The organism is Sphingomonas lacusdianchii, from assembly GCF_022664395.1.
GTDB lineage: Bacteria > Pseudomonadota > Alphaproteobacteria > Sphingomonadales > Sphingomonadaceae > Sphingomonas > Sphingomonas lacusdianchii.
Window position 1 is genome coordinate 167,252 of the sequence record NZ_JAKRET010000003.1, and the last position, 57,038, is coordinate 224,289.

Genomic DNA, 57,038 nt, shown 5'->3' on the forward strand with positions numbered 1-57,038 from the left:
TGGAGATGAAGCAGGCCGGTGCCCGCACCTTCGCGCAGGACGAAGCGACCTCGGTCGTGTTCGGCATGCCCAAGGAGGCGATCGCCCGCGGCGCCGCCGACAAGGTCGTACCGCTCCAGAACATTGCCCGTGAACTGCTGCTGGCGACGGCACGATGATTGTCCCCACTGCCACCTTCCTCCTCGTCTAGGACCTCTGACATGCAGCACCTTCGGATCGATTTGTCACAGGGTCAGGCGATCGACGCAGCCGATCTGAAACGCACGCTGGCGTTGATGGCGGCGAGCATGGACGCACGTTTCGTCCGCGCCGGCACCACGCTTGCCACCGCGATCGACACGATCGACCGCATCATCGCCTCGATCGAGGGAGTGACCGGCGCGCTCGACGAAAGCGTCGCGGGCATCGCCGTCACCGGTCTGAAGGAGGTCGCCGCGCAACTCGAAGCGCTGCCGGTGGTGCAGGCCGAGCGCGAGGCCGACATGGCCCGGATCGGCACCGCGTCCCGCGTGCTGCGCGACCATGTGATGGACATGCGACAGGCGCTGCGCGTGCTCCACATCTATGGCATGAACATCAAGATCGCCGCCTCCGGCGAACCCGCCTTCGTCGGCTTCGTCAACGACATGGGCCAACGCCTTGCGGCCGGCGAGGAACATCTTGAAGGATTTCTCGCCAAGTTGAAGGAGCTGTCGACCAGCGTCGGCAGCGTGCAGCAGGCCGGCCGGCTGCTGGCCGCCGAAGCGAAGAAAATCCTGCCCGCCGTGCCACAGCGGCTGACGCGCGACGCCGATGCGCTGCACGGCCATCTGGGCGACGTCGCGGCGATGGCCCGCGAAGTTTCGGAGATTGCGCGCACCGTGCAGGGCCGCGTCGCGACGATGCTCGGCGCGTTGCAGGTCGGCGACAGCACCCGCCAGCGGGTCGAGCATGTCGTCTCGGGACTGCAACTGCTCGAAGGGCTGACCCTGCCCGAACCGGCGCTGACCGAAGTCACCGGCGTCGTCCATCATCTGCTCGCCGCGCAGCTGGAGGCGAGCTCGGTCGATTTCGACCGCGACGCCAGCCGGCTGGTCGCTTCGCTGAAAGCCCTGCAGCCCGATACCAACGCGTTGCTCACGCTGGTCGACGACGATGCCGGCCGCAACGGCCGCCCGTTCCTGGCGCAGATCGACGAGGCGGTCGGCGAGATCGCGGTCATCACCGGGCAGTTGCAGGAAGCGGATCATCGCTCGGCCGCGATGCTCGATCTAATTGCCGAGACCGTCGACGAACTGACCGGGCGCCTTGCCCATCTCCAGCGCGTACAGTTCAACGTGCAGGATATCGCCACCAACACCCGCCTGTTGTGCCGCCGCCATGGCGATCTGGGCAAGGCGGTGTCGGTCGTGGCGGGCGAGGTCGATATCTATGCCCATTCGCTCGGCAACGCGATGCGCGGCATCGGCGCGCCGATCCGCGAACTGGCCGAGGTCAACGCCGCGCTGACCGCCAAGCGCGGCGACGCTCCGGGCGGCGACATGGGCACGAAACTAGCCCAGGCGCTCGGCGTCATTCGCGAAGGCTGCCAGCGCACCGAGATGGCGGTCCGCGAAGGCGGCGACGATGCCCGCCAGCTGATCGAACTGCTGACGACCACCGGCGACGAGATCGGCGCCGAGCTCGAGCTGGGCGCGACGATGCGGCAATCGGCGATCGTGCTCGCGGTCAGCACGCTGCCGCAGGATCTCTCGGAAGACGCGCTGGCCACGCTCGGCACGCTGCTGCCGCAGATCGCGGCGCTCTACACGATGGCGCAGGAACGCGACATCCACGCCGCCAACGTGCCACCTTGCTTCGTGGTGGCAAGCGCGGTCGTCGAGGAGGATGAGGACGACGACGGGCTGTTCTGATCGGTGGCGGCGCGTCCGGTACCGGACGGGCCGCTATACCCCCCGATCCGAAGCGGCTAGACGGACCGCGTGTCCACCTCCCTGCCCCCGACCCGTTCGCAGCGGCTGAAGGCCGCGACTACCGATCTGCACGACCGGCTCGATACGCGGATCATGGCGCTCGATCCCTTCGCTGCGCCGGAGCGCTATGTCCGCTTCCTGCGGGTGCAGCAGGCGTTTCATGCCGCGCTCGGCCCGCTTTATGCCGATCCGGTATTGCAGGCGCTGGTCCCCGACCTCGCCGAACGCGACCGCTCTGCCGCGATCGCCGCCGACCTGTCCGCCGTCGCGCTGCCGCCGCCTGCGGTTCCCGATGCCGCATCCGTGGCGGCCAGCGACGTACCGGCGGCGCTCGGCTGGCTGTACGTCGCCGAAGGATCGTCGCTGGGCGCGGCGTTCCTCATCAAGGCGGCACAGCGTATCGGCTTCGATGCCGATCATGGTGCGCGGCATCTTGCCGGCCATCCCGACGGCCGCGCCGCGCACTGGCGTCGCTTTACCGCCGCGGTGGACGATGCGGCGATGACCGAAGCCGACGAAGCGCGGATGATCGGCGCTGCCCGCACCGCCTTTGCCCGCTTCGCCGCGCTAACCGAGGCGGCGTTCGCCTGACGCGATGGCCAGCGTCTCGCGCACGCGGGCCAGCGCCATCTCGACCGGTTCGCTCTCGCCCATCAGCGCGAAGCTGCCAGTCAGGTCGAACATGCAATGGCCGTGGACGGTCGCGACCAGCGACCGGGCGAGGCTCGGCACGTCGGGCGCCTTGTCGGGCGGCAGCACCGCCGCGATCTCATCGATCACGATCCGGGTCAGTTCGCCGCGCTGCCGGTGATCCTCCTCGGGCAACGCGAAGTCGCCGGGCAGATGATGGTCGTAGATCGCCAGCCACAGATTGCGGTTGGTCCGCGCGAAGGCGAAATAGCGTTCGACCAGACAGCGGATGCGGTCGCCGCTGCACGCCGCCAGCACCGATTCGAGATCCCTCGCCCACAGGCCGAAGGTCCGCGTGTTCAGCGCGACGACGAACCGGTCATAGCTGCCGAAGACATTGTACAGCGTGCCGATCGAATAGCCGATCCGCTTGGCGACCTCGCGCGCCGAAAACCGGGCGAAGCCGACCTCGGCCAGATGGCGGTGCCCCTCGACCAGCAGCATGTGTTCGATTTCCGCGCGGCTGTGATCCGACCTGCGTCCCATGGCCCGCGTGATAGCATCGAACGCGGCCGATGCGACCGCGAAAACGGACCCGCGTCAGGACCGCCCCGGCAGCACCAGCACGAACCGCGCGCCCTGCCCCGGCGCACTGTCGACAAGGATGTCGCCGCCCATCGCCCGCGCCAGCCGCCGGGCGATATAGAGGCCGAGGCCACTGCCCCCCGCCTCGGTCGGATCGACCCGGCCGAACTTGGCGAAGATGCGCTCCTGATCGCCGGTGGCGATACCCTTGCCCTGATCGGCGACGATGACGCAGGCATTGTCGCCGTCGCGCTCCAGCCGGATCCACACCGTGCCGCCGGGCGGCGAATAGCGCACCGCATTGCCGATCAGGTTGACCATGATCTGCAACACCCGGCGGAACTCGCCGCGCGCCGGCAGCGAATCGTCGAACGACGGCCGGTCGATACGGACATTGCCCTGCATCGACCGCACCCCCAGCAGGCCCGCCGCGCGCCGCGCGACATCGGCCAGATCGAGGTCCTCGATAGCAACCTCGAAATCGGCACGTTCGATCGCCGACAGATCCTCCAGATCGTCGACCAGCCCCATCAGGTGCCGGCCCGCACTGGCGATATCGGCGGCATAGGCGACATAATCGTCGCGCAGCGGCCCGTCGGCCTGCGCCGACATGCTGTCGGCATTGGCGATGATCCGCCCCAGCGGATGGCGCAGCGCGCGGCCGATCCGCCGGCTGAACCCGTCGGGCAAATCGGTGTTCGGCTCGGCCGTCCCGCCGGCTTCGGCGGCGAAGGGCGGCGAGGGCAGCGGCGTGATCGCATGCGCCGCGCCGTCGAACCCGGCAAAGCGGCCATTGGCATCGAGCCGCGGCACCGCCGACAGGCGGACGCGATGCGCCGTGCCGCGGATCAGCGCCTCCTGCCCCTCGAACCGGTTCTGCGACGCCAGCGCACCCAGGATCGGAAAGCCGCCCTCGCCATCGTCGCTCAGCGAAAACAGGCGAGTGATCGGCTGGCCCAGCACCGTTTGCGAATCGAATCCGAAGCGTTGCCCGGCATGGTCGGACACATGGGTCAGGTGCAGCGCCGCATCGGTCGACCATACCCAGTCGGCATCGGCGCGCAGGAAATCGCTCGCCCGCCGCGGCGCATGCTCCGCCTCCCATGCCGCGCCGGCCCGCCAGCCATTGACCTCCAGCCGGATGCCCAGTTCGTCGGGTTCGGCGCGCACGGTCAGCGCGATATCGTCGTCGCCATCGGCCGCCACGATCGCGCGGGTCAGCGGGATGCCCAGCCGTCGGACCAGCCGGACCAGCGCCGCGATCTGCGGCACCGCGACCGGCTTGCCCGGTCCGCCGCCGGCACGACGGTTCAGCTCGGCAAGGCGCGGTTCGGCGTCGAGCAACAGCCCGTCCGCCGACAGCCGCCCGATGGCGGGCGCCGCACCGAGCCGCATGTCGATCACTCGGCCGTCCCCAGCGCCAGCATCGCCGCATGATATTCGGCATCCAGCGCCATCGGCGCCAGCGCGACGCGTGCCGCTTCGGGCGCGACGCCCATGATGCTGTCCAGCTGATCGGCAAAGCGTTCGATGTCGCGGACCGGCTCCGCCTCGGCCAGGGCGAAGCCAATGCGCGCGATCGTCGCCCGGTCGACCGCGAGCGCCCGCAGCACCACCCACAGGCGCGCGCCATCGGCATCGATCACCAGATCGCGAACCCGGTCGAATGCCAGCCCGCTCGCCCGCGCGACCAGCGCCACGAACAGCACCAGCCGCCCGTCGCCGATCGCCTCGGTCAGCAGCGCGGGCACTTCATCGCCCTGCGCATCGATCGCCTGTGCCAGCCGCATCGCCGCGATTTCCATCGGCACCAATTCGCCCTGTGCATCGATCGCACGACGCACTGATTCGGCCAAGGCCGCGTCGAGCGCGGCGATCGAGTCGCCGACCTCCGCCGCATCGCGCAGCGCCGCCGCCACCCACCATGCGATCCGCGCGTGGAGCGGCCGGACCAGGTCGACCGCAACCGGCCCGCCATCGATCACTGACCCGCGCCGCGCCTGTGCGGCCAGCATCGCGACGGCGGCGGCCGCGACCAGCCGGTCGCTCGCCTGCGCCAGCCGTGAGATCATCGTCGGCCGGTCGCCGACCTCGATCACCATCGTCGGCAGCGCGCGCCCGATGGTGTCCAGCCGGACCCGCGCGAACAATTCGCCGAACAATACCGGATCGCGGAACAGCCCGGCGCGCTGCACTCGCTCGAATGTCGATCCGACCGCACGCAGCCCCTGCGCTACCGCCGCCTGCCCGCGCGACGTCAGCAGGCGCACGGCATGGTCGCGAATCTCGGTTTCGACACTGGCCACGGTCGCACGCATCGTCGCGTCCAGCCGGGCGGCGGTGCGATCGTCGATCCGCGCATCGGCGGGCAGATGGAAATGATCGGCGGAGGCGCGCAGTCGGCGGTGTCCCGCACGCTCGGCTGCGGCGACATGGTCGAGCAGATAAGCGGCGGACGCATCGGCATCGCGGGGATCGAGCAGATCGTCGGACATGGTACTCGCATTAACCAATAGCGGTTAAGGCGATCCTAAGCCCGACGCCGCAAATGTTCGATTGCATGGGCGAGGGTAACCCCCGCATGAACCGCGACCAATGCCAGCCCGGGCGTCACGGTTCCAGCCAGTGCGAACGGTGCGAGGAGGACCAAGGCGGTCGCCGGCGTCGCCGCCCAGGGCGGCCGGGGTGCCGGAATCCGCCGCGTCAGGATGGTCACCAATACCCCGGTCAGCGCCAACACCGCCGCCGTTCCGGCCGACACGATCAGCGACTGGACCAGCCCAATCCCCAGGATTCCCGCGACTCCCAGCACTTCGAGCCCACGTTCCTGCAACGCGGCATGGCCGTCTTCGCCGCGCAACCAGCCGAGCAGCGAACCCGCCGACAGCAGCACCATCGCCGCGAACAGCAGCACTGTGGCGCCACCGGCGTCCCAAAATGGGATGGCGGCCAATCCGAAAAGTCCGATCGCGCCGCCCGCGATTCCGACCGCGATATCGGGCACCTTGCGCCGGACCAGCAACGGCAGCACCAGCCGCGTCACCGGCGTGAACACGAACCGATCGATCCATCCGGTACGCTGTTCGGCCAGCGACGCCAGCACGTCCTTGCTGCGCACCTCCAGCGTGCCGGCATCGCGCTCGACGCCGTGCCCCGATCGCGCCGCCTTGGCCGGCAACAGGACATGCTTGGCCCGCGCCTGCGTCGCGACGCGCAGCAGCGTCGACTGGAAATCATATTCGCGTGGCAGGCGCGCGGCATCCTCCAGCCGGTCGACCGACAGCGTCGCGACCCCGGCCCAGCAATGTCCCGAATCGACCCGCTCGACCGACGTCGCATCGCCGGTCGGGGTGACCAGCAGCGTGTCGACCGGCTCCAGCGCCATGTTGGCGACCACCGCATCGGTGGTGACCAGCCCGTCGGCCAGCGCAACGATAACGGCAAGCGGATGCGCCTTCGCCTTCGCTTCCTCGGCCGATCGCACGATATCGACGGTCGCGCCGCGCCGCCCGATCCGGTTGACCGCCGCCGCCAGCGCGGGCGTCACCCGCCCGACCGCGACCAGCAACTGCGCCGATCCCGCCGCGATCAGCAGCCGCGCCTGATATTCGATCAGGGTCATTCCGCCGAATGGCAGGGTCGCCGCCAGCACGCCCGGCTGGTGTTCGGCTTCTTCGGTCGCGAAAATCAGGCCGGTCAGCATCGCGTCCGGTTAAGCGGTCACGACCCGCAACGCCAGCCCTGCCCGCGTCGCCCGGTATAAGGTGCCGCCGGTCAGCGGCGCCGACACGCCCGTCGTTCCCGGGAAGGTGATCGGCAATCCCCTCAAGGACCGCACCGCCAGATAGGCGAACCCCTCCGCCTCCAGCGCGTCGCCGTTCCAGCCATGGACGTCGCTCGGCTCGACCGCGACGCCGGTCCGCTCGGCGATCATCCGCAGCATCACCGGGTTATGCCGCCCACCGCCGCCGACGATCAGCCGGGTCGGCCGCGCCGGCAACCGGTCGATCGCCTCGGCAACACAGGCGGCGGTAAATGCGGTCAGCGTCGCCGCGCCATCCGCCGCCGACAGCCCGCGTGCCGGCTGAATGGTGAAATCGTGCCGGTCGAGCGACTTGGGGGCGGCCAAGTCGAAAAACGGATGGTCGAGCATCGCGGTCAGCACCGCGTCGTCGACCTGTCCCGATGCCGCCAGCGCGCCGCCTTCGTCATAGCGCGCGCCGCTTTCCGCCTCGACCCAACTGTCGACCAGGCCATTAGCAGGGCCGGTATCGAACGCGATCAGTTCGTCGCCCTCGCCGACATAGGTGATGTTGCCGACCCCGCCCAGGTTCAGCACCGCCACCGGCCGTTCCATCCCCGCCGCCCGCGCGGCATGATAGACGGGCAACAGCGGCGCCCCCTGCCCGCCCGCACGGACATCGTCGATGCGCAGGTCGGCCACGACATCGATGCCGGTCGCCGCCGCCAGCGCCGCCCCGTCGCCCAGCTGCCACGTCCAGCCCTTGTCCGGACGATGCGCGACCGTCTGGCCATGAAAGCCGACCACATCGACGCTGCGTGCCTCGACCCCGGCCTGCTCCAGCAGCGCGGCGACGGCGGCGGCATGGGTCCGCGTCAGCAACGTCTCGGCCCGCTCGATTAGTGGATGCTCGCCCGGATCGTTGAACAACAACGCCAACTCGGTCGCAGCCGACAACGCCGCGCGATCCTCATCGCTATACGGCGTGCCGACGAACGCTACCGGCCGCACCGCACCCTCGCCATCGGTCTCGATCAGCGCGGCGTCGATGCCGTCGAGCGAGGTTCCAGACATCAGGCCGATCGCAAGCATGGACTTCTCCGCCGGGCGTTCATCCCGCCCCATACACGCTTCATAGTAGGGCGACGACAAGTGCGAAGTCGAGATACGTGGACTTTGGTGCGGTGGCGACGCTAACAGGCCGCATGACGAACTATGGCTCCGACCTGCTGCGCACCCTGTCCGAACGGGGATATATCCATCAGCTGACCGATGCCGCCGGCCTCGACGCGCTGGCGAGCAAGCAGGTCGTGCCGGGCTATATCGGCTTCGATCCGACCGCGCCGTCGTTGCATGTCGGCAGCTTGGTCCAGATCATGCTGCTGCGCCGGATGCAGCAGACCGGGCACAAGCCGATCGTGCTGATGGGCGGCGGCACCGGCAAGATCGGCGACCCCAGCTTCAAGGACGAAGCGCGCAAGCTGCTGGCCGAGGACGGCATCGCCAGCAACGTCGCGTCGATCAAGCGCATTTTCGAACGCTTCCTGACGTTCGGCGATGGCGCGTCGGATGCGGTGATGGTCGACAACGCCGACTGGCTCGACCGGCTGGAATATATCCCGTTCCTGCGCGAGGTCGGGCAGCATTTCTCGGTCAACCGGATGCTGTCGTTCGATTCGGTAAAGCTGCGCCTCGACCGCGAACAGTCGCTGTCGTTCCTCGAATTCAACTACATGATCCTCCAGGCCTACGACTTCCGCGAATTGTCGCAGCGCCACGGATGCCGCCTGCAGATGGGCGGCAGCGATCAATGGGGCAATATCGTCAACGGCATCGAACTGGCCCGCCGCATGGACGGGACCGACGTCTATGGCGTGACCACTCCGCTCATCACCACCGCCGATGGCGGCAAAATGGGCAAGACCATGTCGGGTGCGGTCTGGCTGCACGAGGATCAGCTGCCGCATTTCGATTACTGGCAATTCTGGCGCAACACCGACGACCGCGATGTCGGCCGCTTCCTCCGCCTGTTCACCGACCTTCCGCTCGACGAAATCGCCCGGCTTGAGGCGTTGCAGGGCGCCGAGATCAACGAAGCAAAGAAGATCCTCGCCAACGAAGCGACCGCGATGTGCCGCGGCGCGGATGCGGCGGCGGGTGCGGCCGAGACAGCGCGCCGGACATTCGAAGAGGGCTCGGCGGGTGACACGCTGCCGACCTTCGGTGTCAGCGGCACGATCAACGTCGTCGACGCACTGGTCGGATTGGGCCTTGCGGCTTCGAAGGGCGAGGCGCGCCGGCTGATCAAAGGCGGCGGCGCCCGCGTCGATGGCGAAAAGGTCGTGGATGAGGCGCAGGTGATTGCGGTGGATGCCCCGGTGCGCGTGTCGGCGGGGAAGAAGAACCACGGGTTGCTGACGCCAGCTTCCTGATAAACCGATCGGTTCGAGCAGCTTCGAGCTTGTCGAGAAGCGTCCGTCGAGAACGCCGTAGTTTGCGGCAACCCCTTCTCGACTACGGTTCTCGACAAGCTCGAACCTGTGCTCGAAGCAAACGGGGGTATGGGAAAGGGGTCGGATCACCCCCGCCGAACCAGTACCGCCCCCACCAGCACCAGCGCCACTCCGGCCAGCCGCACTCCGCTGATCGGCGTCCTCGGCAACCCGACCAACCCGAACCGGTCGATGACCAGTGCCGCGACGAGTTGCGTCGCGATCATGATCGTCAACATCGACGCCAGCCCCAGCCGTGGCGCCGCGAACGCCGCCGCCGTTACGAAGAACGCGCCATAGGCTCCGCCCAGAAACATCCACGGCCGCGCCTCGCGCAATTGGGCAAGCGGCGTCCGGTCTGCGACCAGCCAGACGCCGATCAGGATCAGCGTCCCCACCGCGAACGATACCAGTGCCGCCAGCAATACCGACCCGATACTCCGCCCCAACGCGGCATTGGTCGGTGGCTGGGCGGCAAGGCCGATACCGCCCAGCAGGGCGACGATGAGCGGAGCGAGGGCATTCATGCCGTGGGAGCTATCCGCTTGATCCGACTGGAGCAACCTTCCGTCATTCCGGCCTTTGCCAGCAGGACAGGCCGATGCGGAGAACGTCGCCCAACCCAAGTTCGTCATTCCCGAAGGCGGGAATCCATACACGCCGACGTTTCGAAAGTCCGCGACGGCAGCGTTAATAGACTCCCGCCTTCGCGGGAGTGATGATGGGGGGGCAGGAGATCACCCCGACCGCAACCTTCCCACCCCCGCATCCCGCTCGAACAGATACAGCGCCACCCGCGCCGCCTGCCCCCTTGGCCCCGTCAGCCCGCCATCCCGATCCACCAGCAACCGCGCATCGGCGTTGGCCACCGGCAGCAGTTCGCCTAGCATCTCCGGCGTCGCCAGCCGGAACATTGCTTCGCCCGACTGCCGCGTGCCCAGCAACTCGCCGCCACCACGCAGTCGCAAATCCTCCTCGGCGATCCGGAAGCCGTCATTGCTCTCACGCATCAGCGCCAACCGCGCCCGCGACGTCTCCGACAGGCTGTTCCCGCGCAGCAACAGGCATACCGACTTGCCGCCGCCACGCCCGACCCGGCCGCGCAACTGGTGCAACTGCGCAAGCCCAAATCGATCCGCCGCCTCGATCACGATCAGCGTCGCATTGGGTACGTCGACCCCGACCTCGATCACCGTCGTCGCCACCAGCACGCCCGCGCGCGCGGCCGAGAACTCGGCCATCACCGCGTCCTTTTCCAGCGGCTTCATCCGCCCATGAACCAGCGCCACCTTGTCGCCGAACCGCATCCGCAGCGCCTCCGCCCGCGCCTCGGCGGCGGCAAGGTCGGACTTCTCGCTCTCCTCGACCAGCGGGCACACCCAGTACGCCTGCTTCCCCGCCGACAGATGCCGGGCAAGGCCATCGACCACCGCGTCGAGCTTGTCCTCCGACATCACCACCGTCTCGATCGGCTCGCGCCCCGGCGGCATCTCGTCGAGCCGGCTGACGTCCATCTCGCCATATTGCGCCAGCGTCAGCGTGCGCGGGATCGGCGTCGCGGTCATCACCAGCAAATGCGGCGGTCGCACCGCCTTTGCCTGCAACATCATCCGCTGCGCCACACCGAAGCGATGCTGTTCGTCGACCACCACCAGCCCCAGATCGCGATAGCCGACCGCCTCCTGAAAGATCGCGTGCGTCCCGACCAGGATATCGATCGACCCGTCGGCCAATCCCATCAGCACGCCCTCGCGCACCCGCCCCTTGTCGCGCCCGGTCAGCGCGGCGACGGTCACGCCGGTCCCCGCCAGTTGCCGCTGCAACGTCGCATAATGCTGTCGCGCGAGGATTTCGGTCGGCGCCAGCAGCGCGCCCTGCGCCCCGCCCTCGACTGCGATCAGCAGCGCCATCAGCGCGACCAGCGTCTTGCCCGACCCGACATCGCCCTGCAGCAGCCGCAGCATCGGCTGCGTCTGCGCCATGTCGCCCTCGATCTCGCCGATCGTCCGCGACTGCGCACCCGTCGGTTTGTACGGCAGGTCCAGCTTCGCTCGCAGCCGCCCGTCGCCGGTCAGCGCCCGCCCCTTGCGCGCCCGCGCCTCGCCGCGCACCAGCAGCAGCGCCAACTGGTTTGCGAACACCTCGTCATAGGCCAGCCGCTCGCGCGCCTTGGCATCGGCCGGGTCGGTATGGATGCGCGCCAGCGCCTCCTTCCACGCCGGCCAGCCATGTTTGCTCAGCAGGCTCGGCTCGATCCATTCGGGCAGGTCCGGCGCGCGTTCGATCGCCTGCGCCGCCAACTGCCCGACCCGGCGCGAGGTCAGCCCTTCGGACAGCGGATAGATCGCCTCGCGCTCGGGCAGGCTGTCGGCCTCTGCTTCGGGCAGGACATGGTCGGGATGGACCATCTGCAATTCCTGCCCGTACGTCTCCAGCTTGCCCGACACCAGCCGCGTCTCGCCCAGCGGGAACAGCTTCTTCACCCAGCCCGACGATCCGCCGAAATAGGTCAGGTTGACGATGTTGCCGTGCCTGTCCGCCGCGCGCACCCGCGTCGGTCCCCGCCCGGCGCTGACCCGGTAATCGGTCGCGGTCAGCGGGATCGCGATCACCCGCCCCGCATCCTGCGCCATCAACTCGTCGCGCCGCAGCCGGTCGACCCACCCGGTCGGCAGGTGGAACGCGACATCGACCACCCGGCCCAGCTTCAACCGCTCCAGCGGCTTGGCCAGCGCCGGACCCACGCCTTTCAGCGCGGTCACTTCGGCAAACAGCGGGTTGAGCAGATCGGGACGCATGACTATCTGGTCCTATATCCGAACCGGCGGCCGCTGCCAGCGTCCGTCGGTCTATCGCCATTGGAGTCCCATGGACCGCGACACCCGCCTCAAGCGCCTGAAATTCCGCAGCTGGCATCGCGGCACCCGCGAAGCCGACCTGATGATCGGCGGCTATTTCGACGCGCACGCTGCGACATGGAGCGACGCCGACATGGACTGGTTCGAGACGTTCCTCGAGGAACAGGATGTCGACATCATGGCATGGGCGATGGGCGTTCAGCCGCCGCCCGCGCAGTTCGACCACCCGGTGCTGCACGGCATGCGCAAGATGGATTTTGTGCCGGTAGCCAGATAACTCCCTCTCCCCTTCAGGGGAGAGGGCCGGGGAGAGGGGCAGGCCACAAACAGGCGCTCCGCATTCCCCCTCTCCCAACCCTCTCCCCCATGGGGGAGAGGGCTATAGGAACCCGATGCCCGACCTCTCCAAGATTCTGTCCGCCCCCCGCTCGCTGACCCTTGCGGGCGTGCCCGCAGGCTTCCTCCCCGTTCTCCTCGCCGACCTCACCCGCGGCGCGAAGGGCGACCTAGTCTACATCGCCCCCGACGAAGCGGCGATGCGCGCCATCGCGACCACCGCCCCCTTCTTCGCCCCCGACCTGTCGGTCCTGCAATTCCCCGCATGGGACTGCCTCCCCTATGACCGCGCCAGCCCGACGCTGCGCTCGATGGCGGAGCGCCTGTCCGCCCTCCACACGCTACAGGGCAAGGCGAAAGGCCCCCGCCTGATCGTCACCACCGTCAACGCCGCGACGCAGCGGACGCTGACCCCGTTCCGCATCCGCGAGTTGGTCGCGCGCCTCGCACCCGGCGAGCGCATCTCGCTGCCCCGCCTGTCCGCGCTGTTGCAAGCCAATGGCTATAACCGCGTCGATACCGTCCACGACGCGGGCGAGTTCGCGGTCCGCGGCGGGCTGGTCGACCTGTGGCCGTCAGGCTCCGATTCCGGCCTGCGCCTCGATTTCTTCGGCGACGAGATCGAAACCGTCCGCACCTTCTCTCCGGAAGACCAGCGCACCACCGGCCGCGTCGACGGCTTCACCCTGCTTCCCGCCTCCGAAGCGTTGCTCGACGAAGAGTCGATCAAGCGTTTCCGCACCCGCTACCGCGAGAAATTCGGCGCGACCGCGACCGGCGACCCGATCTATCAGGCGATCAGCGACGGCCGCCGCCTGTCGGGCATGGAACATTGGCTGCCCTTTTTCGAAGAGCGGCTCGAAACCTTCTTCGATCACCTCTCGCCCGAAGCGGTCATCGTCCGCGATGCGGGCGTCCCCGCCGCCGCCGAACAGCGTTTCGAATCGATCGCCGATTATCACACCAACCGCGTCCGCGCGCAGACCAGCGACCCGGGCAGCTACCGCCCGCTGCTGCCGAACGCGCTCTACCTCTCTGCGGAGGAATGGGCAGATCGCCTGTCGGACACCGCCGCGCATCAGGTCACGCCCTTCCACGCCCCCGACAGCGCCACCTCGGTCGATTTCGAAGTCGACGGCCCCCGCGACTTCACCCCCGAACGCACGCAACAGGCCAATATCTACGAAGCGGTCGTCGATCATATCGCGGGCTTACGCAAACAAGGCCGCAAACCGATCCTCGCCAGCTATTCGGAGGGTGCGCGCGAGCGGCTGATGGGACTGCTCGCCGATCACGACCTGACCGGCGTCTCGACCGTGGAGACATGGCAACAGGCGCTGGGCGGCGCCAAATCGACCGTATCCTTCGTCGTCCTGCCGCTCGACCACGGCTTCACCAGCGCCGACGTCGCGGTCCTGACCGAACAGGACATGCTCGGCGACCGCCTCGTCCGCCGCGCCAAGCGCCGCAAGAATACCGACGCCTTCCTGCAGGAACTCGCCACCCTCTCGCCCGGCGATCTGGTCGTCCATGCCGATCACGGCATCGGCCGCTATGTCGGGCTGACCCAGGTGCCCGTGGCGAAGGCCCCGCATGACTGCGTCCAGCTCGAATATGCCGGCGGCGACAAGCTCTACGTTCCGGTAGAAAATCTCGAAGTCCTCAGCCGCTATGGCGCGGGCGAGGAAGGCGCATCGCTCGACCGTCTGGGCGGCGAGGCATGGCAGCGGCGCAAGGCGCGGATGAAGGACCGCATCCGCGAAATCGCGGGCGACCTGATCGCCACCGCCGCCAAGCGCGCCATGCGCCCGGCGGAGGTCGCCGAACCCGATAGCGGCGGCTACCCCGCGTTCGTCGATCGTTTCCCGTATCAGGAGACCGACGATCAGGAACGCGCCATCGCCGACGTGCTTGACGATCTCGGCGCCGGTCGCCCGATGGACCGCCTCGTCGTTGGCGATGTCGGCTTCGGCAAGACCGAGGTCGCGCTACGCGCCGCCTTCGTCGCCGCCATGGCGGGCATGCAGGTTGCGATCGTCTGCCCGACGACCCTGCTCGCCCGCCAGCATTACAACAACTTCAAGGCCCGCTTCGAAGGCTTCCCGATCGAGGTCGGTCGCCTCTCCCGCCTCGTCACCGCGACCGAGGCGAAGAAGGTCCGCGACGGCCTGGCCGACGGTACGATCGATGTCGTCGTCGGCACCCATGCCGTCCTGTCGAAACAGGTCGATTTCAAACGCCTCGGCCTCGTCATCGTCGATGAGGAACAGCGCTTCGGCGTGACGCACAAGGAACGGCTGAAGGCGATGAAGGCCGACGTCCATGTCCTGACGCTGACCGCCACCCCGATCCCGCGCACGTTGCAAATGGCGATGTCGGGCCTGCGCGAATTGTCGGTGATCCAGACCCCGCCGGTCGATCGCTTGGCGGTGCGCACCTACATCATGCCATGGGACCCGGTCGTGCTGCGCGAAGCGCTGCTGCGCGAGCATTATCGTGGCGGACAGGCCTATTTCGTCACGCCGCGCATCGCCGACCTGCCCGATATCGAGAAATTCCTCACGCAAGAAGTTCCCGAAATCCGCTATGTCGTCGCCCATGGCCAGATGGCGCCGACCGAGGTCGAGGAACGCATGTCGGCCTTTTACGACAAGCGCTACGACCTGTTGGTCTCGACGACCATCGTTGAATCCGGCCTCGACATCCCCTCGGCCAACACGCTCATCATCAACCGCGCCGACAAGTTCGGCCTTGCCCAACTCTATCAGCTCCGCGGCCGCGTCGGCCGGTCGAAGACCCGTGCCTATGCGTACATGACCACACCCCCCGAACGGCTGGTCAGCGAGGCGGCGGAAAAGCGGCTGAAGGTCCTGTCCGACCTCGAATCGCTGGGCACCGGTTTCCAGCTCGCCAGCCACGACCTCGACATTCGCGGCGCGGGCAACATGCTCGGCGACGAACAATCGGGCCATATCAAGGAAGTGGGCTTCGAACTCTACCAGTCGATGCTAGAGGAGGCGATCCTCGACGCCAAGGCCGGAGGTCTCCGCGACGACAAGCCCAAGGACTTCTCGCCCGCCATCACCGTCGACGCGCCGATCCTGATCCCGGAGGATTACGTCCCCGACCTCGACCTGCGCATGGGCCTGTACCGCCGCCTCAACGATGTCGAGGACCGGGCCGGGATCGACGCCTTCGCCACCGAACTGATCGACCGTTTCGGCAAGCTGCCGGTGGCGACCGCCAACCTGCTGCAACTGATCGAGGCGAAGCTGAACGCGAAAAAGGCGTGCGTCGCCAAGATCGACGTCGGCGCAAGAGGCGCGATCGTCAGCTTCCACGAAGACAAATTCCCCAGCGTTGAGGGGCTGCTCGCCTATGTCGACAAGCTGGCCGGCACGGCAAAGCTGCGTCCCGACATGAAGCTGGTCATCAGCCGCAGCTTCGGCGACCCGCAGGCCCGGCTGAACGCGGCGCTCCAGATCTCGCGGGGGCTGGCGAAAGCGGCGGGGTAGGCAAATTCCCGTCCCGCGTCACTGCGGCCCTTTTTCAACAACCGCATTCCGGAAATGGCATGTTGCCGCCATTCTAAAGAATGAATGGCGTGGCACGCTATGCTGCGCCGGTTCTGCTATCGAAAATTGCCAAGCTACGCGAAAGTAATGATATTCTTTGAACGCGTAGCGCCAATGAATAGCCAACGCGATTAGCAGATGATTTACATTGATCCGATATAGCCACCCCATGGTCTGTATCGGAGGATACGCGTGATGAACGGCGCCGCCAGTATAGACTGGCTGCTTCATCGCCTGAAGTTGGACACGCGCGGCGCAGTGCTCGTCGAATTCGCCATCCTTGCGCCGATCCTGATCCTTGTACTTGGCGGAATATTTTCAGGAGCCAATTATCTGCAGGCGCAGATGGTCATCCATACCTACGCGCGTGAGGCAGCACGGGGCGTTGCGGTCGGATACATGACCGTAGCCGAGGCCAAACGCTTTGCCCAACGCAGCGCGAGCCGCGACCTGAATGTCACCGTCGCGACCGCGATCGATCCGGCGACGAAGGGGGATCCGCGGGATCAGGACGTCAAGGTCACATTGACGATATCACCAGCCAACATGGCGCGGATCACGCCGATCGCGAATATCATAACCGGGGGACTGTCGACCACCGTAACGATGCGGAGCATCGTGGATTGACCCGCGGAAAAGTCGCGTGGAGCCGTCGATTGCCCTGTGATCGACGTGGCGGTGTTGCGATCCTGATCGCGCTGCTGCTGCCGTTGCTCGTTGCCGTTCTTGGCCTCGTCATCGATGTCGGCATGGCCTATGCCGAGAAGAACGCATTGCAAACCAGCGCGGAGGCTGCCGCGCTGGCTGCGGCGGGTCATATCGCGTCGGCGGACCGCATCGCGGCACTCGCGACGGCCCAGACCTATGCCGGCCACAACCGGCCCGGTGTCACGAACCTCGTGAGCGCGCGGGAACTGGAATTCGGCAATTGGGACGCGGGTAGCTTTACGCCGGGTGGAACGATCAACGCGGTACGGGTGACAGCGTCTCGGACGGCAGCAAAGAACAACGCCCTCCACACCTTCTTTGCCGGGATGTTCGGACTGTCGTCGTGGGAGCTGTCCGCCACGGCCATTGCGACCGCCCCCAACCCGTTATGCATTCTCATCCTCCATCCCACGCATGGCGACGCGTTCGATGTGGATCCCGGTGCACAGATCGACGCTCCGGATTGCACGGTTCAGGTCAATTCGCGGAATCGTGGCGCGCTGGAACTCGGCGATTCTTCCTATGTAAACGTCAAAAGCATCCGGGTCGTTGGCGGCGTCGACAGATCGGCCGGCGCTTCGGTTTCACCCGCCCCGGTGACGGGCGCGGTTGCGATCGCCGATCCCTACGCAGCCATCGCACCACCGACGAACACCAATTGCGGCGGCGCGGACCGTATAAAGGGGGGGACAGTTATCATCACCGCGACCTTCGCCTTTTGCCGCGGACTGGTGATCGATGACGCTACGGTCACGTTCCTGCCGGGTATCTACGTCATCAAAGGCGAATTCACGTTGCTTAACGGTGCGGCGATCAACGGGACCGACGTACTGATCTACCTGGAGGGGGCAGGCCACGACCTGTTCTTCCACCGCAAGACAAGTTTCGATCTGAAGGGGCCGACTGCCGGGCCATATGCCGGGATGGTTATCTGGTCGGATCGCGCCAACACAAACGATCACGACATCTACTCCAAATTGGGTGCGTCGGCATCGGGAACGATCTACATGCCCAGCAGTCAGCTCGAGATCGAGAACAACGTCGAATGGGAAGCAGATTGCATCCGGATTGTTACGGCAAGGTTGGAGTTGGATAATAATTCCAAATACAAATCGACAAAACCGGGTCGTAGCTGCACTAACAACCTGGGCATGGCAAAAGCGAAACTGGTTCGTTAGTGACGCTACGCGAGCCTTTTCTAAAAGATACAGCGCCGAAAATACTTGCTTGCGACTAGATTTTCGGAACATCGAAATCTGTTTGATGGCGCTGATTGCAGGACGTTCCGCACGATCGGCTCGGTGAACGGTAACTCTTAACTGGCACGGATCGCGCCGCCCCCCGCCTCCCGCCATCGTTTTAAACAAGGACGGCGCTGACACCGGCATCGCACCTGCACGGCGCAAAGCCACGCTTTCCTACACCCCGCCGCGCTGCCATTCTGTTTGCCGGCCACCACGGCTTCCCGCTTTCTCGACCCGTCGCTCTCCGTCCAGCTCAAAACGTGGCAAGTGTGAACTTAGTGAACTTTGACCGACACCCGCGTAAAAAAACCTAATAATTCAACTGCAACTGCGTCCGGAACACATCGCCCTCGGCCCGGCCCAGCCGCCGCTCGTCGGCCTCGGCGCGCTCCATCCGGGCATAGGCGATCGTCCATTCGAGCGCCGGCACCGGCTGGAACTCGATGCCCAGTTCGACTTCGTCGGTCTCCAGTCGCGGCGCATTGACCGCCGCCTTCCACCCGCCGCGATAGGTCTGCCAGCGGACATAGGGCATGAAGGGTCCCACGGGCGAATGCCGCACCCGTGCCGTTCCCTGCACATAGCCGCCATGCAGCGCCTTGGTCGTGATGCCGCGCAGCACCGGATCATATTCCGGCCCCCGCCCCCAATTCCATTCGGCCTGGAATCCGAACGGCTGCGGATACAGGATCGCGTGCAGCCCGATTCGGTCGTCGGCGAACGCGACCGGGCTGACCCCGCCGGTGCGCACCTCCGGCTGGACGCGGTTGGTATAAGCGCTACCGCCCACCTCCAGCACCCGCCCGCCACCGATCTCGAACGGCCATGTCGCCAGCGCGACCGCCATCACCGCGTCATTCGCCTCCTCGCGGTTGATCCCCTGCCCGTTATAAATACCGATCCCGAACGCGCCGTAATTGCCGAACAGCTTCTGCCCGTCCTCGGTCAGCCGTTCCCAGATATCGTCGACATGGGCCGGCGTGTAGTAGGCGACCACCCCGATATCGCGCTCGCTCGGCACGCCGCTGTTGATCGCGTCGCTGCGGTCGAGGGTCAGCCGGTTCGACGACGACTGCATATTCTCCCACCCGAACGGTACCTTCGACTGGCCGAAACGCAGCCGGAACCGCTTGTCCTTGTCGAGAAACGCATCGAAATAAGCGTCGCGCAGTTGCAGGAACCCCTCGCGCCGCTCGCCGACCGACTGGCCGGTCACCGCCGTCGCAAAGTCGGGCTGGAGGTAGAAGGACACCCGGTCGCCCAGATCGCCCTGCAGGATCAGACGGATACGGCGAAAGGTGAAGCCGGTATCGTCGCCGATGCCGCTGTCATGCACCGACCGCAGCCGCGCCACGCCAGCGGGCGCGGTCCGGTCGCCCGCAATGATCTCGTTGAGCCGCAACTGGGTATAGCCGCGAATGCGGATGTGGTCGTACCAGCGCTTGGCCGGTGCCGGGGCGGCCGCGACCTGCGTCGGTGCTGGCGCAACGGGTGCCGGCGCCACCGGGGCCGGCGCAGCGGCGACGGCGGGCGGCGGCGCTGCCGTCTGCGCCGCCTTCATCTCGGCGATGACCGCCTTCAACTCGTCGATCTGGCGCTGCAACTCCTGTACGGTCTGCCCGGCGGCAGGCGGTGCGACCAGTAACGACGTGGCGAGGATCGCCGGGAGGAGCAGCTTCATGGACCCGCGCCATGCCGCGCAGGCACGGCGCGGGTCAAGAACTATGACGATAGTGTGACGATCAGATGTGCAGCGCGCGACCATAGGCCGCCAGCACCGACTCATGCATCGATTCCGAGATCGTCGGGTGCGCGAACACTGTCTCGGTCAGTTCCTGCTCGGTCGTCTCCAACTGACGGGCGACGACATAGCCCTGGATCATCTCGGTCACTTCCGCGCCGACCATGTGCGCGCCGAGCAGCTCGCCGGTCTTGGCATCGAACACCGTCTTCACGAACCCTTCGGCCTCGCCCAGCGCGATCGCCTTGCCGTTGCCGATGAACGGGAACTTGCCGACCTTGACGCTATAGCCCGCTTCCTTGGCCTTCGCCTCGGTAAAGCCGACGCTGGCGACCTGTGGCCGGGCATAGGTGCAGCCGGGGATATTGTTCTTGTCCATCGCGTGCGGATGGATGTCCTTGTTGCCCAGCGCCTTGGCGATGGCTTCGGCGGCGATCACGCCCTCATGGCTCGCCTTGTGCGCCAGCCACGGCGCGCCGGTCACGTCGCCGATCGCCCAGATGCCGTCGACATTGGTCTTGCCGTAACCGTCGGTCTTGATGTGGCCGCGCTCGGTCTCGATCTTCAGCGCTTCCAGCCCGATATTCTCGGTGTTCGGCACGATGCCGATCGCGACGATCGCATGGCTGAACTCGGTCGTCTCGACCTTGCCGTCCGGCCCCTTGATCGCGGCCTTCACGCCCGCCGGGCCGGCTTCCAGCTTTTCGAGGCCCGACTTGGTCTTGATCGTCATGCCCTGCTTGGTCAGCGCCTTGGTCATGAACTCGCTGACCTCGGCGTCCTCGACCGGCATGATCCGGTCGAGCATTTCGACGATCGTCACGTCGGCGCCCATGTCGTTGTAGAAGCTGGCGAACTCGACCCCGATCGCGCCCGATCCGATGACCAGCAGCTTGGTCGGCATTTCGGGCGGCACCATCGCATGACGATAGGTCCAGATCTTGGCGCCGTCGGCCTTGGCGAACGGCAGGTCGCGGGCGCGCGCACCGGTCGCGACGATGATGTGCTTGGCTTCCAGCTCGGTGGTCTTGTCGCCCTGCTTGACCGACAGCTTGCCCTTGGCCGTGATCGTGCCGACGCCCTCATGGACGGCGACCTTGTTCTTCTTCATCAGCCCCTTGACGCCGGCGTTCAGCTGACCCGCGACCTTGCGGCTGCGATCGACGACCTTGGCGAGGTCGAACGACGGCTTCTCCGCCGACAGCCCATATTGCGCCGCGTGCATCATGTAGTGATAGATTTCGGCCGAGCGCAGCAGCGCCTTGGTCGGGATACAGCCCCAGTTGAGGCAGATGCCGCCCAACCGCTCGCGCTCGACGATCGCGACCTTCAGGCCGAGCTGGCTCGCACGGATCGCCGCGACATAGCCGCCGGGGCCCGAACCGAGCACGATGAGGTCGTAGGTATCAGCCATTCAAATGCTCCTAGGGCTCCCTCCCCCCTTGCGGGGGAGGGCTGGGGAGAGGGGTGGCGTCGGGGACGGCTCGATGCCGTTCCCGACGCCATGCAACGCGATGAGGATCGCGGTGCAGACGCCCTCGGGATTGTCGAGAATATCGAAATTGAACAGTCGCAGGACGCGAAAACCTTGCTGCGTCAGCCAATGGTCGCGGTCGCGATCATAGGCGCTTCCGATATGCTGTGATCCATCGGCTTCGACGATCAGCCGCCGCTCGAAACAGACGAAATCGACGATGTAGCGTCCGATCGGCTGCTGCCGGCGGAACTTGTACGTGGCCAGCCGACGATTGCGCAGTAGCCGCCACAGGCTGCGTTCCGCATCGCTGGGATCCCGCCGCATCGCACGCGCACGAGAGAGGGCGACGCCCCCTCTCCCTCCCACCGCTTCGCGGCGGGCCCCTCCCTCCCCCGCCAGGGGGGAGGGAAAAGGTCCGGGATCAATCACCCCTCGATCACCCGCGGCTTGCGGTTCTCGTCGATCGCCACGAACACGAAGCGCGCCTCGGTCACCCGGCATGTCGCCTCGCCGAAGCGGTCGCGGCGCCACGTCTCGACCTTGATCGTCATCGACGTCCGCCCGACCTTGATCAGGTCGGCATAGACCGACAATTCGTCACCGACCGCGACGGGGGCATGGAATTGCATCGCATCGACGGCGATCGTCACCGCCCGCCCCTTGGCATGGCGCGCGGCGACGAGGCCGGCCGCCATGTCCATTTGCGACATGATCCATCCGCCGAAGATGTCGCCATAGGGATTGGTGTCGGCGGGCATCGCGGTGACGCGCAGCGCGGGCTGGTCGGCCGGCGGAACGGGCGAGTTCTCAACGATCATGCGGCACCTCCTTGGCGCGTTCCTCGGCCATGGCGCGCTGCACCTGCCGGATACCCAGCACGACGACGATCGCCATCGCCACCCATGTCACGGTCCAGATGTCGCGCCGCCCCGGCGGATACGACCATGCCGACAACGACCCGACCGCCCATGCCGCCGCCACCCCGGCGACGACATGCACGATCTCGGTCAGCAGCCGGCTACGCATTTACGCGATCAGGCCGAGGGGCGACTCCACCAGCGCCTTGAACAGCTTGAGCATTTCGGCACCGTCCGCGCCATCGATCGCGCGGTGGTCGAAGCTGCCGGTCGCCGTCATCACCGTGGCCACGCCCAGCGCATCATCGACAATGTACGGACGCTTCTCGCCGGCACCGACCGCCAGGATCATGCCCTGCGGCGGGTTGATGACCGCCTCGAACTGCTTGATGCCGAACATGCCCATGTTCGACAGCGACGCCGTACCGCCCTGATATTCCTCGGGCTTCAGCTTGTTCTCCTTGGCGCGGCCGGCTAGGTCCTTCATCTCGGTGCTGATCTTCGCCACGCCCTTGTTGGCGGCGTCGCGGATGATCGGGGTGATGAGGCCGGTCGGCGTCGACACCGCGACCGACACGTCGGCGCGCGAATACTGCACCATTTCGCTGCCGAGGAAGGTGACGTTGCATTTCGGGCTGTTTTCCAGCGCGACGCCCAGCGCCTTGATCAGCAGGTCGTTGACCGACAGCTTCACGCCACGCGCGTCGAGCGACTTGTTGAGGTCGCCGCGCAGCTTCAGCAGCGCATCCAGACGGATATCAACCGTCAGATAGATGTGCGGCACCTGCTGCTTCGATTCGGTCAGGCGACGCGCGATCGTCTTGCGGATGTTCGACAGCTTCTCGACCGTGTGCGGGATCGAATCGTCGAACCACACGGCGGCAGGCTTCGGCGCTTCGGCTGCCGGCGCGGCAACGGCGGCCGGAGCAGGCGCAGCGGCCTCGGCCTTGGGCGCGCTCGCGGCGCCCGGCTTGGCATTCTCGACGTCCGCCTTGACGATACGGCCGTTCGGCCCGCTGCCGGCGATGCCCGACAGTTCGAGGCCCTTGTCGGCGGCGATGCGACGCGCGAGCGGGCTTGCCTTCACGCGCCCGCCATCGCCTTGCGCCGCGCCGGCGCCCGCCGGGCGGCCATGGTCCGACGTTCCGGCCGGAGCCGGCGCGGCTTCGCTGCCGGTCTTGTTCGGATCGGTCGCGTCGGGCTTGCCCTTGAACTGGTCGTCGGCCGGTTCCGGCGTCTCCGCCTTCTTCGGCGCGGCGTCGACGGCCGAAGCGTCCTCGCCCTCTTCGAGCAGGATGGCGATCACCGCGCCGACCTTCACATTGTCGGTACCCTCGGCGACCAGCACCTTGCCGATCGTGCCTTCGTCGACGGCTTCGAATTCCATCGTCGCCTTGTCGGTTTCGATTTCCGCCATGATGTCGCCGGACTTGACGGTATCACCTTCCTTCACCAGCCATTTGGCCAGCGTCCCCTCTTCCATGGTGGGGGACAGGGCGGGCATCTTGATCTCGATCGGCATGGGGCAGATTGGTCCTCTCAGGCTCGTCGCGCCTCTTCGCTGTCGGGCGCGTCCGGGTCAAGCCCCGGTACAGCTTGCACGACGCCGCCGAACCGGCGCATGAACGGTCGCCCAAGCCGAGGTCATCATGCGCACATATCTGGTCGTCGTCGACGAAAGCCCCGAAAGCGCGGTCGCGCTCCGCTTCGCCGCGCGCCGCGCGGTCAAGACCAATGGCGGAGTCGAGGTGCTGGCGCTCGTCGAACCGCAGGAATTCGCACCATGGGGTGGTGTGCAGGCGACGATCGAGGAGGAAGCGACCGAACGCGCCGAGGCACTGGTACAGGCGGCGGCGGGCACGCTGATCGCCGAATCGGGGCTGCAACCGCATCTGACCGTCCGCACCGGCGATGGCCCGCGAATCGTGCGCGAGATGATCGCCGCCAATCCCGATATCGCCGCGCTGGTGCTGGGGGCCGCCGCCACCGGATCGCCCGGACCGATGGTTACCCACTTCGCCGGTACCGATGCCGGTGCCCTGCCCGTGCCGCTGATGATCATCCCCGGCAGCCTCGATCGCGAGGGAATCGACCGCCTCAGCTGAACCGCCGGACAGGCGGCGTTCATCTGCGATCCGCCAGTGCTATCGTGGGAAAGTACCGGGCGGGGGAGAGCCGCGCATGGTTCGCGCTCGATCCCCCGCGGGCTGCTGCTGTTCGCCGGATGTCCGGCAGCGTCCTCTCTTATATTTCAGCGCAGCACTGGTGAGATCGCGTTAGCGCGGAAGCGGCACAAAAAAAAGGGCCGGCGAACCGACCCTGTAAAAGTTTTAGGAGAGGATGCCTGAAAGGCACAGTCGTTGTGCATCGCAACCGGATTGTTAGCAATTGCAAAAAACGAAACCAAACATTCATTTTAAGCAATTTCACCCATTCGGATGATGGGTTTTCGCAAGCGATGGGTATCAACCGAAACCGGTTGAGCCGCCGACGTTAAGGCGGCATCTTCCCGCAAATGCGTAAGATTCTCCTGCTCCCCGCCCTGTTGCTCGCCACCCCAGCTCCCGCCCGGGATGCGCCGAAGCCCGAACGGCTGCGCGCCGACGTCGCCACGCTTGTCGGTTTCGGCACGCGGCATACCGCTTCCGACCCCGACCATCCGACGCGCGGCATCGGTGCCGCCCGTCGCTGGTTTGCCGATCAAATGACCCGAATCGGACGCGATTGTGGCGATTGCATCACCGTCGCCAACATCGCGCGTGGTTTCACCGGCCCGCGCGCGCCGCAGGGGGTGAATGTCGTCGACGTGCTCGGCTTCCAGCAGGGTCGCGACCCGCGTCGAGTCGTGATCGTCATGGGCCATATCGACAGCCGGGTCAGCGACGTCATGGACGCGACCAGCGATGCGCCCGGCGCCAATGACGACGCCTCAGGTGTTGCGCTGGTGCTGGAAGCGGCACGCATCCTGTCGAAGGAAAAGTTCGACGCGACCATTATCTATGCCGCGCTGTCGGGCGAGGAACAGGGGCTGTGGGGCGCGCAACTGCTCGCCGACACCGCGAAGGAAAAGGGCTGGACCGTCACCGCCGTCCTCAACAACGATATCGTCGGCAACACGATCGGACAGGACGGCCGCCGCGTCGCCGACCGGGTGCGGGTGTTTTCGGAAGGCATTCGCGCCTCCGAATCGATCGAACAGCAGATCGCCCGCCGCGCTGCGGGTGGCGAGGATGACGGCCCGTCGCGCGCACTCGCCAAGACGGTCGACGCCGTGGCGAAGACCCTGCCCGGCGGCGTCGATGCCTTTCTCGACCGCCGTCCCGACCGGTTCGGCCGCGGCGGCGATCACGAACCCTTTCTGAAGCTCGGCTATCCCGCGATCCGCTTTTCGGTCGGGGTCGAGAATTACGATGCGCAGCATCAGGACCTGCGCCGCGACGGCACGCGAATCTATGGCGACACGATCGACCGGATGGATTTCCCGTATCTGGCGAAGGTCACCGCACTGAACGTCGCGACGATCGCCCGTCTCGCCGCCGCGCCCGCTGCCCCGGCGACGGTATCGATCGACGGCGCGCTGTCGACCGATACGACGGTGCGTTGGTCGCCGGTCGCGGGCGCTGCCGGCTATCGCATCCGCTGGCGGCGCAACGATGCGCAGGACTGGACCGACCAGCGCGACGTGACCGGCGCGGAAGCGGTGCTGAAGGGCGTCATCGTCGACGATCACTTCGTCGCGGTATCGTCGCTATCGGCCAGTGGTGCGGAAAGCGTGCCGACCTTCGCCGGGCGCCCGCCGCGCTAAGCCGTTGCGTTCGGTTCGAGCAGCTTCGAGCCGGTCGAGAAGCGCCCGTCGAGAACTCTATCGCCGCAGCGTCTTCGACCGAACCACCCGCCGCGGCACCGCACGCCGCGGCGCATAGGTCACGACCTCCTCGGTAGTCGTCGTGACCAGCGACGGATGCTCGACCGTCACCGTCGTCACCGTGCGCGGCGGGTAGTAATAGCCATTGGCGATATAGCCCGCTTCCGGCCCCTCGGTGGTCGTCGTTGTCGTCGTATAGCTGCGCGCGACCGGCCGCGCGCCGACATGCCGCTCCACATAGCGGGTGCGTGGCGGCGGTGGCGGCCCGATCGGCTGGACCTGTTCGCGCATCGGCCCGAACACCACGTCGGGCGCGACCGGCGCGTCGTCATAGCCGTCATAATAACCGTCGTCGGGCGCGATCGGCACATCGTCGTACGGCATCGGATAATCCGCACCATAACCCGGCTGCTGCTGCGGCGGCGGCGGGGCGCGGCGATCTTCGGCGCGATCGATCGCGGTACCGGCCAATGCACCGACCCCCGCCCCCAGCACCGTACCGCCCAGCCGGTTGCCGCGTCCCGCGATGACGTTACCGGCAACCGCCCCTGCGACGCCGCCGATCACCGCCCCGCCGACACCGTCGTCACGACGCTCGGCGGCATAGCGTTCATAGGCGCGATCGTCGCGGACATAGCGCCCGTCGTCGCGCGCATCCCAGTCGAGCCCGCTGCGCACGTCGACGACCCGTCCATCGCGATCGGCGAGCACCGCATCGTCATAATAGCGATACCAGCCATAGCCCGGCTGCGGGCGGGCCAGACCAAAGACCGGCCAGTCCTGAATGAAGAAGCTCGGCGCAACCCAGTAGCGCGGCAGCACCCAGCCGCGCACCGGAGGGCGATACGCCGCCCAGCCGCCCGGCGCATATTGGCCGCCGACCCAGCGCCCGCGCACCTTCCCGCCCCAGCGCGGTCCGGGCAGGTTCACGCGCGGCGCGCCAGCCTGCACCGCCGGCCCGCGCGGCAGTGCCTCGGGCGCCTGGCCGACAGGCTGCGCCTGGCCAACGCCGATGGTCAGGCCGGACGCAGCGAGCAGCGCGACGGCGGCGGCATAGGATGGGGTTCGCATCGGCCGACAAACTCCCTGAATGGCAGGACAGAAGGTCGAAACCCTATCACGCCGCCCGGTTCCCGGCCAATCCGCCGCCCGTGCGCGCCCCGTCCCGCGCCGGGTCAGCCGATGCGCAGTGCCAGCAGGGCGACCAGCGCTTCACACCCCGCCTGATCGGCTTCGTCGAACCGTCCGGGCAGCGGGCTGTCGAGGTCGAGCACGCCGATCAACCGATCCCCGACGACGATCGGCACCACCAGTTCGCTGCGGCTGTCGGCGTCGCAGGCGATATGGCCGGGAAAGGCATGGACGTCGGCCACCAGCTGGCTTTCGCGCGACGCCGCGGCGGTGCCGCACACGCCGCGCCCCATCGCGATGCGAATGCACGCCGCCTTGCCCTGAAACGGCCCGAGTACCAGTTCGTCGCCGACCAGCCGATAGAAACCCGCCCAGTTCAGATCGGGCAGATATTGCATCAGCAGCGCCGATGCATTGGCCATATTGGCGATCGCGTCGCTCTCATCGCCGGTCAGCGCATCGAGCGCGCCGAGTAGGTCACGGTACAGGTCGCCCTTGGCGCCGGTGGCAATATCGAACTGGTACATGGGACGCGATGTAGGCGGAGCGGAGCGCCACGCCAATCCTCCCCGCTCGCGGGAAGGATTCAGTCGAACCGCACCTTTCCCCGCCCCGCCTTGACCTGCGACCGGCCCTTCTTGGCATCGACCCGCCGCACCTGCGACGCCTTGGTCGGCTTGGTCGCGCGGCGTTTCTTGGGCACGATCGTCGCCTCGCGGATCAGTTCGAACAGCCGCTCGCGCACCTCGCGCCGGTTCATCTCCTGCGATCGCGACGCATCGGCGCGCAGCGTCAGCACGCCGTCCTTGGTCAGCCGTGATCCGGCCAGCACCGCCAGCCGGTGCTTGACCGCCTCCGGCAACCCCGGCGACGCCACCACGTCGAAGCGCAACAGCACCGCGCTGTCGGTCGTGTTGACATGCTGCCCGCCCGGTCCCGACGCCCGGGTAAAGCTTTCGACCAGTTCGCCGCTATCGATCGAAATCGACCGGGTGATCGGTATCCGCGGCACCTTAGATTTCGTCGAACCCCGCCGCGACGAAGCTGCGCGGCCATGGCGCGGTCACATCGATCGCGGGCTTGTTGTCGCGCGGCACCATCAGCCCGGCCGCATGCAGCAACATGCCATTGCGTCCGCCCCGGCCATAGACCGGATCGCCCGCCACCGGGCAGCCCAGCCCCTCGGCCATATGCACGCGGATCTGGTGGGTGCGCCCCGTTTCCGGAAACAGCGCGACCAGCGCCCGGTCGCCGATCGTCCGCACCACGCGCCAGTTGGTCCGCGCCGGCTTGCCCTTCGCATCGCCGACCATCCGCCAGCCTTCCTCGACGCTGCTGACCTTCGCCAGCGCCAGGTCGATCTCGCCCGACTCCCCCTTCGGAATGCCGTCGAGGATCGCCAGATAGCGTTTGGTCACCCGGCCCTGTTCGAAGGCCTGCTGGAACCGGGCATGCGCCTTGGGATTGCGCGCCAGCAACAGGCAGCCGCTGGTATCGCGGTCGAGCCGGTGGACCGGGGTCGGTTCGCGTTGAAAGGTGAAGCGCAGTTCGTCGGCACGCGCGACGATGCTGGGCGATCCGTCGCGCGGCGGATCGACCGGCAGGCCGGCGGGCTTGTCGAGGACGATCGCTTCGCCGTCGATGAACAGGACTAGGTCGTCGAGCATTTGCCTCCCTTGCCATCGTTGGCGACGCCGTGCCAGTGCGCTCGCGCGGTCAACCGCCCCAGCCGGAGACCATCGTGCGTCGATCCTTCGTCCTTGCCTGTGCCCTGCCCCCGCTCGCCGCCTGCGCACCGGCGGCCCAGCAAGCCCCCGCGCCCGTCGCCGCGCCGACCCAGGTGGCGACACCGACCCCGGTCGCCCCGCCACCGGTCGCGGCACCAGCACCGCCCGCACCGGTCACCGGCCCGGTCGCGCTGTGCGGGCGCGGCATCGTGCAGCGCACCGCCGATGGCCGCCTGTTCAATCACTTCCCCTATCCCGACATGCCGGCAACCGCGCTGGTCGATGCCCCGCCCGCGCTCGGCGGATCGTGCAGGATCCACCCGGCGATGCTGCCCGACCTCACCCGCCTGCTCGCCGCGGCCGATGCCGATCCGGCGATCGCCGGCACGCTGCGCGCGGTATCGTGTCACCGCTCGGTCGCGCTCCAGCAACTGACCTTCTGCGGCGGGATCGGTCCCGACGGATCGGGCAGCTTCGCCGAACGCGCCTGGGCCTCCGCCCCGCCGGGCTTCAGCGAGCATTCGACCGGCTATGTCGTCGACTTCGGCAGCGCGACTGCGCCCGCCTGCAATGCGGAAGGGTGTTTCGGCGCCACCCCCGCCGGCCGCTGGCTGCGCGCCAACGCCGCCCGCTTCGGCTTCGAAATGTCGTTCCCGGCAGGCAACAAGCAACAGGTGAAATGGGAACCCTGGCACTGGCGCTGGGTCGGCACGGCGGCGAGCGAGGCCGGTGCTGCACCGGCACGAACGATGTTCGCGACGGCTCGCACACGGTTTCCGGCCGAGCCGAAGGTCGAATGATCGGCGACGAAAAGAAGAAATGGGTTCACGCGAAGGCGCGGAGACGCGGAGGAGTTCCTTGCGCGGCGATCCCACCCGCGCCGGCGGGCCTAATCTTCGTAGCAGCCGCAGACGCGGTCTACCGTTCGCAAGCCGGTCGCCACGATCGAGCCTCTCCGCGCCTCCGCGCCTCCGCGCGAACCCATTCTTCCTACTTCGCCGCCGTAACCCCCGCCTCGGTCTGCACCACCGGCTTCATCGTCCCATCGGGGTTGTAATAGAGCCGCTCGACGGTAACCGCCCGCCGCCCGATCGCGCCGTTCATGTCGCCGATCGCCAGCGTCGCATTATGCAGGAACAGATACCAGTCGCCCTTGAACTGGGCGATGCCCGGATGGATGGTGAAGCTGTATTTCCCCGACCCCGTCAGCTCGCCGCGATAGGTCCACGGCCCCCTGATCGACGGCGCGGTTGAATAGGACACGCGCTCGTCGCGATGCTTCGACCGGTCGAGCGAGGCATAGGTCAGGTAATAGGTGCCGTTCCGCTCATGCAGCCACGGCCCCTCCTCGAAATGCGGCGGGGTGATCTCGGTGATCGGCCCGTCGATCTCGATCATGTTGGGCTTCAGCTTCGCGATGTAACATTGCCGGTTGCCCCATGCGATCCAGGTCGTCCCGTCCTTGTCGGTGAAGACGGTCGGGTCGATATCTTCCCAGCTATGCGTGCCCTTCGGCGTCATCTGGTTGGTGATCAGCGCCGATCCCTTGGCATCGACGAACGGCCCGGTCGGCTTGTCCGACACCGCGACCGCGATCGCCTTGCCCGGATGGCTATTGTCGTGCTCGACCGCGGCATAAAACCAGTATTTGCCGTTCTTGAAGATCGTCTGGCTGGCCCAGGCATCGGCCTTCGCCCATTTGAAATCGGCGACCTTCATGATCGGACCATGGTCGGTCCAGTGGCGCATATCGGTGGTCGAATAGACCAGCCATTCGCGCATGTTGAACATCTGGTCGCGTTCGGCCTGGTCATGCCCGACATACAGATACAGGCGATCGCCGACCACCAGCGGCGCGGGGTCGGCCGTGAACTTGTCGCGGATGATCGGGTTGCTGCCCGCCACCGGCGCTGCCCGCTCCTGCGCCACGGCGCCCCCCGCCATTGCCGCCAACGCCACTGCCATCCATCCGAATACGCGCACATGCCTCTCCCATCGTTCTTTGCGAGGGATGATAACCGATAGCGCTATCATTCCAACAGTCTCGATCGGGACCGCGACATTTCGTTTCGGGATCAATCGGTTCGTCGCATCCATGCCACGTCCCGATCCCTCGGCGGAACGAAGCCTCCGCGCCTGCTTTGGATCATTTGGTACGCCACGGACCAAATAGTCCTTCGTGGTACCCAGGAGGACGCGATGGCCAACCCACTCACGATCAAACTGGCCGGCTTCGCGAACTTCACGCCCGACGATGCCGAAGCCCTCGACCGACTGTGCCGCAACGCCTTCACCGTCCGGGGCGGAAGAGACCTGATCCGCATCGGCGACCGTCCAGAACAAGTGTTTCTGCTGCTCGACGGCTGGGCCTGCCGCTACAAGGATCTGCCCGACGGGCGGCGGCAGATCCTCGCCTATCTGATCCCGGGCGACCTGTGCGACCCGCACATTTTCATCTTCGAGGAAATGGACCATTCGATCCGCGCGCTCGGTGATGCGCGGGTCGCGGCGATTCCGAAACAGGTGATCCTCGACCTCACCGATCGCTATCCAGCCTTGGCGCGCGGGTTCTGGTGGTCGGCGCTGGTCGACGAAGCGATTTCGCGCGAATGGCTGGTCAACGTCGCAAAGCGCGATTCCTACACCCGCATGGCCCATCTGTTCTGCGAGATGTGGCTGCGCATGTGCCAGGTCGGCCTCGCCACGAACGGCACGTTCGACCTGCCGCTGACGCAGGAACAGCTTGGCGACACGCTCGGCATCACCCCGATCCACGTCAATCGCGTGTTGCAGCGGATGCGGGCGGAGGGACTGGTATCGCTCTGCCGCCGCAAGATGACGATCCACGATATCGATGCGCTGCAGGACGCAGCCGAATTCGACCCGCGCTACCTGCACCTCGACGCGCGGGTGGAAGCGTGACGGGGCGACCCGCAGGCCGCCCCATCCGATTTATCCGAACACCTTGGCCGCGAGTTCGGCGATCCGCTTGCCCTGATGCCGGGCGCCGCCCAGTTCGATCTCGGTCGGCTGGCGGCTGCCGTCGCCACCGGCGATGGTCGACGCGCCGTACGGCGTGCTGCCATTCACCTCGTCCAGCCCGGTATGGCCTTCATAGCCATAGTCGAGCCCGACGATGGTCAGTCCATGATGCATCAGGTTGGTGATGATCGAGAACAGCGTGGTTTCCTGCCCGCCATGCTGGGTCGCGGTCGAGGTGAAGGCGCCGCCGATCTTGCCGACGAGTCCGCCCTTGGCCCAGACGCCACCGGTCGTGTCCCAGAACGCGGCCATCTGGCTCGACATCCGGCCATAGCGGGTGCCGGTGCCGACGATGATCGCATCATAGTTGGTCAGTTCATTGGGGTCGGTCAGCAATGCGTGATGATCGGCGACGACGAAGCCCGCCGACTTGGCGACCTCGTCCGGGGCGGTTTCGCGCACCCGGCGGACATCGACCTCGGCGCCGCCCGACCGGGCACCCTCGGCGACGGCGTCCGCCATCTTCGCGATATGCCCGTAGGACGAATAATAAAGCACCAATACCTTGGCCATGCGGCGATACTCCCGTTGGTTATTCGCTGTCGACCAGGACGATTTCGGCGTCCTGCGTCGCTGTGATGGTGACGGTCTGCCCGCCCGAAAGCGCGGCACCGTCGCGCGCCTTGAAGGCGACCCCGTCGATGGTGATCGCGCCGGTTGCCGCGACCAGATAGGCGTGACGCCCTGCACCTACGCTATGTTCCACGCTTTCCCCGGCCTTCAGCGTCGCGCCCAGCACCCGGGCATCGGCGCGGATGCGCAGCGCGTCGTCGTCCTCGTCGAAACCGCTCGCCAGCGTCACGAACTTGCCCGACCGCTCGCCCTTGGGGAACGGCTTGGCACCCCATGCCGGCGCACCGCCCTTTTGCCGGGGCTCGATCCAGATCTGGAAGATGCGGGTCGTCTCGCCCTCCAGATTATATTCGGCGTGGCGCACCCCGGTACCGGCGCTCATCACCTGCACGTCGCCGGCTGCGGTGCGCCCCTTGTTGCCCAGCGAATCCTGGTGCGTGATCGCACCCGAACGGACATAGGTGATGATCTCCATGTCCTTGTGCGGATGCGGCGGGAAACCGCTGTTCGCGGCGATCTCGTCGTCATTCCATACCCGGATCGCGCCCCAGCCCATCCGCTTGGGGTCGTAATAATTGGCGAAGCTGAAATGATGCCGCGCGTTCAGCCATCCGTGATCGGCATGGCCGAGGCTGTTGAAGTCACGTTTGTCGATCATCGTCGATCTCCTTGCTTGACCCCCAAGATAAGCACCGCGATCATGGCGTAAATGGAAACGTCGGAAACCTATCGTTTCGCAGCGGAGGATATATGCGACTCCCCGATTTCGAAGCCTGGGCGATGTTCGCCTGCGTCGTCGAGCACCGCTCGTTCAGCGCCGCCGCGCAGTCGATCGGCGTATCGAAGGCGACGGTGTCCAAGGCCGTCGCCCGGCTGGAGGCGTCGCTCGGCACCACGTTGTTCCATCGCACCTCGCGCCGGCTGACGCTCAGCGATGCCGGACAATCGCTCGCCGAACGTGCCGGCCGCATCCTTGCCGAGGCGCAGGCGGCGGAGGAACAGGCGCGCGATGCCGCCGCCGCACCGACCGGGCTGGTCCGCGTTGCCGCACCCATGTCGTTCGGCCAGACGCATGTCGCCCCGGCCATCGCCGAGTTCCTGAAGGCGCATCCCGGCGTCGAGATCGACCTGACCCTGTCCGATGCGAAGGTCGACATCGTCGCCGACGGCATCGATATCGCGCTGCGCATCGCCGAGTTGCCCGACAGTTCGCTGCGCGCCCGCCGGCTGGGGCCGGTCGCGGTGCGTATCGTCGCCGCACCCGACTATTGGCGGGACCATGGCCGCCCGACCCACCCCGCCGATCTCGGTCGCCATGCCTGTTTCCGCTACACCAACCTGCCCAATCCACTATGGCATTTCCGCCGCGGCGAAGAGGAGGTCACCATCCGCCCCGGCGGTCCGCTGGCGGTGAACAACGGCGAAGCGATGCTGCCCGCGCTGCGCCTGGGGCTGGGGGTCGCGCGCCTGCCGGACTTTCTGGTCGATGCCGATATCGCCGCCGGCCGGCTCGAAGCGATCCTGCCCGACTGGTCGAGCGGTGCGGTCGCGCTCCACCTGCTGACCCCGCCCGGCACGCTGCGACCGGCGCGCGTCGCGGTGCTGATCGAGTTTCTTTCCGCCCGGTTTCGCAACACCTGTCCGCGCGATTAGCCAACGAACTCAGTCCGTTTCGCTTAACCAACGGATTTCACGAAGCGTTTTCCATTAGTTAGAAATTAACCTTTTGCGTTCAGAGGTGTTTACGTTAATGTTTTTGTCGCGCGCTGGGTGAAATGTGCGCCGCGAAACGGGGGACTGCCGATGCGCGTGCTGTTGATCGAAGACGAGCCGACGACCGCCAAGGCGATCGAGCTCATGCTGACGACCGAGGGTTTCAATATCTACACGACCGATCTTGGCGAAGAAGGCCTCGATCTGGGCAAGCTGTATGATTACGACATCATTCTGCTCGACCTGAACCTGCCCGACATGCACGGCTATGACGTGCTGAAGAAGCTGCGGGTCGCGCGGGTACAGACGCCGGTCCTGATCCTGTCGGGCATCGACGAAATGGATTCGAAGGTCCGCTCGTTCGGTTTCGGCGCGGACGATTATGTTACCAAGCCGTTCCACCGCGAGGAACTGATCGCCCGCATCCACGCCGTGGTCCGCCGGTCGAAGGGGCATTCGCAGTCGGTTATCCGCACCGGCAAGCTGTCGGTGAACCTCGATGCCAAGACGGTCGACGTCGACGGCGCGCGCGTCCATCTGACCGGCAAGGAATATGCGATGCTCGAGCTGCTCTCGCTGCGCAAGGGCACGACGCTGACCAAGGAAATGTTCCTCAACCATCTCTATGGCGGGATGGACGAACCGGAACTCAAGATCATCGACGTCTTCATCTGCAAGCTGCGCAAGAAGCTCAGCATGGCTTGCGAAGGCGAGAATTACATCGAGACCGTCTGGGGCCGTGGCTATGTGCTGCGCGAACCCGACGAAATGGGCGAAGCCGCCGTCGCCTGACGATCGCGTACCAACCCCGATTTCCGACATGCCCTGGCAAATGCCGGGGCATGTTCGTTTGGGGGCCGGACGGAATTACGCCGACGTTAGGTGATCGCCCCGCCCATCGCCAACCGCTTGCCGTTGGTGATGATGACGCGGTCGCCCAGCCGCGCCACCGCGAACAGCTTCTTCGCGAACGCGGTCGGCACGCCGATACAGCCATGCGTCGCCGCGCCTTCCTGCACGTCGCTGCCATGGATCGAGATGCCGTCATTGGTCAGCCGCAACATGTACGGCATCGGCGCGCCGTAGAGGTTGCTGACATGGTCGGCGTCCTTCTCGGTGATCTTCAGCGCACCGAGCGGCGTGGGTTTCCAATCGGCCCCGTACAGCACCACCGCCGCGCCGATCTCATAGCCGTCGCGGAACACCGACAGCACCTGCGCATCAAGGTCGATGGTGACGACCAGCGGTCCCGCAGGAGGCGCGCCGTCCTCGTCCCATACCCAGCGGCCATGGGTGAACGGCCCGTCGATCGGCAGCACCCGGCGGACGACCATCGCCTCGGGCCGGGCAATCGGTGAAGGCGAGGCTGCGGGTGCAGGCATCGGCCTCGCCTGCACGACCGACGCATGCGCCACCGGATCGGCGCGGATCGGCACCGGCGGCGCCGCCGGCTCGGCGCGAAGCAGCAACGCCGCCCCGCCGGCGGTCGCCCCCGCGACCCCGACCAGCAACGCAATCCCTAAACCGGTCCGCCAACCAACCTGCATCGATCCTCCGATCCGACGACCGACCTATAGCATTACGCTTACCAAATCCTCCCCGGCACGGGGAGGGGGACCAGCGAAGCTGGTGAAGGGGGGTGTCGGCAGACGATACCGTCGCGTTGCGGGGCACGCCCCCTCCACCACCGCTTCGCGGCGGTCCCCCTCCCCGTGCCGGGGAGGATTTACCGCCCCGCCGCCGCCTTCGCCTTCTCGTCGAGCGGCCACGCCTTATACCCGCCGACCCATGTCTCGATCACCTTCGTCGCGCGCAAATCCGCCGCGCTCGCCGCGACCGGATCGCGATCGACCACCAGGAAATCCGCCTTCTGCCCCGGCAGCAGCGACCCGAAGCGCTGCTCGGCGAACCCGGCGAACGCCGCATCCTGCGTGAACGCCTTCCATGCCTGTTCCCGCGTCACCTTCTCCTCGGGCCGCCACCCGCCCGGGGGCTGGCCGTTCGCATCCTCGCGCGTGAACGCTGCCGCCCAGCCGATGAACGGGTTGGGATGCTCGACCGGATAGTCCGATCCGAACGCCAGCCGACCGCCATCCCGCAACACCGTCGCCCATGCATAGGCCCCGGTCAGCCGCGCCGGCCCCAGCCGCGCCTCGGCCATCGTCCGGTCGCCGGTCGCATGGACCGGCTGCATCGACGCGATGATCCCGTTCCTGCCCAGCCGCGGCAGATCGGCCGGATCGAGCACCTGCGCATGTTCGATCCGCCAGCGGCGATCGTCCTTGTACGACGCCGCCAGTTCGTCGATCGCGTCCAGTACCTGCCGGTTCGCCCGGTCGCCGATCGCATGGATCGCGAACTGGAACCCGTCCATCGTGCCCCGACTCAGCAGGTTGAGCAGCGTCGTATCGTTGATGAACGACAGCCCGCTCTGCTTGGGCGCATCGGCATAGGGCGCTTTCAGCCACGCGCCGCGCGACCCCAGCGCGCCATCGGCGTACAGCTTGATCCCGCCCATGCGCAGCCGGTCGCCATAAAGCCACGGCGTCGGCCCCGCCCCGGCGACCGTCAGCGCCGTTTCGAGGCCCGCGCCATAGCTCATGATCCGCACGCGCAGCTGGCCGATATCGCCCATCCGCCGGAACACCAGCCAGTCGTCGACCGAGGTACCCATGTCCGCCGTCGCGGTGATGCCGTTCGACAACAGCATGTCCTGCGCCTTCAGGAACGCGGCATTGCGTTCGCGTGGGCTGGGCCTAGGCTTGGCGGCGTCGAACAGGCTGGCGGCATTGTCGACGAACACGCCCGATGGCTGCCCGTTCGGCAGCAATTCGATGCGTCCGCCCGCCGGGGCAGCGGTTTTCGCGGTGATCCCCGCCGCCTTCATCGCCGCGCTGTTCGCCCATACCGCATGGCCATCGGCACGTTCCAGCAGCACCGGCTTGTCGCCTGCCGCCGTGTCCAGTTCGGCAGCGGTCGGGAAACGGCCCAGCCCCCACGCCTCCTGGTTCCAGCCGCCGCCCAATATCCACTGCCGGTTGCCGTTGCTGCGCGCATAGGACTGAACCGCCGCCTGCGCGTCAGCCAGCGACTTCGTGTTCGACAGGTCGAGTTCGAGCGCGCGATAGCCCAGCGACATCACATGGCCGTGCGCGTCGATCATGCCCGGCATCACGGTCTTCCCGCCCATGTCGCTGCGCCAGTCGAGCTTCTTCGGCGCCTTCTCGCCCTTGGGCACCAACCGCACGACCTTGCCCTCGCGGTCGATCAGGATGCCGCCGAACCGCACCACCTTCCCCTGCGAATCCAGCGCGACGCCGTTGATATTGTCGACCAGCCCGTCGGCCTGTGCGGTGCCGGCGAGCAGCAGCGCCGCGACGGTCAGGGCATGACGGATCATTTCGCGATCCTCCGCACCAGCGCGCTGGTATCCTGCCGCCCGCCGCCCATGGCCTGCACCTCGGCATAGAATTGATCGACCAGCGCCGTCAGCGGCAGCGTCGCGCCGTTGCGCCGCGATTCGTCGAGCGCGAGGCCGAGATCCTTGCGCATCCAGTCAATCGCGAAGCCGAAATCGAATTGGTCCTGCGCCATGGTCGGCCAGCGATTGACCATCTGCCAGCTTTGCGCCGCGCCGCCCGACACCGCTTCCAGCACCTTGTCGAGGTCGAGGTCGGACGCCTGTGCGAAGCGCAGCGCTTCGGAAAGTCCACCCAGCACGCCCGCGATGCAGATCTGGTTGACCATCTTGGTCGTCTGCCCCGCACCGGCATCGCCGACATGGACGATCCGCGCGGCATAAGCCTGCATCAACGGCTCAGCCGCCGCAAAGGCTTCCGCAGGGCCGCCGCACATGATCGACAGCTTGCCATTCTCGGCCCCGGCCTGCCCGCCCGATACCGGCGCGTCGAGCACCAGCAGCCCGTTCGCGGCCCCGGCCTCGGCCAGTTCGCGCGCGATCGCCGCCGACACGGTGGTATGATCGGCGAACAGCGCGCCCGCCTGCATCGCACCGAACGCGCCGTCCTCGCCCAGCGTCACCTGCCGCAGATCGTCGTCATTGCCGACACAGGCAAATACCGCCTCCGCCCCATCGGCCGCCGCAGCCGGCGTTTCGGCAACATCGCCGCCATGCTGCGTGGCCCATGCCTCCGCCTTGGCGCGGGTGCGATTATAGACGGTGACCTGATGGCCGGCGGAAACGAGGTGCCCGGCCATGGGCGCGCCCATGACCCCGGTGCCGATGAATGCGAGTTTTGCCATGGGCGGCGGTCTATGACCTAAGCGGGCCATGCGAAAGGGGCGATATGGCAAAGCGTGCGCTTGGCCCTACCGCCGTCGTCCCCCGCTCCGCGAGATACTTGCAAAACCAATTTGCTCGTGCCCCGGCGAAGGCCGGGGCCCAGTTGGGGGACGTCTGGTAGTTCGTCAACGACCTCGCCAACTGGACCCCGGCCTTCGCCGGGGTACGGCAGAGTTGGGATTGAAGGCCGGGCTATCGTAGCGGGCTCGCCTGCACGGCCGTGATGAGCAGCTCAGATTACCCCGGCTGCCCGCCCCCTCCGGTCGCGCCGAAAATCTGCCCCGTCGAAAAGCTGTTCGACGGATCGGCGGCCGAAACATACAGCCCGGCGATCTCCGCCGGCTGCCCCGGCCGGCCCAGCGGGCTGCTCTTGCCGAAGCTCTGCTGCTTCTCGGGCGTCGCACCGCCGCTGACCTGCAACGGCGTCCAGAACGGCCCCGGCGCGACCGCGTTCACGCGAATGCCCTTGGCCGCCAGCTGCTTGGCCATCGCCTTGGTGAAGTTCAGCACCGCCGCCCGCGTCAGCGCGTAATCGACGATATCCGGCGAAGGATCGCTCGCCTGTTCGGACGAGGTGTTGATGATGACGCCGCCCGCCCCCATCCGCTCGACCGCCGCCTTGGTCAACCAGAACGGCGCATAGACGTTGGTCTTCATCGTATCGTCGAAATCCTGCGAAGAGATCGACGCGATATCGGGCCGGGTCTGCTGCCGCGCAGCGTTGTTGACGAGGATGTCCAGCCCGCCCAGCTGCGCCGCCGCCTGCTGGACCAGCTGCCGGCAGAACCCTTCGTTGCGCAGGTCGCCGGGGATCGCCACCGCCTTGCGCCCGGCCGCGCGGATCAGTTCGACGACCTCGCGCGCATCGGGTTCCTCGGCCGGCAGGTAATTGATCGCGACATCGGCGCCTTCGCGGGCATAGGCGATGGCGGCGGCGCGGCCGATGCCGCTGTCGCCGCCGGTAATCAGCGCCTTCTTGCCGGCCAGCCGCCCCGATCCCTTGTAGCTTTGCTCGCCATGGTCGGGACGCGGATTCATTTTCGATGCCAAGCCCGGCCAGGGCTGGCGCTGCACCGGAAAGGGCGGCTTGGGATAAGCGGCGGCAGCGGCGGTGGTCGGTTTCGTCCCCTGCGCAACGGCAGGCGCAGCGCTGGCGGCAACCCCGGCAAGGGCGGCACCCGCCACGAAGGTGCGGCGATCGGTCTCGGTCATGGTTCAGCTTTCTGGATGAAACAGGGCTATCGAGCAGACGCGCGCCGGGTCGACGGGTTCCCCTTTGGTACCAGATGGGCTACGCGCCCGCGATGGCTACCAACCCGATCGCTCCGCCCGCCCTGCCCCTCACCGTCGACGATGTGCGTCAGGCGGCGATGCGTATTGGCGGCTCGATCGTGCGCACGCCGACGCTCATCAGCCGGACGCTGTCCGACCTGACCGGCGCGACCGTCTATCTCAAATTCGAAAACCTTCAGTTCACCGCCGCTTACAAGGAACGCGGCGCGCTCAACACCCTGCTGCAACTCGACGAAGCCACCCGTGCCAAGGGCGTGATCGCCGCCTCGGCCGGCAATCATGCGCAGGGCCTTGCCTATCATGGCAACCGACTCGGCGTACCGGTGACGATCGTCATGCCCCGCCCGACTCCGACCGTGAAGGTGATGCAGACGCAGAGCCACGGCGCGACCGTGGTGCTGGAGGGGGAGACGTTCGACGCCGCCTATGCCCATGCCCTGAAGCTGGAGGCCGAACAGGGCCTGACCTTCGTCCACCCGTTCGATGACGCCCGCATCATGGCGGGTCAGGGCACCGTCGCGCTCGAAATGCTGGAGGACGTGCCCGAGATCGACACGCTGGTCGTGCCGATCGGCGGCGGCGGCCTCATCAGCGGCATGGCGACCGTCGCCCGCGCCGCCGAACGCGATATCGAGGTGGTCGGCGTGCAGGCCGAACTCTTCCCGTCGATGTACAACCGCCTGCACGGCACCGCGATGGACTGCGCCGGCGACACGCTGGCCGAGGGGATCGCGGTCAAGCAGCCCGGCGGCCTGACCGCGCAGGTCGTGGCGGCACTGGTCGACGACATCGTGCTGGTCAGCGAACGGCAACTCGAAGAGGCGGTCAGCCTGCTGGTCCAGATCGAAAAGACCGTGGTAGAGGGTGCCGGCGCCGCCGGCCTCGCCGCGCTGCTCGGCCATGGGCAGCGGTTCAAGGGCAAGACCGTCGGCATCGTGCTGTGCGGCGGCAATATCGACACCCGCCTGCTCGCCAACGTGCTGCTGCGCGACCTTGCGCGGTCGGGACGCCTCGCCCGGTTGCGCATCCGGCTGCAGGACCGCCCCGGCGCACTGTTCCACGTCGCCAAGATCTTCCACGAACACACCGTCAACATCATCGAGGTCTATCACCAGCGCGTCTTCACGACGCTCCCGGCGAAAGGCCTCATCACCGACATCGAATGCGAGACGCGCGACCGCGACCATCTCGACCGTCTGATCGAAGGGCTGCGCGCGGGCGGCTATGAAGTGAGCACGGTCGAACTCGCATGACGGACGCGATCACCGGCCAATGCCTGTGCGGTGCGTGTCGCTATGTCAGCGACGGGCCGGTGATCAACGTCCGCGCCTGCCATTGCCGCCGGTGTCAGCGCGCGACCGGCTCGCCCTTCTACGCGCGGGTGATGGTGCCGCTGGCCGCGACCGCGATCGAGGGGCCGGTCGGCTGGTATGATGGCGACACCGGCGTGCTGCGCGGCTTCTGTCCGAATTGCGGCGCGACGCTGTTCTCGCGCCGCGACTCGGCGGGGACGATCGGGCTGACCCTTGGCAGCGTCGACGACCCCGACCGCTTCCAGCCGACCGATCATATCTGGACCGAGGCGCAGCAACGCTGGCTGGTCCTCGGCGACGACCTGCCCCGGCATCGGCAGGGGCCGCCCGCCTTCTGAGCGCCGACGAAATCCTCGCGAAGCGACTTTTCGTCGGTTAGGATAATCGCCATATTTTCGGCGCTATGCCAACCGGCATGACCGATCGAAGGAACCCTGGGTGACCGCGCCGTTTCGTTTCCCCCGCTTCTTCGTAACCTCGCCCGCGCCCTGCCCCTATCTGCCCGGGCGGCAGGAGCGGAAGGTCTTTACGGAGCTCAACGGCCCGCATGCCGACGAACTGAACGATGCGCTCGGGCGAATCGGGTTTCGTCGCAGCCAGTCGGTCGCGTATCGCCCCAGTTGCGTCGGGTGCAACGCGTGCGTCTCGGTCCGGGTCGTCGCCAGCGACTTCACGATGAACGCGACCCAGCGCAAGCTGATGCGCCGGCATGCCGATCTCGACATTCGCGCGTGCAAGCCATGGGCGACCGACGAACAATTCCGCCTGCTCCGCCGCTATCTGAACGCGCGCCATCCCGGCGGCGGCATGACCGCGATGGACGAAACCGACTTTGCCGACATGGTCGAACATTCGCCGGTCACGTCGTGGGTCATCGAATATCGCGAGCCTGCGGTCGACGGCGTTCCCGGCCGGCTGGTCGGCGCGTGCATCACCGACGAACAGGCCGACGGGCTGTCGATGGTCTACAGCTTCTTCGAAACCGATCCGGAGGCGCGCGCGGGGCTCGGCACCTTCATCATCCTCGACCATATCCGCCGTGCGCGCGCGACCGGCCTGCCCTATGTCTATCTCGGCTATTGGGTACAGGGATCGCCGCGCATGACCTACAAGACCAAGTTCCGCCCGCTGGAGATCCTCGGGCCGGCCGGCTGGACGCTGCTCGACGACGCGACGGCGGCCGCAGCGGCGGCGGTCGGAACGGCCGGTACGGCGGTCCCGGCATGATCGCGACGCTGGTCGCGCTGGCCTTCGCTACTCAGGCGGGGAGACTAATGCTCGACCAACGCCGCGTCGACCTGCTGCAATTCGAAGTCCGCCTCCCCCAAACGCTGACCCCGGCCGAGCGGACCCGCGCCGTAGCGATCTTCACCGCCGACACCCGCACGATCCGCGCCTGCCCCGACGCCGCGCGGATCGCCGCGCGCTACAAGCAGGACCGAATTTTCTCCGGCACCCTCACCTCGCGCCCCAACGTTGCTTATGCCGCCCTTCCCGCACCGCTCCGCGCCGAGCTGACGAAGGTGCCGACCGGCCACGCGACCCGTCCGTTCGGATCGGGCAGGGAATTGCGCGTACTGATCGCCTGTTCAGCGCTCAAACTGCCGCGCCGCCCCGCGTCACAAGGGATGATCTGACGTCCGTTCGCTCCAGCGCAACGGGCCCATACACGCAAACGTCGCGCCGCCTGCACAATCGTCAGCGTTCATCGATTCCCGCCTGCGCGGGAATGACGCGACGATCAAACCCCCAACGCGAAAAGGCACCCGATCCACTATCGGATCGGATGCCCTTCCAAATCACAGACCAGCACGGCCCGATCGGGCCGCACCGACCGCGAATCAGCCCTGGCGGGCCTTGAAGCGGCGGTTGGTCTTGTTGATGACGTAGATACGGCCGCGACGGCGGATCACGCGGTTGTCCCGGTGACGATCCTTGAGCGACTTCAGCGAATTGACGATCTTCATGTCACGGCTCTCAAACGGCAAAAGGGCCGCTCGCACGGCCGGAAAAGAGGCGTCCAGCTATCGCCGACCGCGCCTTTCGTCAAGAGCGGAACGGCGTTCGCGATCGAAACACCAGCGCAATGAACCCGAACACCGTCGATGCGCGTTGCCCTATGCAACAATCAGGCGTTTCGTAGACAAGGTGAGTCGCATGAACAAGGCGTTCGGATTCGGGTTGATGGCCGTGGCCGCGGTACTGGCGTCGGGCTGTACCACCACCAGATCGCGCGTCCGCCCGGTCGATGTCACCCGCTTCCACCTCAACCAGCCGGTCGCCCGTGGCAGCTTCTCGCTCGAACCGCTGTCGACCAACGGGTCGATCAGTCCCGAATTCCAGAATTACGCCAATGCCGTAGGGCGCGAGATGGAAAAGCTCGGCTTCGTCCGCGCCGGCACCGCTCCTTCCGATCTGATCGTCGCGGTCGGCTTCACCCGCGCCACCCGTGGTTTCGTCGAGAAGCGCCCGCCGGTCTCGATCGGCCTCGGCGCTGGCGGCGGCGGCGGTGGTTGGCGCGGTGGCGGCGTGGGTCTCGGCGGCGGGGTCGGCTTCGGCATCGGCGGTGGCCAGCGCGAAGTGATCGGAACCGAGATGATGGTCCAGATTCGGCGCCGCAGCGACGGCACCACCATCTGGGAAGCGCGCGCGATTACCGACTCGCTCGAAAACACTCCAGGCGCGCAACCGGTATTTCAGGCGGATCGTCTGGCCAACGCCATGTTCCGCAACTTCCCAGGCGAGTCGGGAATCACTACGACGGTGAAATGAGCATCATCGTCAACGCCGCGTTCGACAGCGGCAATATCCGTGTGGTCGCCATTCAGGGCGACGTGATCGACCTCGAGATCGTCGCCGACCACCTGTCCGACTTCTACCAATGGTTCCACTTCCGCGTCGCCGGCGCGCGTGGCCGCACGCTGACCTTCCGCATCGTCAATGCCGCCGGATCGGCCTATGCTTTCGGCTGGCCGGGCTATCGCACCCGGATGAGCACCGACCGCACGGCATGGCGACAGGTCGATACCGACTATGCCGATGGCGTTCTGACCTTCACCGCGACGATCGACAGCGAGTTGGCGTGGTTCGCCTATTTTGCGCCTTACACGCTTGAACGGCATGACGATCTGATCGCTCGCATCGCCGCGCAGCCCGGCGTCACGCACCGCGAACTCGGCCAGAGCCTCGACGGTCGCGCCATCGACTATCTGACGCTGGGCAATGGCCCGCTTCAAGTCTGGGCCTATGCCCGGCAGCATCCCGGCGAATCGATGTGCGAATGGTTCATGGAGGGGCTGCTCGAACGGCTGACCGACCCGTCCGATATGGTCGCCGCCGATTTGCGGGAGCGCATGACCTTCCACTGCGTCCCGAACATGAACCCCGACGGGTCCTATCGCGGCCATCTGCGCACCAATGCTGCCGGCGTGAACCTCAACCGCGAATGGCATGCCCCGACGCTGGAACGCAGCCCCGAAGTGCTGTGCGTACGCGACCGCATGGACGAAACCGGCGTCGACATCGCCATCGACGTCCATGGCGACGAAGCGATCCCCGCCAATTTCATCGCCGGGTACGAAGGCATCCCCAACTGGACCGACGAACACGGCGCCCGCTTCACCAGCTTCGGCGCGGCATGGGCGGCGGCAACGCCCGAATTCCAGACGAAGCTCGGCTATCCCATTTCGGCGGCGGGTCAGGCTAACCTCTCGATGTCGACCAACCAGCTTGCCAACCGGTTCGGCGCGCTCTGCATGACGCTGGAAATGCCGTTCAAGGATCACGACCCCAATCCCGATCCCGAATATGGCTGGTCGCCCGAACGGTCGAAGCGGCTGGCGCATAGCTGGCTGGAGGTACTGGCGGATTTTAGCCGGTGATCGTTCGCAACGGCGGGCTCGACCATCCGGCGACGGCGGCACTGCTGACGGCGCATCTTGCCGACATGCACGCATCGTCGCCGCCGGACAGCGTCTATGCGCTCGACCTTTCCGGTCTTGCGACGCCCGACATCGCTTTCTTCACCGCATGGGATAGCGACACGCTGCTCGGCTGCGGAGCGTTACGCACGCTGGGAACAGGCGATGGGGAGATCAAATCGATGCGGACCGATCCGGCCGCACGGGGGCGCGGCGTGGCACAGGCGATCCTTGACCACATCATTGCTTTCGCCCGCGCCGCCGGCATCACCCGGCTCCTGCTCGAAACCGGAACCGGTCCGATGTTCGACGCCGCGCACCGTCTATATGCCCGCAACGGCTTCGTTCCCTGCCCGCCGTTCGGCGACTATGTCGCGACCGACTTCAACCGGTTCCTCTCCCGCCCGCTTTGAGCTAGGCGCACGCACAACCAAAGCAACGGAGGTTTCATGCCCACGCTCGTCCTGATCCGCCACGGCCAGTCGGCCTGGAACCTCGAAAACCGCTTCACCGGCTGGTGGGACGTCAACCTGACCGAAAAGGGCGAGGGCGAGGCCAAGGCGGCGGGCGAGCTGCTCGCCGAAAAGGGGCATGATTTCGACCTCTGCTTCACCAGCTATCAGACGCGCGCGATCAAGACGCTGAACCTCGCGCTGGAGGCGATGGGCCGGCTGTGGTTGCCGGTCGAAAAGGACTGGCGCCTGAACGAGCGGCATTATGGCGGCCTGACCGGCCTCGACAAGGCGGAGACGGCGGCCAAGCATGGCGACGAACAGGTCAAGATCTGGCGCCGCAGCTTCGACGTGCCGCCGCCCCTGCCCGAAGCCGACAGCCCGTGGGACCTGTCGGCCGACCGCCGCTATGCCGGGATCGCCATTCCCCAGACCGAAAGCCTGAAGGATACGATCGACCGCGTCCTCCCCTATTGGGAAAGCCGCATCGCGCCCGAACTGAAGGCCGGCAAGCGCGTCCTGATCTCTGCCCATGGCAACTCGCTGCGCGCTTTGGTCAAGCATCTCTCGGGCATTCCCGATGACGAAATCACCGGCCTCGAAATCCCGACCGGCCAGCCGATCGTGTACGAACTGGCCGACGACCTGACGCCGACCGATCGCTATTATCTCAGCGAGCGGTAAACTACTATGAACTAAGGCCCTTCGTTCGTGCTGAGCTTGTCGAAGACCCGTATCGAAGCACTTGGTAACCGGTCCTTCGATACGCCGCTTCGACAAGCTCAGCGGCTACTCAGGACGAACGGAAGCGATGCGGGCATTCTGTTGCCACCGGTATATTTCTCCCCCAGTTCGGTTCGAGCAGCTTCGAGCGAAGTCGAGAAGAGGGACAGGTGAACCATGCCCCGCATGGTTCAGGATCGTCCGGGGGACAATCCGACCTGCCCCTCGTCGAGAACGCCCCGTTTGGGGCACCCCCTTCTCGACTTCGGTTCTCGACAAACTCGAACCTGCGCTCGAAGCAAACGGGGGAATGACGCAGACGGGGGGGAATGGGTCAGCATGCGAGTTGTGGCGTAGGAGGCCGGACACAAACCCCTTTCCTACACGCCCCACCCCCGCCAAACTCCCCACCGGCCCCGCACCCGGCCCGCGCTCTTCGACATTGCCGCCCCGCCCGTCACGCAAACCGCGCACAAGTGTGAACTTCGGCCTCGCCCGCGCCGACGCGACAAAGCGCCACTAGTGTGAACTTCGTGAACTTTGACCGGGAACACGTCACCGCGCAAACAACGCACGAGTGTGAACTTTGTGAACTTTGCCCACTGAATATGCCCGTACGGCATCCTTGCGCTTGCCCTGTTTCGACCCCTTCCCTAAGCAGCGCCCTCCCCCACGCGGTACGGGCAGACAATGAACGACGCACCATTGGTCGGCATCATCATGGGCAGCACTTCCGATTGGGAGACGATGCGCCACGCCGCCGAAACCCTGACCAAACTCGGCATACCCCATGAAACGAAGGTCGTGTCGGCGCACCGTACCCCCGCCCGTCTGGTCGACTATGCCACCGATGCGGTGGCACGTGGCCTGAAGGTCGTGATCGCCGGCGCCGGCGGTGCCGCCCATCTGCCCGGCATGGTCGCGTCGATGACCCGCCTCCCCGTGCTGGGCGTGCCCGTCGAATCGCATGCGCTGAAGGGCATGGATAGCCTGCTGTCGATCGTGCAGATGCCCGGCGGCGTGCCGGTCGGCACGCTGGCGATCGGCAAGGCGGGGGCGATCAACGCCGGCCTGCTCGCCGCCTCGATCCTCGCGACGCATGACGATGCGCTGGCCGACCGGCTCGATGCATGGCGCACCGCGCAGACCGACGGCGTGGCGGTCGACCCGCAATGAGCCCGCTGCCTCCCGGATCGACGATCGGCATCATCGGATCGGGCCAGCTCGGCCGGATGATCGGCGTGGCCGCCGCGCAGCTCGGCTACCGCATCCATGTCTACGCGCCCGACAGCGGCCCGGCCAACGACATCGCCTTCGCGCATAGCCGCGGCGACTATGACGATGTCGACGCCCTGCGCGCCTTCGCGCGGCAGGTCGATGTCGTGACCTATGAGTTCGAGAATATCGCCGCCGCCCCGATCGAGGCACTGGGCGACAAGGTCCGCCCCTCCGCCCGCTCGCTCGCCGTCGCGCAGGACCGGGTCCGCGAAAAGCGCTTCGTCGAGGCACTGGGCGGGCGCCCGGCGCGCTGGGCCGAAGTCCCCGACCGCGCCGCGCTGGACGAGGCGATCCGCAGCGTCGGCTGCCCCGCAGTACTCAAGACCACCCGCTTCGGCTATGATGGCAAGGGGCAGGCACGGCTGATGTCGGCCGACGATGCCAGCGCGGCATGGCTGGCGATCGGCGGCGGCCCCGCGATCCTCGAGGCGTTCGTCGATTTCGACCAGGAGTTCTCGGTCGTCCTCGCTCGCGGCATCGACGGCACGGTCGCGCTCTATCCGCCGCCGGCCAATGTCCACAAGGACGGCATCCTCGACACCTCGACCGTCCCCGCGCCGTCGATCGAACCATGGCGTGCCGAGGCGGAAGCACTGGCGACCAGGGTCGCCGACGCGCTCGGCCATGTCGGCGTGCTGACCCTCGAATTTTTCTGCGGTCGTGATGGCGCGGTGTTCAACGAAATGGCCCCGCGCGTCCATAATTCGGGCCACTGGACGATCGAGGGTGCCGAGACGTCGCAGTTCGAAAACCATGTCCGCGCCGTGCTCGGCCTGCCGCTTGGGGGCACCGGCCTCATCGCCGAACGGGTCGAGATGACCAACCTGATCGGCGACGACGTCGATGCGTGGCAGGCGCTGCTGACCGAACCCGGCGCGCACCTCCACCTCTACGGCAAGAACGAAGCCCGCCCCGGCCGCAAGATGGGTCATGTGACCAGAGTAATGCGCTAAAGACTCCTCCCCGCTCCGCGGGGAGGGGGACCGCCGCGCAGCGCCGGTGGAGGGGGATTGCCTCGCAGCGCAGCGCTGGTGGATACCCCCCTCCCCATACCGGAGAGGATTACCCCTCCACCCCCAATTGCCACAGCACGAACGCCATCTCCTCGGCCGCCTCGCGCAAACTCTCCCACCGCCCCGACTTGCCGCCATGGCCCGCACCCATATTGGTCTTGAGCAGCAGCACATTGTCGTCGGTCTTGGTCGCACGCAGCCGCGCCGCCCACTTGGCCGGCTCCCAATAGGTCACCCGCGGATCGTTAAGCCCGCCCGAAATGAACACCGGCGGATAGGCTTGCGCGGTCACATTGTCGTACGGGCTGTACGACCGGATCAGTTCGAACGCCGCCTTGTCCTCGATCGGATTGCCCCATTCGGGCCATTCGCCCGGCGTCAACGGCAGGCTGTCGTCGAGCATGGTGTTCAGCACGTCGACGAACGGGACGCTCGCCACCACCGCGCCCCATAGCTCGGGATCGGAGTTCATCACCGCTCCCATCAGCTCGCCGCCCGCCGATCCACCGGCGATGGCGATCTTGCCCTTGTCCGTAAAGCCCAGCTCGATCAGCCCCTTCGCCACATCTACGAAGTCGTTGAACGTATTGGTCCGCTTCTCCAACTTGCCGTCGAGATACCATTGCTGACCCAGATCATCGCCGCCCCGAATATGCGCGATGGCAAACGCCATGCCGCGGTCGAGGAACGACATGCGGCTGGTCGAGAAGCCGGGCGGGATCGCATAGCCGTACGCGCCATAGCTATAGAGATACAGCTTGCCCGTCCCGTCGCGCGGAAAGTCCTTGGGATAGACCACCGAACACGGGATCGCCGTTCCGTCGCGCGCGGTGATGTGCAGCCGCTCGGTCGCGTACTTTTCCGGATCATAGCCCGACGGGATCGTCTGCACCTTGCGCACGGTCAACTCGCCGCTCGCCACGTCATAGTCGTAGACGGTGCCCGGCGTGACCATCGATTCATAGCCGAGCCGCAGCGTGTCGACATCATATTCGGGATTGTCGCCCAGCCCGACGACGAAGCTCGCCTCCGGAAACGCGATCGGCCGCGCCGGGCCGCCGGCATAATCGTGCAGCCGGATCTGATCGAGCCCGTCCAGACGCCCCTCGACCACGAACAGCTTCGCGAAGGTCGTCACTCCGGTCATGTAGAAATGCGGGTCGGCCGCGATCAGCTCCTGCCAATCGCCGGGCCGCTCCAGCGGCGCGGTCGCAAGGCGGAAGTTCGGATGCGTGTCGTTGGTGTGGATGAACAACGTACCGTCATGCTCTTCCACGTCGTACTCGACATGTTCCTCGCGCGCCCGCACCAGGATCGGTTCGGCGGTCGGATCGTCCGCCGGGACCAGTCGCACCTCGCTGGTGACGTGGTCGCCCGCCGAAATGACGAGGAACCGCCGCGACTGGGTCTCGCCGACCGACACCCGCCAGCCTTCGTCGGCCTCATGGTATAGCTCGATATCCTGCTCGATCGGCGTGCCGATGCGATGCAGCCGGGCATTGTCGGTCCGCCACTGCTCGTTGGCCAAACCGTAGAGAAAGCCGCTCGAATCTGCCGTCCACACCAGCTCGGACAGCGTCCCCGGAATGACATCCGCCAGCATCTCGCCGGTCGTCAGGTCCTTGACCCGCGCCTCGAACCGCTCGCCGCCGTCATCGTCGATCGCATAGGCGAGCAGCCGTCCGTCGGGACTGACCGACAGCGCGCCCAGCCGGAAATATTCCTTGCCCTCGGCCAGCGCCGGTTCGTCGAGGATCAGTTCGTCCGCCCCGCCCGCGATGGGCTTGCGCCACCAGCGGCGATACTCGCCGCCAGTCTCGAAATCCGACCAGTACCACCAGTCGCCGTCACGCTGCGGTACCGTCGCATCGTCTTCCTTGATCCGCGCCCGCATCTCTGTGAACAGCGTGTCGATAAGCGGCTGATGCGGCTTCATCACCGCGTCGAAATAGTCGTTCTCGGCCTTCAGATAGGCGAGCACCGCTTCATCCTCGACCTTCGGATACTTCGGGTCGCGCAGCCATGCCCATGGATCGTCGACGACGATGCCATGGCGGTCAAAAGTGTGGGTACGTTGTTCGGCGATCGGAGGAATGGGCTTGGTCATAGGACGCCCATGTGGGGCGAGCCGAAGCGGAAGTCGAGTTCACTTGTGCTTTTGCCGCGCGGTCGTGGCTGGTAACGACGCCGCCATGACCAACTACCACGAACGCCTCTCCGCGCTCCGCGCCCATCTCGCCACGCTGGACCTCAGCGGGTTCGTCGTACCGCTGACCGACGAACATATGAGCGAATATGTCGGCGACTATGCCCAGCGGCTGGCCTGGCTGACCGGGTTCAAGGGGTCGGCGGGCAGCGCGGTGGTGTTGCGCGACACGGCGGCAATGTTCACCGACGGCCGCTACACGCTGCAGGTCCGCGAACAGGTCGACGGCGCCGACTGGCAGTTTGTGCAGGTCCCCGCGACGACGATGACCGACTGGCTACGCGGCGCAGTGCAGGCCGGCGACCGGATCGGCTATGACCCATGGCTGGCGACGGTCGACTGGGTCGCGTCCACCGGCGCGGCGCTGGCCGATGCCGGTGCCGAACTGGTCGCGGTCGATAACAACCCGATCGATGCGCTGTGGCTCGACCGCCCCGCCCCCTCGCCCGCGCCGCTGTGCGTGCAGGACGATGCGCTGACCGGTCGCACCTCCGCCGAAAAGCGCGCGGCGATCGGCGAATGGCTGGGCGAGCGGCGGGCGGACGCGGTGATCCTGTCGGCGCTCGATTCGATCGCGTGGACCTTCAACGTGCGCGGCACCGACGTCGCGCATACCCCGGTCGCGCTCAGCTATGCGATCGTCCATGCCGACGGTACCGCCGAGTTGTTCGCAGCACCGGGCAAGGTCGGCGACGATGTCGTCCGCCATCTCGGCAACGCGGTGACCGTGCGGCCGATGGACGTGTTCAAGGACACGCTCGGCCGATTCGCAGGCAAGCGCGTCGCCGCCGATCCCGACCGCGCAGTCGCCGCGATCCACAACACGCTGCGACAGGGCGGCGCGACGATCATCGCCGAACGCGACCCAACCGTGCTGGCCAAGGCGATCAAGAACCCCGTCGAGATCGCCGGCCACGCCGCCGCACAGGCTCGCGACGGTGCAGCGATGGTCCGCTTCCTTAAATGGTTCGAGGAAACCGCGCCGTCGGGCACGCTGACCGAATTGTCGGCATCCGACCGTCTCGCGGCGATCCGGGCCGAAACCGGACTGCTCCGCGACCTGTCGTTCGATACGATCAGCGCGACCGGGGCGCATGCCGCGAGTCCGCATTACAAGGCGACCGTGGAGAGCAATGCCGCGATCCTGCCGGGCCAGCTCTATCTGATCGATTCGGGTGGCCAATATGCCGATGGCACCACCGACATCACCCGCGTCATGCCGGTCGGCGCCGTGTCCGACGAGATGCGCGACCGCTTCACCCGCGTGCTCAAGGGGCATATCGCCATCGACACTTCCATCTTTCCCGACGGGACGCTGGGCGGCCATATCGACGGTTTTGCGCGGCGGCCGCTCTGGGAAGTCGGCCTCGATTACGCGCATGGCACCGGTCACGGCATCGGCAGCTTTCTGTCGGTGCATGAAGGACCGCAACGGATCGGCGCGCCCAATTATCCGGGCGGCGGGCCGATGGAGCCGCTGCGTGCGGGCATGATGCTGTCGAACGAGCCGGGCTATTACAAGGCCGGCGAATACGGGATCCGCATCGAGAACCTGCTGCTGGTCGTCGAGCGCGATTTGCCCGGCGGCGACCTGCCGATGCTGGGGTTCGAGACGCTGACCTTCGTACCGATCGAGCGGACGCTGATCGTCCCGGCGCTGCTCACCGATAGCGAACGGGCGTGGGTCGATGCCTATCACGCCCGCGTCGCCGACTTGCTGACGCCGCTGCTCGATATGGAGACAGCGGCGTGGGTCGCGGCAAAGTGCGCGCCGTTACAGGTTGAGTAGTGCTGGGTCGCCCCCCTTCGCCATGATGTTGATCGAGGTCGAGCGTTCGGCGGCATAGCGGAGCAGCGCGTCGGGTCCGCCCGCCTTGGGACCGGTGCCCGACAGCCCCTCGCCGCCGAAGGGCTGGACGCCGACGACCGCGCCGATGATCGAGCGGTTGACGTACACGTTGCCGGCCGGAACCAGCGCCGCAACCTCCTCGGCAAAGCGGTCGATGCGGCTGTGGATGCCGAGCGTCAGGCCATAGCCGCGCGCCGCCAGCCTGCCCGCGACATCGGGCAAGTCGGCGGGGTCGTAGCGATAGACGTGCAGGACCGGACCGAACACCTCGCGTTCGAGGAAGTCGGGGCTCGGCACTTCGGCGATGACCGGCGCGAAATAGGTACCGCGCTGTTCCCAGCCGCGGGCGTCCGCACGGAACAGGATTTTCGCTTCGCGTTCAAGCCGTTCGACATGGGCGTTCAACGCAGTCCGCGCATCGGCGTCGATCACCGGGCCGATATCGGTCGCGGCATCGGACGGGTCACCGATCACCATGCAGCCGCCAGCACCGACCAGGGTCTCTATCACCGCATCGGCGGTATCCTTCGGCAGATAGAGCAGTCGCAACGCCGAGCAGCGCTGCCCCGCCGAGCCGAAGGCGGACAGAAGGACGTCGTCGACGACCTGTTCGCGCAGCGCACTGGTGTCGACGAACAGACCGTTCAGGCCGCCGGTTTCGGCGATGAACGGCAGGATCGGGCCGTTGCGGTTGGCGAGGGTACGGTTGATCGCCCAGGCGGTGTCGGTGCCGCCGGTAAAGGCGACACCGGCGATCGACGGGTGGGCGACCAGCGCCGCGCCGACGTCGCTACCCTCGCCGGGGAGCAGTGCGAGCAGGTCGGGATCGAGGCCGGCGGCGTGGAACAGGCGGACGGCTTCGTACGCGATCAGAGGGGTTTGCTCGGCGGGCTTGGCGAGGACGGCGTTGCCGGCGGCGAGGGCTGCGGCGACCTGTCCGGTGAAGATCGCGAGCGGGAAATTCCACGGGGAGATGCAGACGAACACGCCGCGGCCATGGAGTTCGATCTGGTTCACCTCCCCCACGGGACCCGGCAGCACGGTCGGACCGGCGAAGCGGGTTTCGGCCAAGAGTGCGTAATAGCGGCAGAAATCGATCGCCTCGCGGACTTCGGCGACGGCGTCGTTCAGCGTCTTGCCCGCTTCGGCGGACAGGATGGCGATGAACCTGTCCATCTGGGCGTCGAGGGCGTCCGCCATGGCACGCAGGACCTTGCCGCGACCGACCCCGCCAAGGGCATTCCAGCGGGGTTGGGCGGTGCGGGCGAGGGTTGCCGCATTGTCGATTTCGCTGCGGGTAGCGGGGCTTACCGAGCCGATGGTGCGGCTGTGATCGACGGGGCTGACCATCGGTGCCGCACCGGCCCCTGGGGTCGATTTTCCGCCGATCAGGGGGGTGGCGTGGATGTTGGCGAAGGTGTCACGTACCGATGCCGCCCGGGCGCGGACGGAGGCGATGGAATAGTCGCGGCCAAGGGGGTTGGCGCGGCCGGGATAGATGTCGGATGGGGACGGGAGGCGCGGATGTTGACGCGGGGTTGCCGCGACGGCCGCCACCGGGTCGGCGACCAGTTGGGCGGCGGGCACTTCCTCGTCGAGCAGCGCGTTGACGAAGCTGCTGTTCGCGCCGTTTTCGAGCAGGCGGCGGACCAGATAGGGGAGCAGCTCCTCATGCCCGCCAACCGGGGCATAGGCCCGCAAGATCAGCTTGTTATCGCCACTTCCTGACGCGGCGCGATACAGCCCCTCGCCCATGCCGTGCAGACGCTGATGCTCGATCGTCACCCCGGCGCGCGCCGCCATGTGGCGCACCGCCATCAGGCTGTGCGCATTATGCGTCGCGAACTGCGGGTAGAGGGCGGGCGCGGCGGCAATCAACTTATGCGCACAGACCAGATAGGACAGGTCGGTCGCTGCCTTCGACGTGAACACCGGATAGCCGGGATGCCCGGCGATCTGGGCGCGCTTGACCTCGCTGTCCCAATAGGCGCCCTTCACCAGCCGCACCATGATCCGCCGCCCGGTATCGCGCGCCAGCCGCTCCAGCCCGTCGATGACGCCGCGCGCGCGCTTGCCATAGGCCTGCACGACGACGCCGAGGCCGGTCCAGTCGCCCAGTTCCGCCTCGCGCGCCAGCCGGTCGATCAGCTTCAGCGACAATGCCAGCCGATCGGCCTCCTCGGCATCGATGGCGAGGTTGAGATTATGGCGCGCGCCGATCAGCGCGAGCCGCTTCATGCGCGGATAGAGGTCGGCGAAGACATCGTCCTCGCGCACCGCTTCGTAGCGCGGGCAGAGCGCGGACAGCTTGACCGAGACGCCATGCCCTTGTTCGGGCGTGCTGCCCGGCGCGCGGGCGTTGCCGACCGCATCGATCGCGGCGGCATAGATATGTTCGTAGCGATCGGCATCGGCGGGGGTCCGTGCCCCCTCCCCCAGCATGTCGAACGAGCAGAGATAACCTTCCTTGGCGGCGCGCTTCAGCGCGGCTTCGATGGTGGCACCCAGCACGAACTGGTCGCCCATGATGCCGACGGCCGCCGCCAGCGCGCGGCGGATGACCGGTTCGCCGAGCCGCCCGGCCAGCCGCCGGATCGTTTCGCCAATCCCCGCCGGGCCTTCGTCGCCGACCAGCTTGCCGGTCAGCGTCAGGCCGATGGTCGAGGCGTTGACGAACAGGCTGGACGATTGGCCGAGATGCGCCGCCCAATCGGCGGTGCCGACCTTTTCAGCGATCAGCCGGTCGCGGGTCGCAGCGTCGGGAGTGCGCAGCAAGGCTTCGGCAAGGCACATCAGCGCCAGCCCCTCCTGCGTGCCGAGCGAGAATTGCTGGAGAAAGCCTTCGACCACGCCGGGTTTGGCGGCGGCGGCGCGGGTGCGTTCGACCAGCTTCGCAGCCTTGTCGACAATCTCGCTGCGGTCGGACTGGGTAAGCGGCACCTGTGCCAGCAATTGCGGCAGCAGGACGCTTTCGTCGGTGAACTTGTCGGCGTCCAGGGCATCCCAGTCGATCGCGGGCATTCGTCTCTCCGTATGGCGGTTCCTCGGTATATCGCGAGTTGCGGCGAAGGTGTTTCGTATGATGGGCCATTACGGCGACGATCTGGCTTGGAATGCGAGGAAGGACCGGATAATATTCGCACGCTCGCTTCCTCGGGCTTGATCGAGACCGCTGCGAACGCCCGCTTCCCCGTATGCCCGCGCAGGCGGGGATGCAGAGCCACGCTCGCAAAGCTTGGTTTTGCCTGGCCCTGGACCCCGCCTGCGCGGGGGTACGGAAGGTTTTCAGGATAGGCGGAAGACTTTCGCAACGGTCTCGACTTGATCCGGGGTGACGGATGGGGAGCAGGCGGCTCCCGACAATGGGGAACAGGATGGACCAGACCGATCGCAAGTTGCTCCGCGTGCTGCAGGCGGACGGGCGCATCACCAATCAGGCGCTGGCCAGCCAGTGCGGCATCTCGCCCGCCGCCTGTTTCGAACGGGTCCGGCGGTTGCGGGAGGGCGGGGTCATTCGCGGCTATGCGGCGCTGCTCGACCCGGCAAAGCTCGACCGGTCGCTGCTGGTCTTTATCGAAGTACTGCTCGACCGCACCACCGACGACGTATTCACCGCATTCGGCCACCATGTCCGCGATTTGCCGGAAGTGCTGGAATGTCACATGGTTGCGGGGGGTTTCGATTATCTGTTGAAAGTCCGCATGGCCGATATGGACGCGTATCGCGCCTTTCTGGGCCGGACGCTGACGACCGTGCCAGGCGTGCGCGAGACCCGGACCTATGCGGTGCTCGAGGAGGTGAAGTCGACGACGGCGCTGCCATTGTGATCGACCGGTCTTCGCGGGCGGTGGCAAGGCGGTTCGCGGCGGCGAAGCGCCGCTTCGTCGTCCTTCGAATTTTGTGCGGTTGCACCGATTCGGCGCTGTGTTAGCTTTCTTTCGAGATCCTGAACGGGAGTCGAAACCATGGTCGCCACCGCCGCTGTCCGCTGTTCGGTCCTCGCCCTGTCCGACGGACCGCCGCCGCCCGCGCTGGGCGAGGCGATCGAGCGGTTGCGGGCGACGCTGCTGCCGCTCGGACGACAGACCGATGCCGACCGCAATTTGCTGGGCGCGCGGATCGACCGTTTCGTCGGCGAAGCGGATCGGCAGGTGATCCTGCTGGCGCATGGTGCCGGATGCCGCGCGGCGGCATGGTGGGCGCGGCTGTCGCCAACCCATTATGTGCAGCGGGTGGCAGGCGCGATCCTGGTCGCCCCGACGACGGATGTCGGCACGGACCGGTTTGCGTCGCCGGCGACGTTGCTGCCGTTCCGGTCGGTGACGGTCGACCGGTCGGGAGAGATCGAGGCGCTGGCGCGCGAATGGGGCAGCGAGTTGCTGGCACCCGAGAATGCAGTGCGCGGAGGCGGCCTGCTCGGCCTGATCGAGCGGTTGAGCG

At 66.8% G+C, this 57,038-nt stretch carries 54 protein-coding genes (2 of these 54 running past the window's edge); 27 read left to right on the top strand and 27 right to left on the bottom strand.

What is annotated here, in order from left to right; all coding sequences use genetic code 11:
- The 3 genes from MF607_RS05745 to MF607_RS05755 all read left to right on the top strand — a co-directional run.
- Positions 1 to 158, top strand: partial view of a protein-glutamate methylesterase/protein-glutamine glutaminase gene (locus MF607_RS05745; protein WP_242116612.1) — the end only. It extends 919 nt beyond the left edge of the window; the window shows 158 of its 1,077 coding nt (coding positions 920-1,077); its start codon lies beyond the left edge, outside the window; its stop codon occupies positions 156 to 158.
- Positions 159 to 200: 42 nt separating this feature from the next.
- Positions 201 to 1,892, top strand: a complete 1,692-nt coding sequence (locus MF607_RS05750; protein ID WP_242116613.1) for a hypothetical protein — start codon at positions 201 to 203, stop codon at positions 1,890 to 1,892.
- A 69-nt stretch (positions 1,893 to 1,961) separates the two neighbouring features.
- Complete coding sequence (locus MF607_RS05755) at positions 1,962 to 2,543, top strand: biliverdin-producing heme oxygenase (protein WP_242116614.1); 582 nt, start codon at positions 1,962 to 1,964, stop codon at positions 2,541 to 2,543.
- On the opposite strand, the gene MF607_RS05760 is transcribed toward MF607_RS05755, so the two are convergent.
- Genes MF607_RS05760 through MF607_RS05780 form a run of 5 tightly spaced genes read right to left on the bottom strand, consistent with a single transcriptional unit; the run spans position 2,520 to position 8,001 of the window.
- A complete protein-coding gene (locus MF607_RS05760; RefSeq protein WP_242116615.1) occupies positions 2,520 to 3,128 on the bottom strand; it encodes a TetR/AcrR family transcriptional regulator in 609 nt (202 codons plus the stop codon). The genes MF607_RS05755 and MF607_RS05760 overlap by 24 nt on opposite strands.
- Positions 3,129 to 3,182: 54 nt before the next feature.
- Positions 3,183 to 4,562 (bottom strand): PAS domain-containing sensor histidine kinase, encoded by a 1,380-nt coding sequence (locus MF607_RS05765; protein ID WP_242116806.1) that lies wholly within the window; start codon positions 4,560 to 4,562, stop codon positions 3,183 to 3,185.
- Positions 4,563 to 4,567: 5 nt separating this feature from the next.
- A complete protein-coding gene (locus tag MF607_RS05770) occupies positions 4,568 to 5,662 on the bottom strand; it encodes a DUF2336 domain-containing protein (RefSeq protein WP_242116616.1) in 1,095 nt (364 codons plus the stop codon).
- Between the two features lie 35 nt (positions 5,663 to 5,697).
- On the bottom strand, positions 5,698 to 6,870 hold the full coding sequence (locus MF607_RS05775) for a hypothetical protein (protein WP_242116617.1): 1,173 nt from the start codon (positions 6,868 to 6,870) through the stop codon (positions 5,698 to 5,700).
- Between the two features lie 9 nt (positions 6,871 to 6,879).
- Complete coding sequence (locus tag MF607_RS05780) at positions 6,880 to 8,001, bottom strand: anhydro-N-acetylmuramic acid kinase (RefSeq protein WP_242116618.1); 1,122 nt, start codon at positions 7,999 to 8,001, stop codon at positions 6,880 to 6,882.
- Positions 8,002 to 8,114: 113 nt separating this feature from the next.
- On the opposite strand from MF607_RS05780, the gene tyrS reads away from it, so the two are divergent.
- The gene (gene tyrS, locus MF607_RS05785; protein WP_242116619.1) at positions 8,115 to 9,341 is read left to right on the top strand and encodes a tyrosine--tRNA ligase; all 1,227 of its coding nucleotides are present in this window, start codon (positions 8,115 to 8,117) and stop codon (positions 9,339 to 9,341) included.
- 146 nt (positions 9,342 to 9,487) lie between these two features.
- Here tyrS and MF607_RS05790 read toward each other — a convergent pair whose 3' ends face one another.
- Positions 9,488 to 9,928, bottom strand: a complete 441-nt coding sequence (locus MF607_RS05790) for a DMT family transporter (RefSeq protein WP_242116620.1) — start codon at positions 9,926 to 9,928, stop codon at positions 9,488 to 9,490.
- 210 nt (positions 9,929 to 10,138) lie between these two features.
- Positions 10,139 to 12,199, bottom strand: coding sequence for an ATP-dependent DNA helicase RecG (gene recG, locus MF607_RS05795; RefSeq protein WP_242116621.1), 2,061 nt, complete (start codon positions 12,197 to 12,199; stop codon positions 10,139 to 10,141).
- Between the two features lie 70 nt (positions 12,200 to 12,269).
- On the opposite strand from recG, the gene MF607_RS05800 reads away from it, so the two are divergent.
- From MF607_RS05800 to MF607_RS05815, 4 genes are all read left to right on the top strand, one after another.
- Positions 12,270 to 12,536, top strand: coding sequence for an FAD assembly factor SdhE (locus tag MF607_RS05800; RefSeq protein ID WP_242116622.1), 267 nt, complete (start codon positions 12,270 to 12,272; stop codon positions 12,534 to 12,536).
- A 115-nt stretch (positions 12,537 to 12,651) separates the two neighbouring features.
- Entirely contained in the window at positions 12,652 to 16,110 is a 3,459-nt protein-coding gene (gene mfd, locus MF607_RS05805) for a transcription-repair coupling factor (protein WP_242116623.1), read from the top strand.
- Between the two features lie 255 nt (positions 16,111 to 16,365).
- Entirely contained in the window at positions 16,366 to 16,797 is a 432-nt protein-coding gene (locus tag MF607_RS05810) for a TadE/TadG family type IV pilus assembly protein (RefSeq protein ID WP_242116624.1), read from the top strand.
- Positions 16,794 to 18,056, top strand: a complete 1,263-nt coding sequence (locus MF607_RS05815) for a pilus assembly protein TadG-related protein (protein WP_242116625.1) — start codon at positions 16,794 to 16,796, stop codon at positions 18,054 to 18,056. Before MF607_RS05810 ends, MF607_RS05815 begins: the two co-directional genes overlap by 4 nt.
- A gap of 376 nt (positions 18,057 to 18,432) precedes the next feature.
- Here the strand turns inward: MF607_RS05815 and MF607_RS05820 are convergent, their stop codons facing one another.
- From MF607_RS05820 to MF607_RS05845, 6 genes are all read right to left on the bottom strand, one after another.
- A complete protein-coding gene (locus tag MF607_RS05820) occupies positions 18,433 to 19,803 on the bottom strand; it encodes a porin (RefSeq protein WP_242116626.1) in 1,371 nt (456 codons plus the stop codon).
- Positions 19,804 to 19,864: 61 nt separating this feature from the next.
- Entirely contained in the window at positions 19,865 to 21,277 is a 1,413-nt protein-coding gene (lpdA, locus tag MF607_RS05825) for a dihydrolipoyl dehydrogenase (protein WP_242116627.1), read from the bottom strand.
- A complete protein-coding gene (locus tag MF607_RS05830) occupies positions 21,278 to 21,664 on the bottom strand; it encodes an endonuclease domain-containing protein (protein WP_242116628.1) in 387 nt (128 codons plus the stop codon).
- Between the two features lie 101 nt (positions 21,665 to 21,765).
- Positions 21,766 to 22,158 carry an acyl-CoA thioesterase gene (locus MF607_RS05835; RefSeq protein WP_242116629.1) on the bottom strand — a complete coding sequence of 131 codons (393 nt, stop codon included), beginning with the start codon at positions 22,156 to 22,158 and terminating at the stop codon, positions 21,766 to 21,768.
- Complete coding sequence (locus tag MF607_RS05840; protein ID WP_242116630.1) at positions 22,148 to 22,366, bottom strand: hypothetical protein; 219 nt, start codon at positions 22,364 to 22,366, stop codon at positions 22,148 to 22,150. Before MF607_RS05840 ends, MF607_RS05835 begins: the two co-directional genes overlap by 11 nt.
- The gene (locus tag MF607_RS05845; RefSeq protein ID WP_242116631.1) at positions 22,367 to 23,719 is read right to left on the bottom strand and encodes a pyruvate dehydrogenase complex dihydrolipoamide acetyltransferase; all 1,353 of its coding nucleotides are present in this window, start codon (positions 23,717 to 23,719) and stop codon (positions 22,367 to 22,369) included.
- 127 nt (positions 23,720 to 23,846) lie between these two features.
- On the opposite strand from MF607_RS05845, the gene MF607_RS05850 reads away from it, so the two are divergent.
- Both MF607_RS05850 and MF607_RS05855 read left to right on the top strand, forming a co-directional pair.
- On the top strand, positions 23,847 to 24,302 hold the full coding sequence (locus tag MF607_RS05850) for a universal stress protein (RefSeq protein WP_242116632.1): 456 nt from the start codon (positions 23,847 to 23,849) through the stop codon (positions 24,300 to 24,302).
- Positions 24,303 to 24,712: 410 nt separating this feature from the next.
- A complete protein-coding gene (locus tag MF607_RS05855) occupies positions 24,713 to 26,002 on the top strand; it encodes a M20/M25/M40 family metallo-hydrolase (RefSeq protein ID WP_242116633.1) in 1,290 nt (429 codons plus the stop codon).
- A 57-nt stretch (positions 26,003 to 26,059) separates the two neighbouring features.
- On the opposite strand, the gene MF607_RS05860 is transcribed toward MF607_RS05855, so the two are convergent.
- From MF607_RS05860 to MF607_RS05875, 4 genes are all read right to left on the bottom strand, one after another.
- Complete coding sequence (locus MF607_RS05860) at positions 26,060 to 27,133, bottom strand: RcnB family protein (protein ID WP_242116634.1); 1,074 nt, start codon at positions 27,131 to 27,133, stop codon at positions 26,060 to 26,062.
- Positions 27,134 to 27,237: 104 nt separating this feature from the next.
- Complete coding sequence (locus tag MF607_RS05865) at positions 27,238 to 27,720, bottom strand: GAF domain-containing protein (RefSeq protein WP_242116635.1); 483 nt, start codon at positions 27,718 to 27,720, stop codon at positions 27,238 to 27,240.
- A 59-nt stretch (positions 27,721 to 27,779) separates the two neighbouring features.
- Positions 27,780 to 28,205 carry an alternative ribosome rescue aminoacyl-tRNA hydrolase ArfB gene (arfB, locus tag MF607_RS05870; RefSeq protein ID WP_242116636.1) on the bottom strand — a complete coding sequence of 142 codons (426 nt, stop codon included), beginning with the start codon at positions 28,203 to 28,205 and terminating at the stop codon, positions 27,780 to 27,782.
- Position 28,206: 1 nt separating this feature from the next.
- A complete protein-coding gene (locus MF607_RS05875) occupies positions 28,207 to 28,860 on the bottom strand; it encodes an RluA family pseudouridine synthase (RefSeq protein WP_242116637.1) in 654 nt (217 codons plus the stop codon).
- 74 nt (positions 28,861 to 28,934) lie between these two features.
- Between MF607_RS05875 and MF607_RS05880 the strand changes: the two genes are divergently transcribed.
- Positions 28,935 to 29,720, top strand: coding sequence for a M15 family metallopeptidase (locus MF607_RS05880; protein WP_242116638.1), 786 nt, complete (start codon positions 28,935 to 28,937; stop codon positions 29,718 to 29,720).
- A 190-nt stretch (positions 29,721 to 29,910) separates the two neighbouring features.
- Here MF607_RS05880 and MF607_RS05885 read toward each other — a convergent pair whose 3' ends face one another.
- A complete protein-coding gene (locus MF607_RS05885; protein ID WP_242116639.1) occupies positions 29,911 to 30,903 on the bottom strand; it encodes a glycoside hydrolase family 43 protein in 993 nt (330 codons plus the stop codon).
- Between the two features lie 216 nt (positions 30,904 to 31,119).
- Between MF607_RS05885 and MF607_RS05890 the strand changes: the two genes are divergently transcribed.
- Positions 31,120 to 31,842 (top strand): Crp/Fnr family transcriptional regulator, encoded by a 723-nt coding sequence (locus MF607_RS05890; RefSeq protein WP_242116640.1) that lies wholly within the window; start codon positions 31,120 to 31,122, stop codon positions 31,840 to 31,842.
- 30 nt (positions 31,843 to 31,872) lie between these two features.
- Here MF607_RS05890 and wrbA read toward each other — a convergent pair whose 3' ends face one another.
- Positions 31,873 to 32,475, bottom strand: a complete 603-nt coding sequence (wrbA, locus tag MF607_RS05895; RefSeq protein ID WP_242116641.1) for an NAD(P)H:quinone oxidoreductase — start codon at positions 32,473 to 32,475, stop codon at positions 31,873 to 31,875.
- A 19-nt stretch (positions 32,476 to 32,494) separates the two neighbouring features.
- A complete protein-coding gene (locus tag MF607_RS05900) occupies positions 32,495 to 33,193 on the bottom strand; it encodes a pirin family protein (protein ID WP_242116642.1) in 699 nt (232 codons plus the stop codon).
- 92 nt (positions 33,194 to 33,285) lie between these two features.
- Between MF607_RS05900 and MF607_RS05905 the strand changes: the two genes are divergently transcribed.
- Entirely contained in the window at positions 33,286 to 34,188 is a 903-nt protein-coding gene (locus MF607_RS05905; protein WP_242116643.1) for a LysR family transcriptional regulator, read from the top strand.
- Between the two features lie 150 nt (positions 34,189 to 34,338).
- Entirely contained in the window at positions 34,339 to 35,040 is a 702-nt protein-coding gene (ctrA, locus tag MF607_RS05910; protein ID WP_056450531.1) for a response regulator transcription factor CtrA, read from the top strand.
- 86 nt (positions 35,041 to 35,126) lie between these two features.
- On the opposite strand, the gene MF607_RS05915 is transcribed toward ctrA, so the two are convergent.
- From MF607_RS05915 to MF607_RS05930, 4 genes are all read right to left on the bottom strand, one after another.
- Positions 35,127 to 35,795 carry a L,D-transpeptidase family protein gene (locus MF607_RS05915; protein WP_242116644.1) on the bottom strand — a complete coding sequence of 223 codons (669 nt, stop codon included), beginning with the start codon at positions 35,793 to 35,795 and terminating at the stop codon, positions 35,127 to 35,129.
- A gap of 179 nt (positions 35,796 to 35,974) precedes the next feature.
- Positions 35,975 to 37,648, bottom strand: a complete 1,674-nt coding sequence (locus tag MF607_RS05920) for an amidohydrolase (protein WP_242116645.1) — start codon at positions 37,646 to 37,648, stop codon at positions 35,975 to 35,977.
- Positions 37,645 to 38,511, bottom strand: coding sequence for an NAD(P)-dependent oxidoreductase (locus tag MF607_RS05925; RefSeq protein ID WP_242116646.1), 867 nt, complete (start codon positions 38,509 to 38,511; stop codon positions 37,645 to 37,647). The genes MF607_RS05920 and MF607_RS05925 overlap by 4 nt, the downstream gene beginning before the upstream one ends.
- A gap of 277 nt (positions 38,512 to 38,788) precedes the next feature.
- Positions 38,789 to 39,763, bottom strand: a complete 975-nt coding sequence (locus MF607_RS05930; protein ID WP_277925746.1) for an SDR family oxidoreductase — start codon at positions 39,761 to 39,763, stop codon at positions 38,789 to 38,791.
- Between the two features lie 92 nt (positions 39,764 to 39,855).
- Between MF607_RS05930 and MF607_RS05935 the strand changes: the two genes are divergently transcribed.
- From MF607_RS05935 to MF607_RS05950, 4 genes are all read left to right on the top strand, one after another.
- On the top strand, positions 39,856 to 41,097 hold the full coding sequence (locus MF607_RS05935) for a threonine ammonia-lyase (protein WP_242116647.1): 1,242 nt from the start codon (positions 39,856 to 39,858) through the stop codon (positions 41,095 to 41,097).
- Positions 41,094 to 41,495, top strand: coding sequence for a GFA family protein (locus MF607_RS05940; RefSeq protein ID WP_242116648.1), 402 nt, complete (start codon positions 41,094 to 41,096; stop codon positions 41,493 to 41,495). The genes MF607_RS05935 and MF607_RS05940 overlap by 4 nt, the downstream gene beginning before the upstream one ends.
- Positions 41,496 to 41,595: 100 nt before the next feature.
- Complete coding sequence (locus tag MF607_RS05945; protein WP_242116649.1) at positions 41,596 to 42,384, top strand: arginyltransferase; 789 nt, start codon at positions 41,596 to 41,598, stop codon at positions 42,382 to 42,384.
- The gene (locus MF607_RS05950; protein ID WP_242116650.1) at positions 42,381 to 42,794 is read left to right on the top strand and encodes a hypothetical protein; all 414 of its coding nucleotides are present in this window, start codon (positions 42,381 to 42,383) and stop codon (positions 42,792 to 42,794) included. Before MF607_RS05945 ends, MF607_RS05950 begins: the two co-directional genes overlap by 4 nt.
- 204 nt (positions 42,795 to 42,998) lie before the next feature.
- On the opposite strand, the gene ykgO is transcribed toward MF607_RS05950, so the two are convergent.
- Positions 42,999 to 43,124: a type B 50S ribosomal protein L36 gene (gene ykgO / locus MF607_RS05955; protein ID WP_055755695.1), complete on the bottom strand. Its 126-nt coding sequence runs from the start codon at positions 43,122 to 43,124 to the stop codon at positions 42,999 to 43,001.
- A 190-nt stretch (positions 43,125 to 43,314) separates the two neighbouring features.
- Here ykgO and MF607_RS05960 point away from each other — a divergent pair, with 190 nt between their 5' ends.
- The 6 genes from MF607_RS05960 to MF607_RS05985 all read left to right on the top strand — a co-directional run bounded on the left by MF607_RS05960 (position 43,315) and on the right by MF607_RS05985 (position 48,483).
- The gene (locus MF607_RS05960; RefSeq protein ID WP_242116651.1) at positions 43,315 to 43,929 is read left to right on the top strand and encodes a DUF4136 domain-containing protein; all 615 of its coding nucleotides are present in this window, start codon (positions 43,315 to 43,317) and stop codon (positions 43,927 to 43,929) included.
- Positions 43,926 to 45,038, top strand: coding sequence for a M14 family metallopeptidase (locus MF607_RS05965; protein WP_242116652.1), 1,113 nt, complete (start codon positions 43,926 to 43,928; stop codon positions 45,036 to 45,038). Before MF607_RS05960 ends, MF607_RS05965 begins: the two co-directional genes overlap by 4 nt.
- Positions 45,035 to 45,490 carry a GNAT family N-acetyltransferase gene (locus MF607_RS05970; RefSeq protein ID WP_242116653.1) on the top strand — a complete coding sequence of 152 codons (456 nt, stop codon included), beginning with the start codon at positions 45,035 to 45,037 and terminating at the stop codon, positions 45,488 to 45,490. The genes MF607_RS05965 and MF607_RS05970 overlap by 4 nt, the downstream gene beginning before the upstream one ends.
- A 36-nt stretch (positions 45,491 to 45,526) precedes the next feature.
- Positions 45,527 to 46,213, top strand: a complete 687-nt coding sequence (gene gpmA / locus MF607_RS05975; protein WP_242116654.1) for a 2,3-diphosphoglycerate-dependent phosphoglycerate mutase — start codon at positions 45,527 to 45,529, stop codon at positions 46,211 to 46,213.
- Positions 46,214 to 46,942: 729 nt separating this feature from the next.
- Complete coding sequence (gene purE / locus MF607_RS05980) at positions 46,943 to 47,428, top strand: 5-(carboxyamino)imidazole ribonucleotide mutase (RefSeq protein WP_242116655.1); 486 nt, start codon at positions 46,943 to 46,945, stop codon at positions 47,426 to 47,428.
- Positions 47,425 to 48,483, top strand: coding sequence for a 5-(carboxyamino)imidazole ribonucleotide synthase (locus tag MF607_RS05985; RefSeq protein ID WP_242116656.1), 1,059 nt, complete (start codon positions 47,425 to 47,427; stop codon positions 48,481 to 48,483). Before purE ends, MF607_RS05985 begins: the two co-directional genes overlap by 4 nt.
- A 109-nt stretch (positions 48,484 to 48,592) precedes the next feature.
- On the opposite strand, the gene MF607_RS05990 is transcribed toward MF607_RS05985, so the two are convergent.
- Positions 48,593 to 50,650 (bottom strand): S9 family peptidase, encoded by a 2,058-nt coding sequence (locus MF607_RS05990; RefSeq protein WP_242116657.1) that lies wholly within the window; start codon positions 50,648 to 50,650, stop codon positions 48,593 to 48,595.
- Between the two features lie 85 nt (positions 50,651 to 50,735).
- Between MF607_RS05990 and MF607_RS05995 the strand changes: the two genes are divergently transcribed.
- Positions 50,736 to 52,538, top strand: coding sequence for an aminopeptidase P family protein (locus MF607_RS05995; protein ID WP_242116658.1), 1,803 nt, complete (start codon positions 50,736 to 50,738; stop codon positions 52,536 to 52,538).
- Here the strand turns inward: MF607_RS05995 and putA are convergent.
- Positions 52,524 to 55,619 carry a bifunctional proline dehydrogenase/L-glutamate gamma-semialdehyde dehydrogenase PutA gene (gene putA, locus MF607_RS06000; protein WP_242116659.1) on the bottom strand — a complete coding sequence of 1,032 codons (3,096 nt, stop codon included), beginning with the start codon at positions 55,617 to 55,619 and terminating at the stop codon, positions 52,524 to 52,526. The genes MF607_RS05995 and putA overlap by 15 nt on opposite strands.
- Before the next feature lie 353 nt (positions 55,620 to 55,972).
- Here putA and MF607_RS06005 point away from each other — a divergent pair, with 353 nt between their 5' ends.
- Together MF607_RS06005 and MF607_RS06010 are read left to right on the top strand one after the other, a co-directional pair.
- Positions 55,973 to 56,425 (top strand): Lrp/AsnC ligand binding domain-containing protein, encoded by a 453-nt coding sequence (locus MF607_RS06005; protein WP_277925748.1) that lies wholly within the window; start codon positions 55,973 to 55,975, stop codon positions 56,423 to 56,425.
- A 138-nt stretch (positions 56,426 to 56,563) separates the two neighbouring features.
- On the top strand, positions 56,564 to 57,038 hold the 5' portion of the coding sequence (locus MF607_RS06010) for an alpha/beta hydrolase (RefSeq protein WP_242116661.1). Its footprint extends 56 nt past the window's final position; 475 of the gene's 531 nt are visible here — the first part of the coding sequence; its start codon is at positions 56,564 to 56,566; the stop codon falls past the right edge of the window.

Coding starts and splice junctions, on each gene's coding strand:
- tyrS (WP_242116619.1), top strand. CDS start 8,115: ATGACGAACTATGGCTCCGACCTGCTGCGCACCCTGTCCGAACGGGGA.
- putA (WP_242116659.1), bottom strand. CDS start 55,619: ATGCCCGCGATCGACTGGGATGCCCTGGACGCCGACAAGTTCACCGAC.
- MF607_RS05865 (WP_242116635.1), bottom strand. CDS start 27,720: ATGTACCAGTTCGATATTGCCACCGGCGCCAAGGGCGACCTGTACCGT.
- MF607_RS05935 (WP_242116647.1), top strand. CDS start 39,856: ATGGCTACCAACCCGATCGCTCCGCCCGCCCTGCCCCTCACCGTCGAC.
- gpmA (WP_242116654.1), top strand. CDS start 45,527: ATGCCCACGCTCGTCCTGATCCGCCACGGCCAGTCGGCCTGGAACCTC.
- MF607_RS05835 (WP_242116629.1), bottom strand. CDS start 22,158: ATGATCGTTGAGAACTCGCCCGTTCCGCCGGCCGACCAGCCCGCGCTG.
- MF607_RS05775 (WP_242116617.1), bottom strand. CDS start 6,870: ATGCTGACCGGCCTGATTTTCGCGACCGAAGAAGCCGAACACCAGCCG.
- ykgO (WP_055755695.1), bottom strand. CDS start 43,124: ATGAAGATCGTCAATTCGCTGAAGTCGCTCAAGGATCGTCACCGGGAC.
- MF607_RS05905 (WP_242116643.1), top strand. CDS start 33,286: ATGCGACTCCCCGATTTCGAAGCCTGGGCGATGTTCGCCTGCGTCGTC.
- mfd (WP_242116623.1), top strand. CDS start 12,652: ATGCCCGACCTCTCCAAGATTCTGTCCGCCCCCCGCTCGCTGACCCTT.
- MF607_RS05925 (WP_242116646.1), bottom strand. CDS start 38,511: ATGGCAAAACTCGCATTCATCGGCACCGGGGTCATGGGCGCGCCCATG.
- MF607_RS05855 (WP_242116633.1), top strand. CDS start 24,713: ATGCGTAAGATTCTCCTGCTCCCCGCCCTGTTGCTCGCCACCCCAGCT.
- recG (WP_242116621.1), bottom strand. CDS start 12,199: ATGCGTCCCGATCTGCTCAACCCGCTGTTTGCCGAAGTGACCGCGCTG.
- lpdA (WP_242116627.1), bottom strand. CDS start 21,277: ATGGCTGATACCTACGACCTCATCGTGCTCGGTTCGGGCCCCGGCGGC.
- MF607_RS05845 (WP_242116631.1), bottom strand. CDS start 23,719: ATGCCGATCGAGATCAAGATGCCCGCCCTGTCCCCCACCATGGAAGAG.
- MF607_RS05875 (WP_242116637.1), bottom strand. CDS start 28,860: ATGCTCGACGACCTAGTCCTGTTCATCGACGGCGAAGCGATCGTCCTC.
- MF607_RS05750 (WP_242116613.1), top strand. CDS start 201: ATGCAGCACCTTCGGATCGATTTGTCACAGGGTCAGGCGATCGACGCA.
- MF607_RS05930 (WP_277925746.1), bottom strand. CDS start 39,763: ATGACCGAGACCGATCGCCGCACCTTCGTGGCGGGTGCCGCCCTTGCC.
- MF607_RS05860 (WP_242116634.1), bottom strand. CDS start 27,133: ATGCGAACCCCATCCTATGCCGCCGCCGTCGCGCTGCTCGCTGCGTCC.
- purE (WP_242116655.1), top strand. CDS start 46,943: ATGAACGACGCACCATTGGTCGGCATCATCATGGGCAGCACTTCCGAT.
- MF607_RS05800 (WP_242116622.1), top strand. CDS start 12,270: ATGGACCGCGACACCCGCCTCAAGCGCCTGAAATTCCGCAGCTGGCAT.
- MF607_RS05760 (WP_242116615.1), bottom strand. CDS start 3,128: ATGGGACGCAGGTCGGATCACAGCCGCGCGGAAATCGAACACATGCTG.
- MF607_RS05900 (WP_242116642.1), bottom strand. CDS start 33,193: ATGATCGACAAACGTGACTTCAACAGCCTCGGCCATGCCGATCACGGA.
- MF607_RS06005 (WP_277925748.1), top strand. CDS start 55,973: ATGGACCAGACCGATCGCAAGTTGCTCCGCGTGCTGCAGGCGGACGGG.
- MF607_RS05965 (WP_242116652.1), top strand. CDS start 43,926: ATGAGCATCATCGTCAACGCCGCGTTCGACAGCGGCAATATCCGTGTG.
- wrbA (WP_242116641.1), bottom strand. CDS start 32,475: ATGGCCAAGGTATTGGTGCTTTATTATTCGTCCTACGGGCATATCGCG.
- MF607_RS05765 (WP_242116806.1), bottom strand. CDS start 4,562: ATGCGGCTCGGTGCGGCGCCCGCCATCGGGCGGCTGTCGGCGGACGGG.
- MF607_RS05995 (WP_242116658.1), top strand. CDS start 50,736: ATGACCAACTACCACGAACGCCTCTCCGCGCTCCGCGCCCATCTCGCC.
- MF607_RS05780 (WP_242116618.1), bottom strand. CDS start 8,001: ATGCTTGCGATCGGCCTGATGTCTGGAACCTCGCTCGACGGCATCGAC.
- MF607_RS05820 (WP_242116626.1), bottom strand. CDS start 19,803: ATGAAGCTGCTCCTCCCGGCGATCCTCGCCACGTCGTTACTGGTCGCA.
- MF607_RS05830 (WP_242116628.1), bottom strand. CDS start 21,664: ATGCGGCGGGATCCCAGCGATGCGGAACGCAGCCTGTGGCGGCTACTG.
- MF607_RS05950 (WP_242116650.1), top strand. CDS start 42,381: ATGATCGCGACGCTGGTCGCGCTGGCCTTCGCTACTCAGGCGGGGAGA.
- MF607_RS05790 (WP_242116620.1), bottom strand. CDS start 9,928: ATGAATGCCCTCGCTCCGCTCATCGTCGCCCTGCTGGGCGGTATCGGC.
- MF607_RS05810 (WP_242116624.1), top strand. CDS start 16,366: ATGAACGGCGCCGCCAGTATAGACTGGCTGCTTCATCGCCTGAAGTTG.
- MF607_RS05850 (WP_242116632.1), top strand. CDS start 23,847: ATGCGCACATATCTGGTCGTCGTCGACGAAAGCCCCGAAAGCGCGGTC.
- MF607_RS05890 (WP_242116640.1), top strand. CDS start 31,120: ATGGCCAACCCACTCACGATCAAACTGGCCGGCTTCGCGAACTTCACG.
- MF607_RS05940 (WP_242116648.1), top strand. CDS start 41,094: ATGACGGACGCGATCACCGGCCAATGCCTGTGCGGTGCGTGTCGCTAT.
- MF607_RS05985 (WP_242116656.1), top strand. CDS start 47,425: ATGAGCCCGCTGCCTCCCGGATCGACGATCGGCATCATCGGATCGGGC.
- MF607_RS05920 (WP_242116645.1), bottom strand. CDS start 37,648: ATGATCCGTCATGCCCTGACCGTCGCGGCGCTGCTGCTCGCCGGCACC.
- MF607_RS05960 (WP_242116651.1), top strand. CDS start 43,315: ATGAACAAGGCGTTCGGATTCGGGTTGATGGCCGTGGCCGCGGTACTG.
- MF607_RS05990 (WP_242116657.1), bottom strand. CDS start 50,650: ATGACCAAGCCCATTCCTCCGATCGCCGAACAACGTACCCACACTTTT.
- MF607_RS05840 (WP_242116630.1), bottom strand. CDS start 22,366: ATGCGTAGCCGGCTGCTGACCGAGATCGTGCATGTCGTCGCCGGGGTG.
- MF607_RS05770 (WP_242116616.1), bottom strand. CDS start 5,662: ATGTCCGACGATCTGCTCGATCCCCGCGATGCCGATGCGTCCGCCGCT.
- ctrA (WP_056450531.1), top strand. CDS start 34,339: ATGCGCGTGCTGTTGATCGAAGACGAGCCGACGACCGCCAAGGCGATC.
- MF607_RS05915 (WP_242116644.1), bottom strand. CDS start 35,795: ATGCAGGTTGGTTGGCGGACCGGTTTAGGGATTGCGTTGCTGGTCGGG.